This window comes from Candidatus Electronema sp. PJ, assembly GCF_048287395.1.
Classification (GTDB): domain Bacteria; phylum Desulfobacterota; class Desulfobulbia; order Desulfobulbales; family Desulfobulbaceae; genus Electronema.
In genome coordinates, this window is record NZ_JBLWEO010000024.1 from 55326 (window position 1) to 111846 (window position 56521).

General features: G+C 53.9%; 59 protein-coding genes (2 of these 59 only partly in view). 41 read left to right on the forward strand and 18 right to left on the reverse strand.

Annotated features, from left to right (window positions below):
• Both ACNKIB_RS03280 and ACNKIB_RS03285 read right to left on the reverse strand, forming a co-directional pair.
• Window positions 1-171, reverse strand: partial view of a hypothetical protein gene (locus ACNKIB_RS03280; protein WP_417909117.1) — the 5' portion only. Its footprint begins 48 nt before the window's first position; 171 of the gene's 219 nt are visible here — the first part of the coding sequence; the start codon lies at window positions 169-171; the stop codon falls past the left edge of the window.
• Between the two features lie 255 nt (window positions 172-426).
• Window positions 427-984 (reverse strand): DUF882 domain-containing protein, encoded by a 558-nt coding sequence (locus ACNKIB_RS03285; RefSeq protein WP_417909118.1) that lies wholly within the window; start codon window positions 982-984, stop codon window positions 427-429.
• A 238-nt stretch (window positions 985-1222) separates the two neighbouring features.
• Here ACNKIB_RS03285 and ACNKIB_RS03290 point away from each other — a divergent pair, with 238 nt between their 5' ends.
• The 6 genes from ACNKIB_RS03290 to ACNKIB_RS03315 all read left to right on the forward strand — a co-directional run bounded on the left by ACNKIB_RS03290 (window position 1223) and on the right by ACNKIB_RS03315 (window position 10931).
• Entirely contained in the window at window positions 1223-1378 is a 156-nt protein-coding gene (locus ACNKIB_RS03290; protein ID WP_417909119.1) for a hypothetical protein, read from the forward strand.
• A gap of 140 nt (window positions 1379-1518) precedes the next feature.
• Complete coding sequence (locus ACNKIB_RS03295) at window positions 1519-1902, forward strand: response regulator (RefSeq protein WP_417909120.1); 384 nt, start codon at window positions 1519-1521, stop codon at window positions 1900-1902.
• 18 nt (window positions 1903-1920) lie between these two features.
• Entirely contained in the window at window positions 1921-3567 is a 1647-nt protein-coding gene (locus tag ACNKIB_RS03300) for a sensor histidine kinase (RefSeq protein ID WP_417909121.1), read from the forward strand.
• The gene (locus ACNKIB_RS03305; RefSeq protein ID WP_417909122.1) at window positions 3564-5807 is read left to right on the forward strand and encodes a response regulator; all 2244 of its coding nucleotides are present in this window, start codon (window positions 3564-3566) and stop codon (window positions 5805-5807) included. Before ACNKIB_RS03300 ends, ACNKIB_RS03305 begins: the two co-directional genes overlap by 4 nt.
• 9 nt (window positions 5808-5816) lie before the next feature.
• The gene (locus ACNKIB_RS03310; protein ID WP_417909123.1) at window positions 5817-8738 is read left to right on the forward strand and encodes a chemotaxis protein CheB; all 2922 of its coding nucleotides are present in this window, start codon (window positions 5817-5819) and stop codon (window positions 8736-8738) included.
• A 15-nt stretch (window positions 8739-8753) separates the two neighbouring features.
• Window positions 8754-10931 carry a sensor histidine kinase gene (locus ACNKIB_RS03315; RefSeq protein WP_417909124.1) on the forward strand — a complete coding sequence of 726 codons (2178 nt, stop codon included), beginning with the start codon at window positions 8754-8756 and terminating at the stop codon, window positions 10929-10931.
• 6 nt (window positions 10932-10937) lie between these two features.
• On the opposite strand, the gene ACNKIB_RS03320 is transcribed toward ACNKIB_RS03315, so the two are convergent.
• Window positions 10938-11300 (reverse strand): hypothetical protein, encoded by a 363-nt coding sequence (locus tag ACNKIB_RS03320; protein ID WP_417909125.1) that lies wholly within the window; start codon window positions 11298-11300, stop codon window positions 10938-10940.
• A 54-nt stretch (window positions 11301-11354) separates the two neighbouring features.
• Between ACNKIB_RS03320 and ACNKIB_RS03325 the strand changes: the two genes are divergently transcribed.
• Together ACNKIB_RS03325 and tilS are read left to right on the forward strand one after the other, a co-directional pair.
• Window positions 11355-11819, forward strand: coding sequence for a response regulator (locus ACNKIB_RS03325; protein WP_417909126.1), 465 nt, complete (start codon window positions 11355-11357; stop codon window positions 11817-11819).
• On the forward strand, window positions 11816-12868 hold the full coding sequence (tilS, locus tag ACNKIB_RS03330) for a tRNA lysidine(34) synthetase TilS (protein WP_417909127.1): 1053 nt from the start codon (window positions 11816-11818) through the stop codon (window positions 12866-12868). The genes ACNKIB_RS03325 and tilS overlap by 4 nt, the downstream gene beginning before the upstream one ends.
• On the opposite strand, the gene ACNKIB_RS03335 is transcribed toward tilS, so the two are convergent.
• Together ACNKIB_RS03335 and ACNKIB_RS03340 are read right to left on the reverse strand one after the other, a co-directional pair.
• Entirely contained in the window at window positions 12848-15097 is a 2250-nt protein-coding gene (locus tag ACNKIB_RS03335) for a cyclic nucleotide-binding domain-containing protein (RefSeq protein ID WP_417909128.1), read from the reverse strand. The genes tilS and ACNKIB_RS03335 overlap by 21 nt on opposite strands.
• A gap of 63 nt (window positions 15098-15160) precedes the next feature.
• Window positions 15161-15907, reverse strand: coding sequence for a Maf family protein (locus ACNKIB_RS03340; protein ID WP_417909129.1), 747 nt, complete (start codon window positions 15905-15907; stop codon window positions 15161-15163).
• Between the two features lie 75 nt (window positions 15908-15982).
• Here ACNKIB_RS03340 and ACNKIB_RS03345 point away from each other — a divergent pair, with 75 nt between their 5' ends.
• The 4 genes from ACNKIB_RS03345 (at window position 15983) to ACNKIB_RS03360 (ending at window position 18524) form a co-directional block, all read left to right on the forward strand.
• Window positions 15983-16561, forward strand: coding sequence for a hypothetical protein (locus ACNKIB_RS03345; RefSeq protein ID WP_417909130.1), 579 nt, complete (start codon window positions 15983-15985; stop codon window positions 16559-16561).
• 39 nt (window positions 16562-16600) lie between these two features.
• Window positions 16601-17287, forward strand: coding sequence for an HAD-IA family hydrolase (locus tag ACNKIB_RS03350; protein ID WP_417909131.1), 687 nt, complete (start codon window positions 16601-16603; stop codon window positions 17285-17287).
• A gap of 40 nt (window positions 17288-17327) precedes the next feature.
• Window positions 17328-17978: a hypothetical protein gene (locus tag ACNKIB_RS03355; protein WP_417909132.1), complete on the forward strand. Its 651-nt coding sequence runs from the start codon at window positions 17328-17330 to the stop codon at window positions 17976-17978.
• A 147-nt stretch (window positions 17979-18125) separates the two neighbouring features.
• Window positions 18126-18524, forward strand: a complete 399-nt coding sequence (locus tag ACNKIB_RS03360; protein WP_417909133.1) for a PilZ domain-containing protein — start codon at window positions 18126-18128, stop codon at window positions 18522-18524.
• Between the two features lie 75 nt (window positions 18525-18599).
• Here ACNKIB_RS03360 and ACNKIB_RS03365 read toward each other — a convergent pair whose 3' ends face one another.
• The 4 genes from ACNKIB_RS03365 to ACNKIB_RS03380 all read right to left on the reverse strand — a co-directional run bounded on the left by ACNKIB_RS03365 (window position 18600) and on the right by ACNKIB_RS03380 (window position 22353).
• Window positions 18600-19064 (reverse strand): hypothetical protein, encoded by a 465-nt coding sequence (locus ACNKIB_RS03365; protein WP_417909134.1) that lies wholly within the window; start codon window positions 19062-19064, stop codon window positions 18600-18602.
• Entirely contained in the window at window positions 19054-19416 is a 363-nt protein-coding gene (locus ACNKIB_RS03370) for a hypothetical protein (protein ID WP_417909135.1), read from the reverse strand. The genes ACNKIB_RS03365 and ACNKIB_RS03370 overlap by 11 nt, the downstream gene beginning before the upstream one ends.
• A 78-nt stretch (window positions 19417-19494) precedes the next feature.
• Complete coding sequence (locus tag ACNKIB_RS03375) at window positions 19495-20394, reverse strand: dihydropteroate synthase (RefSeq protein WP_417909136.1); 900 nt, start codon at window positions 20392-20394, stop codon at window positions 19495-19497.
• 135 nt (window positions 20395-20529) lie between these two features.
• Entirely contained in the window at window positions 20530-22353 is a 1824-nt protein-coding gene (locus tag ACNKIB_RS03380; RefSeq protein WP_417909137.1) for a hypothetical protein, read from the reverse strand.
• Between the two features lie 213 nt (window positions 22354-22566).
• Between ACNKIB_RS03380 and ACNKIB_RS03385 the strand changes: the two genes are divergently transcribed.
• Window positions 22567-22995: a hypothetical protein gene (locus ACNKIB_RS03385; protein ID WP_417909138.1), complete on the forward strand. Its 429-nt coding sequence runs from the start codon at window positions 22567-22569 to the stop codon at window positions 22993-22995.
• On the opposite strand, the gene ACNKIB_RS03390 is transcribed toward ACNKIB_RS03385, so the two are convergent.
• The 4 genes from ACNKIB_RS03390 to ACNKIB_RS03405 form a co-directional block, all read right to left on the reverse strand.
• Entirely contained in the window at window positions 22912-23328 is a 417-nt protein-coding gene (locus tag ACNKIB_RS03390; RefSeq protein WP_417909139.1) for a desulfoferrodoxin family protein, read from the reverse strand. The genes ACNKIB_RS03385 and ACNKIB_RS03390 overlap by 84 nt on opposite strands.
• Window positions 23329-23430: 102 nt before the next feature.
• Entirely contained in the window at window positions 23431-23829 is a 399-nt protein-coding gene (locus ACNKIB_RS03395; protein ID WP_417909140.1) for a DUF2304 family protein, read from the reverse strand.
• Window positions 23830-23847: 18 nt separating this feature from the next.
• Window positions 23848-24525, reverse strand: a complete 678-nt coding sequence (locus ACNKIB_RS03400; RefSeq protein WP_417909141.1) for a glycosyltransferase family 2 protein — start codon at window positions 24523-24525, stop codon at window positions 23848-23850.
• Window positions 24526-25953 (reverse strand): DUF4139 domain-containing protein, encoded by a 1428-nt coding sequence (locus ACNKIB_RS03405; protein WP_417909142.1) that lies wholly within the window; start codon window positions 25951-25953, stop codon window positions 24526-24528.
• Between the two features lie 268 nt (window positions 25954-26221).
• Between ACNKIB_RS03405 and ACNKIB_RS03410 the strand changes: the two genes are divergently transcribed.
• From ACNKIB_RS03410 to ACNKIB_RS03465, 12 genes are all read left to right on the forward strand, one after another.
• On the forward strand, window positions 26222-28015 hold the full coding sequence (locus tag ACNKIB_RS03410) for an AAA family ATPase (protein ID WP_417909143.1): 1794 nt from the start codon (window positions 26222-26224) through the stop codon (window positions 28013-28015).
• 6 nt (window positions 28016-28021) lie between these two features.
• On the forward strand, window positions 28022-28729 hold the full coding sequence (locus tag ACNKIB_RS03415; protein WP_417909144.1) for an ABC transporter ATP-binding protein: 708 nt from the start codon (window positions 28022-28024) through the stop codon (window positions 28727-28729).
• An 18-nt stretch (window positions 28730-28747) separates the two neighbouring features.
• A complete protein-coding gene (locus tag ACNKIB_RS03420; RefSeq protein WP_417909145.1) occupies window positions 28748-29761 on the forward strand; it encodes a Gfo/Idh/MocA family oxidoreductase in 1014 nt (337 codons plus the stop codon).
• A gap of 396 nt (window positions 29762-30157) precedes the next feature.
• Window positions 30158-30685, forward strand: a complete 528-nt coding sequence (locus tag ACNKIB_RS03425) for a DUF29 domain-containing protein (RefSeq protein WP_417909146.1) — start codon at window positions 30158-30160, stop codon at window positions 30683-30685.
• Complete coding sequence (lpxB, locus tag ACNKIB_RS03430; RefSeq protein WP_417909147.1) at window positions 30686-31879, forward strand: lipid-A-disaccharide synthase; 1194 nt, start codon at window positions 30686-30688, stop codon at window positions 31877-31879.
• A gap of 176 nt (window positions 31880-32055) precedes the next feature.
• Window positions 32056-32253: a hypothetical protein gene (locus ACNKIB_RS03435; protein WP_417909148.1), complete on the forward strand. Its 198-nt coding sequence runs from the start codon at window positions 32056-32058 to the stop codon at window positions 32251-32253.
• A 9-nt stretch (window positions 32254-32262) separates the two neighbouring features.
• Window positions 32263-33024, forward strand: coding sequence for an AAA family ATPase (locus tag ACNKIB_RS03440; RefSeq protein ID WP_417909149.1), 762 nt, complete (start codon window positions 32263-32265; stop codon window positions 33022-33024).
• A gap of 6 nt (window positions 33025-33030) precedes the next feature.
• Window positions 33031-34458 (forward strand): tetratricopeptide repeat protein, encoded by a 1428-nt coding sequence (locus ACNKIB_RS03445; RefSeq protein ID WP_417909150.1) that lies wholly within the window; start codon window positions 33031-33033, stop codon window positions 34456-34458.
• 120 nt (window positions 34459-34578) lie between these two features.
• A complete protein-coding gene (kdsA, locus tag ACNKIB_RS03450) occupies window positions 34579-35427 on the forward strand; it encodes a 3-deoxy-8-phosphooctulonate synthase (RefSeq protein WP_417909151.1) in 849 nt (282 codons plus the stop codon).
• Window positions 35420-36037, forward strand: coding sequence for a KdsC family phosphatase (locus tag ACNKIB_RS03455; RefSeq protein WP_417909152.1), 618 nt, complete (start codon window positions 35420-35422; stop codon window positions 36035-36037). Before kdsA ends, ACNKIB_RS03455 begins: the two co-directional genes overlap by 8 nt.
• Window positions 36038-36049: 12 nt before the next feature.
• Window positions 36050-36616, forward strand: a complete 567-nt coding sequence (lptC, locus tag ACNKIB_RS03460; RefSeq protein WP_417909153.1) for an LPS export ABC transporter periplasmic protein LptC — start codon at window positions 36050-36052, stop codon at window positions 36614-36616.
• A 75-nt stretch (window positions 36617-36691) separates the two neighbouring features.
• Window positions 36692-36817: a hypothetical protein gene (locus tag ACNKIB_RS03465; RefSeq protein WP_417909154.1), complete on the forward strand. Its 126-nt coding sequence runs from the start codon at window positions 36692-36694 to the stop codon at window positions 36815-36817.
• Here the strand turns inward: ACNKIB_RS03465 and ACNKIB_RS03470 are convergent.
• On the reverse strand, window positions 36779-36937 hold the full coding sequence (locus ACNKIB_RS03470) for a hypothetical protein (RefSeq protein WP_417909155.1): 159 nt from the start codon (window positions 36935-36937) through the stop codon (window positions 36779-36781). The two genes, ACNKIB_RS03465 and ACNKIB_RS03470, sit on opposite strands and share 39 nt — an antisense overlap.
• 102 nt (window positions 36938-37039) lie before the next feature.
• Here ACNKIB_RS03470 and ACNKIB_RS03475 point away from each other — a divergent pair, with 102 nt between their 5' ends.
• The 10 genes from ACNKIB_RS03475 (at window position 37040) to ACNKIB_RS03520 (ending at window position 46636) form a co-directional block, all read left to right on the forward strand.
• On the forward strand, window positions 37040-38221 hold the full coding sequence (locus tag ACNKIB_RS03475; protein ID WP_417909156.1) for an ABC transporter permease subunit: 1182 nt from the start codon (window positions 37040-37042) through the stop codon (window positions 38219-38221).
• A 63-nt stretch (window positions 38222-38284) separates the two neighbouring features.
• Entirely contained in the window at window positions 38285-38602 is a 318-nt protein-coding gene (locus ACNKIB_RS03480) for a CU044_2847 family protein (RefSeq protein ID WP_417909157.1), read from the forward strand.
• Between the two features lie 27 nt (window positions 38603-38629).
• Entirely contained in the window at window positions 38630-38827 is a 198-nt protein-coding gene (locus ACNKIB_RS03485; protein WP_417909158.1) for a type II toxin-antitoxin system VapB family antitoxin, read from the forward strand.
• A 19-nt stretch (window positions 38828-38846) separates the two neighbouring features.
• A complete protein-coding gene (locus ACNKIB_RS03490; protein ID WP_417909159.1) occupies window positions 38847-40571 on the forward strand; it encodes an SIR2 family protein in 1725 nt (574 codons plus the stop codon).
• Window positions 40556-40714 (forward strand): hypothetical protein, encoded by a 159-nt coding sequence (locus ACNKIB_RS03495; protein WP_417909160.1) that lies wholly within the window; start codon window positions 40556-40558, stop codon window positions 40712-40714. The genes ACNKIB_RS03490 and ACNKIB_RS03495 overlap by 16 nt, the downstream gene beginning before the upstream one ends.
• A gap of 143 nt (window positions 40715-40857) precedes the next feature.
• Window positions 40858-44574, forward strand: a complete 3717-nt coding sequence (locus ACNKIB_RS03500; protein WP_417909161.1) for a HEAT repeat domain-containing protein — start codon at window positions 40858-40860, stop codon at window positions 44572-44574.
• Window positions 44575-44651: 77 nt separating this feature from the next.
• Complete coding sequence (locus ACNKIB_RS03505; RefSeq protein WP_417909162.1) at window positions 44652-44888, forward strand: type II toxin-antitoxin system HicB family antitoxin; 237 nt, start codon at window positions 44652-44654, stop codon at window positions 44886-44888.
• Window positions 44885-45118 carry a type II toxin-antitoxin system HicA family toxin gene (locus tag ACNKIB_RS03510; RefSeq protein WP_417909163.1) on the forward strand — a complete coding sequence of 78 codons (234 nt, stop codon included), beginning with the start codon at window positions 44885-44887 and terminating at the stop codon, window positions 45116-45118. The genes ACNKIB_RS03505 and ACNKIB_RS03510 overlap by 4 nt, the downstream gene beginning before the upstream one ends.
• Window positions 45119-45176: 58 nt before the next feature.
• Window positions 45177-45926, forward strand: coding sequence for an ABC transporter ATP-binding protein (locus tag ACNKIB_RS03515; protein ID WP_417909199.1), 750 nt, complete (start codon window positions 45177-45179; stop codon window positions 45924-45926).
• A 131-nt stretch (window positions 45927-46057) separates the two neighbouring features.
• Window positions 46058-46636 (forward strand): DUF4360 domain-containing protein, encoded by a 579-nt coding sequence (locus tag ACNKIB_RS03520; protein ID WP_417909164.1) that lies wholly within the window; start codon window positions 46058-46060, stop codon window positions 46634-46636.
• 121 nt (window positions 46637-46757) lie between these two features.
• Here the strand turns inward: ACNKIB_RS03520 and ACNKIB_RS03525 are convergent, their stop codons facing one another.
• From ACNKIB_RS03525 to ACNKIB_RS03540, 4 genes are all read right to left on the reverse strand, one after another.
• Complete coding sequence (locus ACNKIB_RS03525; RefSeq protein ID WP_417909165.1) at window positions 46758-47663, reverse strand: c-type heme family protein; 906 nt, start codon at window positions 47661-47663, stop codon at window positions 46758-46760.
• Window positions 47664-47874: 211 nt separating this feature from the next.
• Window positions 47875-48369, reverse strand: coding sequence for an NUDIX hydrolase YfcD (gene yfcD, locus ACNKIB_RS03530; RefSeq protein WP_417909166.1), 495 nt, complete (start codon window positions 48367-48369; stop codon window positions 47875-47877).
• Complete coding sequence (gene rlmKL / locus ACNKIB_RS03535; protein WP_417909167.1) at window positions 48356-50560, reverse strand: bifunctional 23S rRNA (guanine(2069)-N(7))-methyltransferase RlmK/23S rRNA (guanine(2445)-N(2))-methyltransferase RlmL; 2205 nt, start codon at window positions 50558-50560, stop codon at window positions 48356-48358. Before rlmKL ends, yfcD begins: the two co-directional genes overlap by 14 nt.
• Before the next feature lie 125 nt (window positions 50561-50685).
• Window positions 50686-52749 carry a response regulator gene (locus ACNKIB_RS03540; RefSeq protein WP_417909168.1) on the reverse strand — a complete coding sequence of 688 codons (2064 nt, stop codon included), beginning with the start codon at window positions 52747-52749 and terminating at the stop codon, window positions 50686-50688.
• Window positions 52750-52893: 144 nt separating this feature from the next.
• Here ACNKIB_RS03540 and ACNKIB_RS03545 point away from each other — a divergent pair, with 144 nt between their 5' ends.
• The 6 genes from ACNKIB_RS03545 to ACNKIB_RS03570 all read left to right on the forward strand — a co-directional run.
• Window positions 52894-53721, forward strand: a complete 828-nt coding sequence (locus tag ACNKIB_RS03545) for a response regulator (RefSeq protein ID WP_417909169.1) — start codon at window positions 52894-52896, stop codon at window positions 53719-53721.
• Window positions 53718-54881, forward strand: a complete 1164-nt coding sequence (locus ACNKIB_RS03550) for a response regulator (RefSeq protein ID WP_417909170.1) — start codon at window positions 53718-53720, stop codon at window positions 54879-54881. Before ACNKIB_RS03545 ends, ACNKIB_RS03550 begins: the two co-directional genes overlap by 4 nt.
• 72 nt (window positions 54882-54953) lie before the next feature.
• Entirely contained in the window at window positions 54954-55397 is a 444-nt protein-coding gene (locus ACNKIB_RS03555; protein ID WP_417909171.1) for a hypothetical protein, read from the forward strand.
• A 134-nt stretch (window positions 55398-55531) separates the two neighbouring features.
• Window positions 55532-56107: a roadblock/LC7 domain-containing protein gene (locus ACNKIB_RS03560; protein WP_417909172.1), complete on the forward strand. Its 576-nt coding sequence runs from the start codon at window positions 55532-55534 to the stop codon at window positions 56105-56107.
• 17 nt (window positions 56108-56124) lie between these two features.
• Window positions 56125-56517, forward strand: coding sequence for a two-CW domain-containing protein (locus ACNKIB_RS03565; RefSeq protein ID WP_417909173.1), 393 nt, complete (start codon window positions 56125-56127; stop codon window positions 56515-56517).
• Window positions 56504-56521: the 5' end (the start) of a response regulator gene (locus tag ACNKIB_RS03570; RefSeq protein WP_417909174.1), read on the forward strand. It continues 342 nt past the right edge of the window; 18 of the gene's 360 nt are visible here — the first part of the coding sequence; its start codon is at window positions 56504-56506; its stop codon lies beyond the right edge, outside the window. The genes ACNKIB_RS03565 and ACNKIB_RS03570 overlap by 14 nt, the downstream gene beginning before the upstream one ends.

Here is a 56521-nt window from a genome sequence, read left to right on the forward strand (position 1 = left end):
TCGCTTGCCCTGCTTTCTGGCTGAACAAAACTCCTTGGCAACCTGGCCGCAAAGGAGTTTTGCCAAGCCGCACTCCTTTGTTACTCGGCAAGACTCCTCTGCAAGTCGGCCAAACTTCTTTCTGGCCAAGCCAAACTCCTTTGTTGCCAACTTGGAAAGGAGTTCGACCAAACAAAACTCCTTTCCGGCTCGGTAGAACTCCTCTTTGGCCGAGCCAAACTCCTTTGTTAGTCAGCAGAACTCCTTTCTGGCCGACTAGAACTTCTTGAGAATCGAGTTGCTCTCGTTGCGTATTGCTTGCTTTTTCTATAGCAATTCGCTACGCTTCCACAACAGATAGATAGAGCGCGACCAAAGCCGGTAGCCCTGATCGCGCTCGCTCTGGCGATGCTGGCGCAGCAGTTTGAGGCGTTTTTTTACTGAAATCTACCAGACACGGACCTTGCCGGTATCCAGATGCACGAAATTTGACTGCGCATAATAGCCCACGCCACCGGCTTCAAGGGCGACGGCACAGTCACGCACGATGCGGGAAGGCTTACCAGTCAAGCGGATATCCACAGCTTGTCCCTGCATGTGCAAACTGCGCTTGGCTACTCCGTTACTTTTGCCCCGCAAGGTTTGATTCGTCTGCGGGGAACGGTAAGCAGAGATGATTTCATAGGTACTTTGACAGCCGATTTCCTGCTGAATCTGCCAGAGGATGTCCAAGATCTCTGGGTCAATGGGATAGACTTCACTGGTGCGAAAATCACGCAGATAGCGGTTAATCTGCCGCAAGGCCTTGGGGTCATAAAGCCCTTTGCGGGCATAGGTGATGTCAAGGCATTCCTTGGTGTGCGTGTGGTAAAAGGCCAGATTCCTGGTGCCTTTGACCACACGGCCAGGGGAAGGAACTGCGGCTAGAGTAGGAACAGCTTGAAGGGCAAATATCCCGGCTGCGGCCTTGGCACCGAGGGTTAGAAAAGCACGTCGATCCAACATGGCAGTCTCTCGTTCAATTCAGGGCGCAGGCAACAGTAATCCAGCAGGATAAGCTGTCCTTGCTGCTGCCTGAAAAAGTTTTTAAACCGGATAAAAAGCAAAACATGAGCTAATAATGTTTATTAAACCGAATATTCTCCCGCCTGTCAACCTTCCTGCGTCAGAGTAAAGAGCCTCCCACAGCGAAGGAGTCAGCTCTTTATTCGTCCCGCTCTTCTTTGCCCCGATTAAACCTTCGATGAACACCAGCAGAGGCAGTACAGAAGCCCAGCAGCCTGCATCATACGGAATGCACAGCCACATTTCGATCATCCTCTTCCTCTTAGCCATCTTTGGCTTGGCCGTGCTCTGCATTGGCCTTGGCTTGACGTGGTTTACCGTGCCATTGCGTTGATTGCTCGATAAACCGGGCCTTGTCGGTTGCCATTCCCTTTTGCCTGCCGTATGATAGAAGGAGGGCAAGGCCGTGTCACAGGCTCCGCCCGGACAATGCCTCTGCCTTAGAACTGAAACCGCTAACAAGGACGGTGCAGCATGACTGAGGCAGGAGGAATGCCGCAGAAAATCTTAGTGATTGATGATGATTTTGCCAATCGTCAGGTGCTTCAGCTGGTACTGAAACGTAATGGCTATTTGGGAGTATTCGCTGAGGATGGTTGCGAAGGGCTACAGTTGGCCAAAGAGACAAAGCCAGACCTGGTCTTGCTTGATTTTTTCATGCCCGGCGAAGATGGCTTTGAGATTTTGGCGCAGTTCAAGGCCGACCCAGCACTGCGGGATATCCCCGTGATCATTTTTACAGTGCTGGTGCGGGAGGAATCTGAACGTAAGGCCTTGGAGATGGGCGCAGTGGCGTATGTCACCAAGCCCTTTGACATTGACCAGGTGATTACCTGCATTCGCCGTATTCTACCCTGACTTATGGATGTCCCAGAGATGAACAGACCGGTGGAAGCCGAGATGTTGGGGCTGCCAGAACAGGGTATGGCCTCGGGCAGTGGCCAGGAGAGGGTATGCGTTCTCCTGGCCCTGTTCACCTCGTTCATTGGCCTCTTCCTCATCAGCCGTTACAATTACCTGCTCTTTCATAGCCTGACGGAAATCTACAGTATCGTTGTGCTCTGGGGCATTTTCTTTGTCACCTGGAATGCGCGGCACTTATTCAGGAACAGTTACCTTTGCGTGCTCGGCGTGGCCTGCCTCTTCATAGGTTTTCTCACTCTCTTGCACATGCTGGCCTACAAAGGTATGGGTGTTTTCCCTGGTTATACCTCTAATCTCCCTACCCAGCTCTGGATATCTAGCCGCATCATCCAAGTGTTGGCCTTTCTCGCGGCTGCGCTTTGCCTGTTTCAGCCGCAGCTGGAGATCAGTGCCCTTTTGCCAGCGAGCATCTGGGGACTGTTGACCCTGCTCTGCACGGTCCTGATCTTTAGTGATCGCTTTCCTGACTGCTTTGTTGAAGGTCGCGGGCTGACCTTGTTCAAGAAGACCGTCGAAATCGCCACTGTCCTACTGCTCGTCTTAGCTGCCTTGCTCACGTGGAGCAAGCGAGAGCAGATGGACAGCGGGGTTCTGCGCCTGCTCTTCGCTGCCCTTGTGCTGACAATGATTTCCGGGCTGATGTTCATCTTTTACAAGCGAGTGGGCGGAATTGCCAACATGCTGGGTCATCTTTTCAATCTCGGTTCGACGTATTTCGTGTTTCGGGCTTTTATTCGCACGGGCATCACCGCTCCGCAGCGGCTACTCTTCTTTGAGCTAAACCGCAGGCAGCAGGAGCTGAAGCGGATCAAAAGAAACTTGGAGCAACAAGTGCGTGAGCGCACCAAAACCTTAGAGGAGAAAAACCAGGAGCTGGAGACAATCAACCAGCGGTTAAACGAGTTTGCCTACAGCATCTCACACGACCTGCGCGAGCCGCTGCGGGGAATGCACAACTTCGCCCATTTTCTTGCCGAAGATTACCGTGACAAGATCGATGCCGAAGGCCGCGAGATGCTTGATGGCATTATGCGCCTAGCCCGACGGCTAGATGCGCAGGTGCTGGGTGTGCTGAAATATTCGCGCATTGCCCGGCTTGATCTGGAGCTGCGACCAGTCAATCTGGATGCGCTGCTGGACGAGGTATTGGATGGTCTCCAGGATTTAATTGCCACGCATAAGGTGCATATCGAGCGGCCTTCGCCCCTGCCGCAGGTCTTCTGCCATGCCGAGTATCTTCGCGAGGTTTTTCACAATCTGATCAGTAACGGTATCCTCTACAACAATCAAACTGAGAAGATTATCACTGTGGGCTGGCATCTGCCCGGCACACTGCCGCCAAAGGCCCCACTCGCCGCCAGCATTGTGCCAGTTTTTTTTGTCCGTGATAATGGTATCGGCATTCCTGAGAAGCATTTCCAAAAAATCTTTGGTATATTCAGAAGACTGCACGGTCAAGACAAATACGGGGGCGGCACCGGGGTTGGCCTGACCATTGCCCGACAGGTGATCGAGCGGCACGGCGGGCAGATCGACCTGGAGTCGGAACTTGGCCAGGGTACCACCTTTTATTTCACCCTCTCCGCCGGAAAGAAATGATGCATTTTTCAGACAGAACCGGAACATCAAGAAGTGGCGAGCTGCGACAGCGGGCCGAGGAGGTTGTCGCCGGACTAGAGCGAAAGGCGTTTGACAGCGCACCGGATGTGAAAAGTCTGGTTGAGGAGCTGAATATCTTTCACATCGAGCTAGAGATGCAAAATGAGGAGCTGCGCCGCGCCCAGATAGAGCTGGAGAACTCTCGGCGGCACCTGGCTGACCTTTTCGCCTACGCTCCCATCGGCTTCCTGGTTCTCAGCTCTGAAGGGCAGATTCTCGAATTTAATAGTCTAGCCAAAGAATATTTTGGCCTGTCCGAGCAGATGCTTTCTAAGCGGACCTTGGATTCCTTCATCAGCCCGGAGACGTTCAATGAGTACATTGAGGCCCGGCAGTCGGTGATCAGCGGCAAGCAGAAGATTGTCCAAGTTGATGTGCGTCTCCGTATCACCTCATTCCAGCAGTTCTGGGCGCGGCTCCGCATGGACATGATTAATGACTATGATCAGGAAAAACTTCTTCTTCTCTGTTCAGTACGAAATATCGAATCGGAAAAGGCAGCAGAGCAAGTTCTACTCAACGCCCGGTCGGAGTTGATCAAGCAGGTCGAGTTTCGCACCGAGGAACTCGAGGTTTCGGAGCGCAAATACCGCCTTCTGCTTAACCATGCCTGCGATGCCATCATTGTCAGTCAAGTCAGCGGAGGTCTGATTGTCGAGGCCAACGAACAGGCCGCCCGCCTTTTGGAGATGCCGGTGGGCAAGCTGGTGGGAGCACGCTTAGACAGCCTGTTTTCGGTGGAGCGGGTGCGACAGTTTTGCACCCAATCCGGGGAAGAGGGCGGCGGGATGGTAGAGACTGTGGTTTTCAGTCAGCAGGGGCAATCTGCCATCCCGGTGGAAGTCAGCACAGCCCTCATTGAGTTTGAGGAGCAGCAGCTTCTTCTGCAAATTCTCCGCGACATCCGCGAGCGCAAGCGGGCCGAAGAGGCATTGCGTCAGGCCAAGAGGCGTACTGAACATGCCAACATGGCCTTGATGACCGCTGCCAATAAGGCCAAACGGCTGGCGCAGGAGGCGAGGGAGGCCAACCAGGCTAAGAGCCGCTTCCTTGCTGCTATGAGCCACGAGATCAGAACGCCAATGAATGCCATCATCGGCATGACTGACATTGTCCTTCAGGCCGGCCTCAATGAGGAGCAGAAGCGTTTCCTCGGCATAGTTCGCAACTCAGCTGGACGGCTCCTCGACCTGATCAACGACATCCTTGATCTGTCCAAAATCGAGGCAGGTAAGCTCACTCTCTCGCCCTCGCCCTTCTGCCTTGAGGAGAGCATGAGAGCTATCTGCGACGAGATGCAGGTGCTGGCCGAGCAAAAGGGCCTCTACCTGCATTTCAACATCAAGGGCCATCTGGAGCATGATTTAGTCGGTGATTTTGGTCATCTTCGCCAAGTGCTGGTCAATCTACTCGGCAATGCGGTCAAATTCACCGACGAAGGCTGTGTGGTCTTCACGGTCGAGGTGCTGGCTCCGCTGCCGGTCAAAGTACCTGATCTGGTGCGGGTGCGCTTTGTGGTCAGTGACTCCGGTCCCGGTATCCCCGAGGATAAACAAGTGGCGATTTTTGAAGCCTTCGAGCAGTCGCGCAAAGATAAAGGCGGCACCGGTCTGGGATTGTCCATTTCCATGCAGTTAGTCAATCTGATGGGCGGAGTTATTGAGGTGGATAGCAAGCCCGGCAAGGGGAGCTGCTTTTTTTTCACCCTGACCCTGCCTATAGCGGATCGTCAGTGCTGTGCTGTTGCCCCCCCGCCATGCCGCTGCGGTGGCGGCGGGACAAGGCGAATTGCCGCTGGGCAGAGGCTCTCGGTACTGCTGGTTGATGATGTCGAGGCCAATCGGATGCTGGCGAAATACCTGATGGAGCAACGTGGCTGGCGGGTGGAGGAGGCAGCCAACGGCCAAGAGGCACTGAATCTGCTGGAGCGTGGCGGCTATGATGTCGTGCTGATGGATGTGGAGATGCCAGTGATGGATGGTCTTGAAGCCACAAGGATCATCCGGGAAAAGGAGATAGTCAGCGGCGGACACCTGCCGGTGATCGCCATGACTGCCCATGCCCTGCGCGGCGACCGCGAGCGGATGCTGGCTTCTGGCATGGACGACTATGTGAGCAAACCGCTGGTGCTGGAGGACTTCTTCACCGCCATTGAGCGGCAGATTCAGGTTGAGGGCTGAAGTGGCGTGATGGAAAGCTTTCCCTTCCAGCACAGCGGTCTTTCAGCGGATATGTATGTAGTTGGCATCGGTGCGTCTGCTGGCGGCCTAGAGGCCCTGATCAGCTTGTTCAGCAACATGCCTGCGAACAGCGGCATAGTCTTCATCGTTGTTCAGCACCTCTCGCCTAACTGTCGGAGCATGATGGGCGAACTGCTGGCTAGCCACACGTCTATGCGGATATTCACAGCAGAAAACGGCATGATGACTGAGCCGGACTGCATTTATCTCCAGCCACCGCAGACTCATCTCAATCTGTTCAATGGCAAGCTGCTCTTGGACGAATTCTCCGGCCAACGCGGCCTCCATCTGCCCATAGACTATTTTTTCCGCAGTCTAGCCGAGGACCGGAAAGAAAAGGCGGTCGGCATCGTTCTGTCCGGTACTGGCAGCGACGGCAGCCGGGGCCTGCATTCAATCCGGGAAGCGGGTGGCCTGATCTTTGTGCAGGATCCGGCAGATGCAGGTTTTGACGGGATGCCGAGCAGTGCTGCGGCCACCGGCCTGGCTGATTATGTCTGCCCGGCAGCAGAAATGCCTGCCAAGATCGCCGAGTACATCCGCCACCCCTTCATCCGGCGGCGAACGGATATCGTCTCCTCGGATGAAGAAGCAGCCCTGACTCGGATTATTGCCCTGCTGCGCAGCCAGGCCAGCATCGACTTCACGCAATACAAGCCCTTCACGGTCATCCGCCGGATTACCCGCCGGATGGCCATCGCCCGTTGCGCCTCCCTGCACGATTATGCCGAATTTCTCATTCCCCGGCCCACTGAGGTTAGCCTGCTTTGCCGTGACCTCCTCATCGGGGTGACGAAATTTTTCCGCGACCGCAAGGAGTTTGAATATTTCCGCGAAAAAATCATCCCCTTGATTTTTGAAAACGCGGACGGGCAGGAGGAAATCCGGGTCTGGGACGCAGGCTGTTCCACTGGCGAAGAGGCCTACACCATTGCCATGCTTCTTCACGATTTCCAGACGCGCCGCCCTGGAGAAAAAAAATGCAAGATCAAAGTATTTGCCACGGATCTCGATCAACACGCTGTGGAAAAGGCAGCCAGAGGCTTCTACCCTGATGGCATCGCCGCTGACCTGCCGCAGGAGCTGCTAGAACGCTACTTCAGCCGGGTTGAAAACGGCTTTGTCGTCCGGCGGCACATTCGCGAGCTGGTGATCTTTGCCCGGCAGAATCTTTTAAGTGACGCACCCTTTACCCGCCTTGATCTGGCGGTCTGCCGGAACCTGCTCATCTACCTGCTCCCGCCGCAGCAGAAGGAGGTGTTGAGCATTTTTCACTTTGCGATTAAAGAAGGGGGCTTCCTCTTCCTCGGCAGCAACGAGACGGTGATGGATGCGGCAGAGAGCTTCGTGACCTTGGACCGACAGATTAAAATTTACCGGCATACCGGCAGAGGCAATCTGCCGATGATGAGCAGAATTCGGACAATACGCCGCATCGCGCCTGCCGGTAAACTCCAGTCACAGCCAGATAACGATTCCGCACGACGGCATATAGATTTGGCCCGCAGGTTGGAAATGCGTGAAGCCTACTACCAGCGTCTCGTCAGCAGGCTATCCTCTGCCTGTCTTGTCGTCAGCAGTAGCGGGGAGATCATTGAGACTTTTGGCCATACAGACCTGCTTCTCCAGCCGCAGCCTGGGCGAATGAGCCTCACCCTCAGCAAGATGCTGGCTCCAGAACTGATCCTACCTGTCACCAGCGCGATCAGGGCCTGCCGCCAAGAAGAAGGCGGCGAGGTGGTTTATGACGGCATCCGGGCGGGCAGCAAAAGCGGCTGCCGCTGCTTGCTTCGGGCGATTTATCTGCCAGAAGACGAGCGCATTTTGATCGTGTTAGAGCGACTGCAAAACAGCAGCGTCTCGGATGAAGGAGGAGGCAAAGCGGCGGACGAAGAAATCAGGCGGCATGTGATGGATTTGGAGCGAGAAATTCAATTCACTCGCGAGAGCCTTCAGGCTGCCAACGAGCAGCTGCAAACCTCAAACGAAGAGCTGCTTGCTTCCAACGAAGAACTTTTAGCCTCAAACGAGGAGCTGCAAAGCACTAATGAGGAGCTGAACTCGGTCAATGAGGAACTCAGCACGGTCAATACTGAGTACCAAAGCAAAATTCTGGAACTAACCGAACTGTACAACGACATTGACAACCTCTTTTGCAGCACAGACATCGGTTTCATTTTTGTTGACCGGCAGCTCCGCATCCGCAAATACACCCCGCCGATCTGCCGAGTGATCAATCTGATGGAACAGGATGTGGGCCGAAAGATCAGCGACATGTCCGCCCCCTTGCTCGGCGATGTGGAAACAGAATTCGGCCATCTGCTGCATTCCCGGAAAAAACGGGAAAAGGTGATGCAGCACGCTGCGGACTCCTGGTATCTTGTCCAGTTCATTCCCTACATCGACGAGACCAACGAAGTGAGCGGCATGGTGATCTCCATTGTTGATGTTAGCGAGCAGAAACGAGCTGAAGAGGGCTTGCGCCAGTCGAGCGAGATTTTGGAACAGATCCTGTCAGCCAGCCCTGCACCGACCATGATGGTGACGAAAGAAGGCCGCATCTGCTTTGTCAACGAAGTCGCTTCAGTCCTCTTTGGTGCGCCTGCCAACGACCTCCTTGGCCTGCCACTCTGCTCAAGGCAGTTCTGCTTCACTGATCTTGATGGGGCGATCTTTGCTAATGCCGAGGACTTTGTGCGCTCAGTGGAAGAGCAGGCCGAAAAGGGCGAGGCATTGGTGATCCGCCTGAAAGGCAAGTCCGGCAAGCAGGAATATTTTCTCACGGTCAACGCCAGAACCTTAGCTGCCAAGAACAGCAGGATGAATGGCGTAGTGCTGACCTTCACCGAAGTAGCCCGACACCAGGGCTAAACAAGGAGATCAGGATTGACAGACAAACAGAAGTCCTTAGCGTTATCAGCATTAGTTTTGAGCACGGCCCTCTGCGGATTGGCCTTGCTCACTGTCTGTCTGCTCTACCGTACTACCCTGCGACTGGAGACCAGACGGCTACAGGAGATCGTCCACAGCCATGCCGTGCTGATTGAAGAGTTTTTTCATGCTGCCGAACAGTTTAGGCCGGTTAGTCAGAACGATACCCTGGAGACTGTGCTGACCAGCGTGTTCAACGCGCATCTCCACAAGCAGTGTTTCGGGCGGACTGGCGAGTTTCTCATTGCCCGGCAACAGGAGAAGCAGATTGTCTTCTGGCCAGGCCAGGAGCATCTGAGCAAAGCCATGCCGCATACAGTACCTATGCAGTCACCGCTGGCCGAGCCAATGCGCCGTGCCCTCTCTGGCCAGACCGGCACCCTGACTGGGCTTGACTACCGAGGCCAAACCGTCCTGGCTGCCTATCAATGGGTGCCAGAGATGAACATTGGTTTGGTAGCCAAACTTGATCTGGACGAAGTGCGCCGACCTTTTCTCTGGGCTGCTGCGGTTGCAGCTGGTTCTGCGCTGCTGATTGTGCTGGCGGGCTTGCTTGTCCTCGTGCGTTTCAACCCTTTCTTGCGGAGGTTGGAGGATGAGAGAAGCCGGGCGCAGAATTATCTCGACATTGCCGGGACAATGATCGCTGTTTTGGACGCAAGCGGCAGAATCCGGTTGATCAACCGCAAGGGCTCCGAAATCCTCGGCGGTGAACCGGAAGGACTGGCCGGGCTGTTCTTGGTAGGGCACTGCGTCCAGTCAGGAGATCAGCAGGCAGCAGAGCAGGCACTCAAGCGGCTTCTCTCTGGCGAACAGGAGCACATTGACGGCAAAGAACTCCGTTTGCGCCGGGTTGATGGCAGCGAGCGCGTGGTTGAATGGTCAGGTCGGGCCTTGAAGGACAAATACGGCAAGATCACTGGCGTACTCGCGGCAGCCGCAGACATCACCGAACGCAAGCAGATTGAGCGCACTTTGGAGGAAGCCAAGCAGGATTTTCAGGCTACCTTTGAGCAAGCAGCGGTGGGCATCGGCCATGTTGCGCCTGCGCCTTCAGGCCGCTGGCTGCGGGTCAACCGCAAACTGTGTAGCATCCTCGGTTACACCGCTGAAGAGCTGCTGTGCATGAACATCCGGGAGGTCACGCATCCAGACCACTTAAAGCAAAGTCTTGCCAAGGCGATGGAGCTGGTCGCCAACCCTGCCCTGTCCACGTATTCGATGGAGAAACAGTATGTCCGCAAGGATGGCTCGGTGATTTGGGTCAATCACACTGTTTCGTTGGTGCGGGATGAACAGGGCAAGCCCAAATACTATATTTCCGTGCTTGAGGACATCCAGGTGCGCAAGGAAATGGAAGAGGCCCTGCGCGAGCGCACCGAACTGCTGGTCCACTCAAACAAAGAGCTAGACGATTTCGTTTATATTGCCTCGCATGATCTCAAGGAACCGCTGCGCGGCATCATGAGCTACAGCACTTTCCTGCTTGAGGATTACGGGGCGCAGTTTGGCGGCGAAGTTCGAGATAAATTGAAAACCATTGGCGATCTGGCCGAGCGGCTTTCCTCCCTCACTGATGACTTGCTCACCTTTTCGCGGGTGGGCCGACTCGAATTAGCCCGCCGCCCAGTTAATCTCAACGAGTTGGTTGAAGATGTACTGGCAACCCTCATGGTGAGCCTGGAGCGTGAACAGGTTAAAGTGCTGATCCCCAAGCCGCTGCCGACCGTAGTCTGCGATGCCGTGCGGATGCGCGAGGTTTATTACAACCTGATCAGCAACGCGCTCAAGTATAACGACAAGGAAGACAAGTGGATTGAGATAGGAATGCTGCATCGCTGGAATGATCCGGCCCAAGCAGTGTTCTATGTCTGCGATAACGGCATTGGCATCCGCGACAAACACCTCGAGAAAGTCTTCATTATGTTCAAGCGGCTGCATGGCAGCGGCAAATACGGCGATGGCACCGGCGCAGGTCTGGCTATCGTCAAAAAAATCATCGAACGACACGGCGGCCACATCTGGTTGGAAAGCGCGGAAGGGGAAGGAACGGTGTTCTTTTTCACTCTCACCGAGCAGGAGGAGCATTTTCTCTGGCAGGACGGCACAAACTGGGGAAAGGCAGAGGAATAGCTCTTTTTATACTCGGTAGGAAAGGAGTTTGGCTTGGTTGGAGAGGAGTTCTGCCGAGCAAGAAAGGAGTTGTACTCGGCAGCAAAGGAGTCTGGCCGACTTGCAAAGGAGTTTTGCCAAGCCGCAGAGGAGTTCTGCCGACTTGGAGAGGAGTTTGGCCGAGCAAGAAAGGAGTTCGGCTTGGCAGAAAAGGAGTTTGGCCGAGTACGAAAGGAGTTTTGGTAAGCCGGAAAGGAGTTCTGCCGACTTACAAAGGAGTTTGGCCGACTCCAACTCCTTGCCAAACGAGTAAAAATGGTGCGTTGGGTGCCATAGCAGGAGTTGAGCAAACCTCTTCTCGTGCAGAATCCTGGCGAAATTGCGCCGCATCGTGTTACACACGACTCCCTGGTTTATCCAGACCAACATGGCTGAGAAAATCTCATGAGCACGCAGATTGAGGACGGGCAGGACATCCTGCTGGTTGAGGACAGCGATATAGATTACGAGACCGTGCTCCGGGCCTTTAAAAAGGGCGGGCTGCACAACCGGGTCTTCCGCTGTGAAGACGGTGATGACGCGCTCGATTTTTTGTACCGCCGCAATCGGTTCGCTGAACCCGGAGCTGCGCCGCGACCAGCTCTCGTGTTGCTGGATCTGAACCTACCTGGCACGGATGGCCGCGAAGTGCTGGAGGAGATGAAAAGCGATCAAAATTTGAAGGACATCCCCGTGATCGTGATGACCACCTCTTCAGATCCTCGTGACGTAGAACGATGCTATAAGTTCGGAGCCAACAGCTATGTGGCCAAACCAGTCAGCTTTGAGGGCTACATGGAAGCGGTGCGGCGGCTCCATTCCTACTGGTTCGAGACGGTCATGCTGCCTCCACCGCCGAGTGGCAAGTGAAGCTGGAGCAGCATATTCTTCGGATGCTGACTGGCCCTTGTCGAGTCAGCGAGGGGGCTGGAATTGTCGTAGCGGTTTCTGGAGGGCCAGACTCTATGGCTCTTCTTCATCTCCTGGCCACTGTAAGCAAGCCGCTTCAGCTTCAGTTAACGGTAGTTTGGCTTGATCACAAGCTACGTCCTTTGGAAACCCCGCAGGAAAAAGAAACTGTAGCCCTAGCCGCAGAGAAGTTAAACATCCCTTTTCTGCCCAGGCAGGCAGATGTTGCCGCCTTTGCCCAAGCGCAACATTTCTCCATTGAACATGCAGCCCGTGAATTGCGCTATGCTCTTCTGCGAGAGGTAGCCCGCGACTGTGGCGCAGAGCTAATTGCGGTTGGCCATACCGCTGATGACCAGGCTGAGGAGGTGCTGCTGCGCCTACTACGAGGTAGCGGGCGTAAGGGGTTGGCTGGAATGAACATGAGAAGCGGTGGCGATCTTATCCGGCCACTGCTCAGGACAGGCAAGCACGAGTTGCTCGACTGGTTGGCGCGGCACGACATTGCTTATTGCTTTGACTCCTCCAACAATGACCGAAAATTTCTCCGCAACCGGGTCCGGCATGAGCTGCTGCCTTTTCTGCGCGAGCATTTCGAGCCAGGCATCAGGAATTCCCTGCTGAAAACCGCTGACAGTCTGGCAGCAGATGAGGAGCTGCTGGAGGAATTAACCGCCAAGGCAGCGCAGCAGGTACTTGAAGAGGAGGGAAACGGAGAAGCAGACGCATTTCCCAAGCTGCGCCTGCTCCGGGAACCATTTCGCACGCTGCCTCTGGCCTTGCAGCGGCGGGTAATTGAGCTGCTACTCTGGCGGATAGGCAGCAAGGCCAACTATGAGCAGATTCTTCTGGTCATGGAAGCTGCCCTTAGCGGCAGAAACCAGAGTGAGTTGCACTTAAGCCAAGGGCTGCGCGTGGGCGTATTTGCCAAGTGGCTGGAATTTTCCTATCCAGCAGGCCGAAAGGCCTGGCGGGGCCGTCTGCTGGCTTTAACCCAACACGGTCTGTAATTCCTCCTGCTCTAGTGGGTCGTCAAAGAGGAAGCTGATTTTGTATTCGCCTGCCTCTTCGTCCGCAGGTTGGATAGATTGCACTTGCCCTTGCACGTTCAGCTCTGAGAGGCTGCCAACTACCGGAATGGTGATCTGCATATTCCGGCCCAGCAGGACGCGAATGTGTTTTTGTTGGGCCATACGGAAAATCATCGACAAGCCACCGCGCGACACGTCTGCCAACTTGCCTTTAAACTTCTGGCCAATGGGCTTACCCGGCGTGTCGATAACTTGAAAGTCCACCTTACGGGATAAACTGTAGCGATCATAGTTACGGCGGTTGAGGCCTTTGCGTTGGAGTAGGTCGCGGATGTTGTTTGTGCGGTTGTAGAATTGATGCAGCTTCTCCTCTAGGCCGGGAAAGGCTTCCTTCCAGCGTTCAAAGCAGGCCCGTTTGAGGATAGATATCCGGCTCTCGGTGACTGCGCTCATGCTCACCGTCCAGACCGAGGTGCTGAAGAAGTTCTCGCCTGCCAAATCGCCGTCGCTGAGGCTTTTGATGTAGATTTTGCGGTCGTTCTTCTTGTAAAAGACCCGCAGCGTGCCGTGGTTGATGAAGAACAGCTCGTCGTTCCGCTCGCCCTGCCTGATCAGGATTTCCTCTGGCTCTAAGGTCCGGTTCTCAAGCTCGTGATAGATGGCACTGAACTCTTCAGAGGTCAACTCATGCAGCAGATTGGACCAGATATCCAAATAACCGCGCACCTGCACCCCGCTTTTTGCCTCCTGAATCAGCTCGGCAGACTGTACGATCTCGGCAATGGCATTGGGATTGATTTCGCTGAAGCGCTCGCGCAACCGCTCGGCATTCATCAGGTCGCCTTCCTGGACGCATTCGGTAATCAGCTCAAAGAGCTGGCGAGCGGCGTTTGCTCGGTCGCCAGACATCGCAGTGCGAATGATGCCTGCCTCCCGCCCAGCAAAGGGATTATTCTGGGTGGGGACATCTGGCGACAACGTACCAGGTCGCTTGTGCTTGCCACCGTGGCTAATGAACTGGATAGCCTGTTCTGCGGCCCGCAGAAGCTGTTGCTCTGCCGGGCCACCCGCTGCACCTGCGTTCGCAGCGATGACTTTCTTCAGCGTTGGAATGGCTTTGACCGAGCCGATCTTGCCTAAGCTCTGGCAGATGACGGCCTGTAAGTTCAACCCGACTTTGTTCTTGATTAGAGCGGCTTCGTCGAGCAAATCAGCCAATGGTACTACCAAGCTACTATCTGGGATATCGCCCAGCAAGGCGACGACCAGCTCAGTCAGTTGCCGGGGTACGGATTTAAGGGCCTTAAGGAAAAAGTCCTTCTTGCCAGGTGCTTCAATCCGGCTGGCTGCCCGCAGTACCTCGCCCTTGACGCGGATGTCCTCATGCTCAAGAAAGGAAGTCACTTCTGTAAAGCAGGCAGGACTGCCCTTTTCGCCCAGCAGACGGATGATATTGCGGATCAGATACCAGTCAGCCGTCTGCCGGAGGAGCTGGCAGAGACTTTTTTCCGCTGGCTGGCCGATCTCACCAAAGAGCCTGAGCAGCGCGTCGGCCTTATCCTGGCACTGCTTGAGGTTTTGCGGCTCCAGGAGAAACTCTGCTGCTGCTCTGCCGAAGACAGCAAAGAGCCGTCCAGCATCATTGCCTTTTTCCTTGTCAAACAGGTATTCAACCAGCAGTAATTCGAGCAAAGGCCGGGTGGCAAGATCACTGATCAGCTGTTCAACTCGCTCGCGGGTTTTTTCGGCTGAGGCAGGCAGGGAATCTGGGGCGGCAAAGGTGAGCAGAGCGCGGCGGGCAGAGGCGTATTTGCCCATTTCAATCTGATAAGCGGCAAAAGCAGACAGTGCGGTGATCAACTGCCAGGCTCCAACCTCATTCTCCACTGCTGCTGTGAGGGCGGTTTCCGCCGCAGGCAGCAGTTTATCCATCCGCTGCCACTCCTGATGGGCAATGAGCAGCTCCAGGGTGTCGGTCAGATAGCAGGCTGCCTTGAGCCGCATCCGAGGATTGCCGACCTGTACCCCGGCACTAAGCTGCTCTAGCATCGCATCAACTTGGCGGCTGTTTTTCTCAGACAGCAGGGCGCAGATAATTTCTGGCAGGGTCTTGCCGCCTTTCTCCTCCTGACTGGCCTGCTGCTCAGGATAAACCTTCTTGGCTTCGGCATCCAGCGCAGAGTCCGCTTGTTTCCGGGTGGCGTTCATAGGGCTGTGTCGGTTGATGAGGATTCGCCGCTCTTGTTTTATTTATAGGGTAACATGATTTTTTTAAAAGACCAACCCCGTTTTTACAGCGGCGGCAATGATACCATGCCGCAAGAGCAGATTAAGACAGATATCCACGGGGAGGCCTATCACATTGGAACAGGATCCTTGCACGTTTCTGACCAAAAATGCGCCGCCTGCCTGGATACCATAGGCCCCGGCCTTGTCGAGTGGCTCACCCGTATTGACGTAGGCTGCCAGCACCTCATCAGGAAAGTCGGCAAAGGTGACTTCTGTGGTCTCAGTCAGGGATTCCACGCAGTTTGCCTGGCGGCAGATCAAGGCCAGCCCGGTGATGACCTGATGCGTTTGCCCGCGCAGGGTGCGCAAGATAGCCAAGGCCTGGTTGGCATCAATGGGCTTGCCAATGATCTGGTTGTCCAGCGTCACCACGGTGTCTGCGCCTAACACCCAACTCTCTGGGTGTTGCTGGGCAATCAGAGCAACCTTTTCCTCAGCCATGCGCAGGGCAAAAGCAGCGGGCATTTCCTCAGGCAAGGGGATTTCCGCCAGTGCCGCCGGGAGGCAGAGGCAGTGCAGGCCCAGGTCGCTGAGGAACTGCTTGCGCCGGGGTGAGGCTGAGGCGAGGATAAGGGGTTTGCAGAGAGTAAACATGCGCTGAGACAGGGTAAGGCGGACGTTTTTTAGCAGAAAAAGGAGCCGACTGTCGTTTATCAGCACGGCACCGGGGAGTAAAAGCAGCTCTGCCGCGCCAAGCAAATCGACCTGATCTTCTCTTATGTATTTCAATTGGTTGACTTGTCTATCGTAGAATATGTTCCCCGGCCTGTCAAGCAGTTTTCTGCCGATGCAGAAGGAATATCCATGAAACCACTTGTAGCAGTCGTCTTCTGCAACGTTGGGAATTCGCCAAGGAAGCAATTGTACTCGGTAGGCAAGAAGTTCTGCTTGGCCGCAAAGGAGTTCTGCCGACTTGCAGAGGAGTTTGGCCGAGTAAGAAAGGAGTTTTGCTCGGCAGAAAAGGAGTCTGGCCGACTACCAAAGGAGTTTGGCCAAGCCGCAAAGGAGTTCTGCCGACTTGGAGAGAAGTTTGGCCGAGTAGGAAAGGAGTGTTGCTCGGCAAGAAAGGAGTCTGGCCGACTCACAAAGGAGTTTGGCCGAGTACAACTCCTTGGCAACCGATTAGAAATTGTGGCCGCGCTGCTTGATTATCTGTCCTATTCAGGCGGCAATGCGCAGAAAGCAGGAACACTGCCCGTCCTGGTAGTCCTCCTGCAAATAAGGCCTTCGACGCTGCTCTCCTCCTTTGCGGCACATCGCGCTCAAGGGGGAAAAATGCAGCCTCTTTTCCCTCAATTGCGCAGAGGAGCTGTTTGCTACCAGAGGAGAGAAAAGCGACTATGGCAGCAGGCTGTTCCAGTCTTGATAAAACCCTTGGAATAAGCCCTGTACAAAGCCGCAATAGGTGGGTATAATCCCTACATGCAGAACTTTAGCAAGATACTCCCACAAATTGCCTGGGATGCCATTGACACGGTCATGCTCGACATGGACGGCACCTTGCTTGACAAGCATTTTGATGATTACTTTTGGGAAGTTTACCTGCCAGAGCATTATAGCTTGCTGCATAATATTTCTATCCAAGAGGCAGCTAAGGAGCTGCGGGAACGGTACCGTAAGCTGGAAAATTCTCTTCAGTGGTCTGATATTGCCCACTGGTCGCACGAGCTGAAGTTGGATATCTCGGAACTGAAACTGCGCATTGATCATCTGATAGCTGTCCATCCCTATGTGCAAGAGTTCCTCGAATTCTGCCAAAGGCTGGGGAAAAGGCTTTATCTCGTTACCAACGCCCATCCACGCACCTTAGCCATCAAGTTAGACAAAGCTGACATCGGCACCTGGTTTGATCGCCTGATCTGTGCCGAGGAAGTTGGCTTTGCCAAGGAGCAGCCGCAGTTTTGGATCAGACTCCAGTCAATGCTCGGCTTTGATCCTGCTCGTTCGCTCTTGGCCGACGACACAGAAAAGGTTTTGCAAACGGCAGCACGGCACGGCATCGGAGTTCTCATTCATATCGCCAAGCCCAGCAGCCGTAGGCCGACTGTTTATTCAGAAGAATATGTATCTATAGACTCGTTTAAGGAGCTGATTGGTCCTGTAAAGTAGCTCACATAAATTCCTTATCGCAAGACAGGAGGCAAAAAACATGGAACGACCGTCTCATGCTAGGTATTCTGGTACGGTTAAGGATATGTCGGTGACTGGGCTGGGGCTTACTAGCCTGCCAACTGACCTTGCACAGGGAAAACAATACACCGTGATGGTTATTGACAAGACGAAATCAATCTGTTGCGAGGTGAAGGTTTCCCCATGTTGGACAGCAGGGAGCAGCAGTAAAGATGCGGGTTTCCTTGTTGAGCGTTCGGCAAGATGGGTAGATTTTGTCACGAAAGTCAATGCGCATAATCAAAGAACAAAAGAAAGGAAAAGACTGCGCGGATATATTGTTGATATTAAAGATGCCTATTCAGTCTATGGTGGTATTTATGGTGGCATCATTACCAATGTTTCGTTGAATGGCCTCCAGATCGATGACTTGCCTAGTGGTTTTCTTGCGAAAGAAAGGGTGTATAGCATCAGGATATCTGACGAAAATGACTCTACTTGCTTTATGTTAAAGGCTTCTCCCTGCTGGCAGAAGGATAAAGATTTCTTCGCAGACGCTGGCTTTAAACTTGTTGAGGCAGATGCCGGATGGGAAGAGTTTGTCCAGAAGATCAACAATGTTGAGTACGAGAAAAGGCAGATTGAAAGGAAGAGGCCTGATGAATGTTTATATGTTCTTTATGGTAGCTGATTGAAAATGTGCCGTAACGAGCCACTCCAGTGGAGACTTTTCCACCCTGGCGGCGAAAGAACGGCATTTTGGTAGAATGTGGGCTATGTTGCCGAAGTTCTCTTGTGGGATGGAGGAGGTAGCAGCTGAAGGAGATAATGGAAGAAGATGGATTTGACAGTTGAAAAACGTCGGCAGACCAGAACGAAATTAAAGGGATACATTGCTGATATTGCAGATGGCCATTTTATCTACGGCGGCATGGTGGAAGATGTATCGCTGGAGGGTCTGCGTCTCAATGATCTGCCTGACAAGTTTTCTGTAGAAGGTAAAAGATACAGTATCGTGATTTCCGGCGGGCCAGATTCACCTTGCTACAAGCTGAAAGTCGCCCCGCGCTGGCGGCGAAAAAATGGCATTTTAGTAGATGTGGGCTTCAATATTGCGGAAGCTCCTGTGGGCTGGAAAACTTTTGTGCAGAACATCATGCCCAAGCTGAAGACCGTCAGCGTGGAGGAGGATGATCATTGTCACTGGGAGCGGCATACAGGTTCCAGCCGTGACTAACGAGGCGGAAGAATGTGGATGAGATATCCCCTCTTCCGCTGGTCGTGTCCAGTCGTTTTAGCGGCAGCTTTTGATCTACTTATCAGCGTGAAGAACCGTCTCTGTAGAGGCAGCCAGCAATGCCCGGTCAGCTTTTTCCCGCACCAAAACCAGTTCCTGCTGCATTAGGGCGATGTCCTTTTCCAGCGGGGCGATGTCAATCACCTCAGGCTGCTGTGTCTCTACTAGCAGCTCTGAGATGTCGCGAATAACTTTCTCTGGCGACATCTCTAGAATCTGCCGAGCGGTTTGCTCGACGCACGCTTTCATGCTACCAACCGCACCCTCAATTCCGGCCAGCGAAGCAACCGCGCCCTTAACCTCACAACTCAGTGCCTCGACCTGGCCGCTGTCGGCCATCTGAGCGGTTAATTCATCAAGGAGATTAATTCGGGCTGAAAGCTTTTCGATTTTGCCCGCCAGCAGCTTCCTGGTGATATGAAGTTGGCCTTGAATCGCCTCGATGTCCGCATGAAGCTCTTTTTGTAGTTCAGCGTTCACAGACAGCTCCGTTTTTTTTACAGGAGCCAAATTCAAGTAAACTTTCTTTGACCTCCTCAAGCCAAGCGGTCAGTGTCTGGCGAAAACCGGCGTACATGCGTACAGATGCAGCTGGGCTGGCCAAGGCTACTGCACCGAAAAAAACGGCTATGAGGAAGGCCAAACAGAAAATTACGGCCAATAACATGCCGAGCAGCCATTGCAAGGTTCTCAGGAAGGTCAGAATGATCAGCCAGAGCGAACCCAAGACCGTTGCCTCTGGATTGGCCATGCTGATAGAAAGCATTACCAGAAAAAAGACCAGCACCGCAGCGGTGTTCAGTAACGGCCCCCGCAGGACGTGTTGTTTCATGAAGCAGTCTCCCTGTTGAAATTCCGCTAACCGGAAGGCAGGCGACAACAGGCCCGCCTTCCCCTTGTCCAACCTGTTTTACAGATTCAGCCAGGATTCAGAGAACACAGCTTGGCCAGACAACACCTTGTAGGTTTTGTAATGCTCTAAGGCTGCTCCGGTCAATTGAGAAGAATCAGGCTCGTTGCCATCCATCATGCCATGCACCAGATCGACAAAATCCTGCCGCTCACCCTTGCAAATAGCCATCAGCTCTTTGTCATAGGCATTGACAATGGCGGTTTTGATGCCATACTTCATCAGCATGATTAAGTAGGTGCGGTCAAGGTACTTGCGCAGATGCTCGGCCACACCGTTGGAGACATTGGACAGCCCAACAGTGGAGCCTGCACCAGGCGCGATATCCTGAAGCATCATCAAAAATTCTAAACCAGAAGCGATCTGATCTGCACCCAGGGTAATCGGGGTGGCAATGGGATCAAAGAGCATTTTCTCGTTGGGAATTCCAGCCTCGCTCAAGGCCATCATCAAATCAACCGCCATTGAAGCCCGCTCATTAGAGTCGCGGGGCATTCCGTCCGGCCCCCAGAGCAGAGCAATGACATTGCAACCCGCCTCAGCCGCCACTGGAATCAGTTTTTCCATCCGCTCAGGCTGGGCAGAGATGGAATTCATGATTGCGCCGGTCTTGTTTTTCACTACCTTGAAGCCAGCGGCCATTGCATCGGTGTTGGTGGTGTCCAGACAGAGCGGGGTGTCAACGCAGCTCTGCACGGTCTCCACCACCCAGGGCAGCAGCTCCACGCCATCCTTACGGGCTGGGCCGATATTCAGATCCAGATAGGTGGCTCCTGCCGCAGTTTCCTCCTGCGCCATCTCCTGAATAGGTCCTGGAATGCGCTCCTTCATGGCTCCGCCGCTGCGCTTCCCCATGATATTGATGCTCTCGGCGATTGCCTGCACTGTGATGATAGCCATCTGTGTTGCTCCTTGGTGTATGTAAAAAGTAAAGGGATGGTGTTTTTGCAAAATGAGTCGCTGCTTCAGGCCCAGCTGAATTGTTACTGTTACAAAAAAAGACGGATTCCTTCAAGATATTTCAGGCTGGATAAATTAATTTTCCACCTCCACGGCTTGGGCGACCTCTTCTTCGGCATGAAGAGCAGCAGCTTCGATCACCAGTTCACCAGGCCGCACCACGCTGCGCAGGCTGACTGCACCGCAGGCAGAGAGGCTGTCCAGCAGAGGGGTGATGATCTGATCGATCAGCACCTTGCTTTTTGCTCCAGCCTGCTCGTCGCTAATCGCGGTCATCGTGCCAGCCCAGGCTGCCAGCTCCTTGAGACCGTCAACAAGCTGGGCCGCCCGGACAAAAAGCATCAGGTTCGAGGGTTGTTCCATGCCAGCGGCAGCTGCTTGAAAGGCCTTACTCTTGGCCATCCGCTCGGTCTTGCCTTCCAGGATATCCACAAGCTGTTCTCGGCTGTCTGCCAGCAAAAGGAAGCCGTCGGCAAAGGCGTAAGAGGGCTGGAGCATCCCTTGGGCCACCTGGAGCGAGACCACTGCCGTGCCATCAGCCACTTTATCCCGTTTGACAGGCAGATCAGAGATGAGCCGGGCCAGTAGGCGTTCCGTTTTTTCCTGGTCTCGCACCTCTAAGATAAAGCAGAGGCGGGGCACTGGGAAAAAACCGCCCGTGCTAATCTCAGCAAGATTAACGCTGAATTCTTGCCCGAACAACGCAAGAATTTCACTCAAACTCAGGTCGGTCTGGGCCTTGAACCACGCTTCCATGCGCTCGGTTGAATCCTGTTTGCTCGTGGCGGACAAGGCTTGTTGCCAGAAATTCGGGTCTAGCCAGCTGCTCCAGAAATACAGCGGCAGGCTCGCAGGCATTTTACCGAGAGTGCGATTCAGGGTTGGCCCGACTGTAAAAAACTCTTTCTGTAAAGGCGGCAGCTGGTCTGGGGTAAAGCGGACTGCGACCTTAAACTGCACGGCTTCGCCGTCGCGCTGATGAAAAAGGCTCAGGCTGCGAAAGGCAGCAGCGGCAGTCTCCTTGTTGAGGAGGAGATGCAAGCGGGCAAGATCAGCATAGAAAAAAAGATCCTCCTTGCCTTGGGCCTCTGCCTTTAGCTCTGCATAGTCGCGACTGCGCAGCAAGCCGTTGCGCCGGAAGAAAAAATGCCGGGCAAACACCTCAATACTCTGTTGTACTGGCTGCAGGCCAAGCGAAAAGGCCAAGCTATCGCCAAGAACGGCCACGTGCAGCTTTCTCCCTTGGTTTAGATCGAAGACAAGGATGCTCATTCCTTGATGATAGAGAAGCGCAGGCTGTTGCGCCGCTGCCTTAACCAGGGCAAGCAAGGCAGCAGCAGTGTTTTCCTTGGGCGCAGCGAGCAGCAGGGTTTGTTCAAGCAAAGTACGCAGCGGGTCATCGCGGAGTTGCTGCGGATTTTCTGGCGGCAGGAAGGCAGCTACGGTTCTGCGGCTGAAGATATCCTGAAGCAGGGGATTGGCGAGCTGTGCTGCCACATTGGCAACCTGCTGTTCCAGGACAAGCCGAAACAAAGGCGGCACCCCAAGCTGTTCTAGGACTGTTGGCCAGTTGATGGCCGCCACGGTTTGCCCAAAACGCGAGTTGAGCAAGGCTTGGCCTGCGGCAACCGCGTTTTCTGTATCGAGCATGAGCAGGGCATTCTCTGGCACCAGCTCTATCGGGTCAATGGGCTGTGGTTTGAGCCAGTCGCCAGAGACCAGATGCCGGACAAAAGGCGATGCGAGCAGCGACTGCCCAGTGGCAACCAGATCTTGGCGGCTTGGTAGCCGCGTTGCCAGAAAAGTCATCACTTCTTGCTGCCTGGGCCGGAGAACGATGCAGTATATTGCATCTGCGGTAACAAGACAGATCAGCAGGAACAGAAAGATGCGCTTCATTTTGCCGAGGCTCCGCTGCTGTGATTCAGGAAAAAGTTTCTTTCATTGTTTCACAATGCGGTGGAAAAGTCAGCACAAAGCGAAAGAAAAAGCCGCGCGAGGCCGCACGGCGAAGCAAGGGCAGAAAGGAAATACGCCATAAGCCTCTTGCATAATTCAAGAAGAGTTGCGTTGCAGGCAGCAGCAAGCAGGTTGGAGTGGAGAACGAATTTTTTGCCTAACTCCGAGAAACTCTTCCTTTCTTGCTCGTTGGCAAAGGAGTTTGGCGTGGCCAAAGAGGAGTTCTGCCGACTTGCAAAGGAGTTGTACTTGGCAGAAAAGAAGTCTGGCCGAGTACCAAAGGAGTTTGGCCAAGCCGGAAAGGAGTCTTGCCGACTAGCAAAGGAGTTGGAGTCGGCAAAACTCCTTGGTGGCCGACTAAGAAAGGAGTTTGGCCAAGCTGAACTCCTTTTCTACCGACTCCAACTCCTTTCTTATCGAGCCAAACTCCTTGGCAACCAAGCAGGACTCGTCCCGTACCGAGTTGCCCAGGTCTGTTGCGTTATCCCAAAGAAGGCATCAGACTTCTGCTTCGGTCAGCCAGAAGTCATGCAGGTTACAGAAGCTGGTGGCACAGATTTTGCCTTTGTAGTCCTTGGGTAAATCAAAGGAGGATTCCGGTTTGTCTGTCGCGGCAAAGGTTTTGCCGCCGACAACTACGCCGTCAGCCAGAACCAAAGTGTGACGAACGATAAAATGCTCGGCACTCATGGGGTGCGAAGTGATGATCGAGACCTTACCGCCTTCTACCTTTACCTGCGGGGCATGGGTGCCTTCCTTGCCCTTCCACTGGCCTGGCTGCTCTTTGGTGTAAACAACTCCAGCCAAGGATGGTGCGGCATCAGCAGCAAAGGCTGATGCTGTGGAACCGACAGCAGCCACCGAAGCAACGGCAGCAGCTGTCTTGAGAAAATCTCTTCTGGCAATGCCCTTCATGGTTTTTCCTCCATAGACGAAAAAGAGTTAGGAAAAAAGCTGTGCTGCTTTGAAGCAGTTCATCATACCGTTGTTTGCAGCGTAATGCAAGCAGGGCACAAATTAGCCTGCTGCCTCGCGCTGTTTCTTTTCCTTGATCTCCTGGCGCAGCAGCTCAATCCGCTCATGGGCCTCGTTCAGGGCCTCTTTGCGGGTTAATTCAGAAACATTTTGCTCAATCTTCTCGATGGCAGAAAGCAGCTTGAAAAGCATTAAAAAGACCAACAAGAACCCCATCAGTACCACCGCATTGAAGTTATCAACCACGCCCATGACGCGAGCGATGATCAAGGTGAAGTTTGGGTAGATGGCAATCAGGGCCATGCCGCCCCAAACGAGCAGCCGCACCATTAGTTTCAGGATAGTCTGCCCGGTCTCCCGGTTGATGAACTCTTTAAGGCCGAGATACAGCATTACTGAGGAAATTGCCACGATCACCACTTGATAAAGATGCACCTTCATTCTGCTCCTGCGGTTTATTTACGCGATCAGCTTCCAAATCATGCGGTAAAGCGTGATCACGCCGTTGATCAGCCCCTGCTTATTCTTTTTTGTGCTGGCATATTCGGTGTAACGGGTATGCACAGGCACTTCGGCAAAGCGGAGCCGGTTGTTTTTGATCTCTCGGATGACTTTGCTGTCGTATTCATACTTGTCGGCCTTGGTGTCAATGATTAAGGCGGCATAGCGGGAGTAGGCGCGAAAGCCTGACTGGCTGTCTGAGACCAGCAGGCCGTAGAAAAGCCAGGTGAAAAAATTGCCCACGCTGTTGGCAACGACCTTAAGGAAAGGCATTTCCTCTCGATTGAGGAGGCGGGAGCCGAGCACCACATCGCTTTTGTCAGCAAGGATCGGCGCAATGAGTGCCTGGATATCTGCTGGATCGTGCTGGCCGTCGCCATCCATTGTGACCACCACGTCTGCGTCAAGAAGATTGGCAGCCATGATGCCAGTCTTGACCGCTGCGCCTTTGCCCCGGTTGATCTTCAGGCGCAGAGCCAACACATCGTGGGCAGTGGCAATCAGATAGCTGTCATCGGCACTGCCGTCGTCAACCACCACGATATGCTCGAAGCCATGCGCCCGGACATCTTCAATAACTCCGCCAATGACCTTGGCTTCGTTATAAACCGGGATGACAATCGCAACGGTCTTCACTCAGTTCTTGACCCGCACCCGCCAAGTCAGGGTGCTGCTGTTTTTTGGCTCGATTTGCACTTCCCAAACCGCAGTGCCAGAGCTTTCTTTTTTGTGCGGCAGGGATTCTTCGACCATTTCCCAGTCGCCAGGCACTGGCTCAACCACTTTGACGCTGACCGCTTCTTCTTTGGCGTTCTTCAGCTCGATTTGATAGGCACTTTCATAGGCTGTACCGCTAGTCCAAGGGGCTTTTTTGAAATCGGTCTGCTTTTTGTTCGCGGTTACGTCAAAGGCATCGCCCAATTTAAGGCGGATAGTCTCGTTCTCAGGGGTGTGATCAATGCGATCTTCGCCGACAAACTGGAGACTACCAGAGCTATCCTTCTTATACACCCGCATAATGCCCGCAGGCAGGGGTTGGCCTGCGCCTGCTTCCTTGGCATTCTTCAACTCAAGAAACACCCCGACCTTGAGCTTCTGGCCCAAGTTGCCTGCGGCGTTGCCATAGTAATAATTCTCGCCTTGCAGGACAAATTCCTTTTTCACCTTTACCCCGTCTGCCTGCAAAAGCGAGACCTGCTTGCTCTGCTTCTCCTTGATCGTGGTTGGTCGGCCCAAGGTATAAAGGTGATACTCAAACATGGACTCTTCAGCCATGTCGCTGGCTAGTGCTGCTTCCGCAGGCGCGGCAGCCATCCGCATCATCCGCATTGCTGGCATAGGCTCCTTCGCGCGATTCACCTCGCCTGCGACCAGCTGGAGCTTGGCATTCTGATAGGTTGCGCCGCTCTCGTTTTTCAGCGTCACCCAGCCGCTCAGGTTGATGCTGGCATTGTCGCTGCCCAATTCAGCCACATAATCTGCCTTCCAGGATAGCCCGCCAGTCAGGTAGCTGAGAACAGCATCCTGCTTGCCGCCGTCTTTACTGTTCACCAGCATGGTGAGGGTCGGACGGTCGCGGAGATTTTCCGGCACATCAGGAAAAATCAGGCGGCCAGGTACGCCAGATTCAATATGCTCACCGACCTTAAGGACAGTGCCATTGCCTGCACTGAGGACAGTGGCCTCTGCTGTCGTCTCCTCGCCGGTGGTCGGATGGGTTTTAACCAAGTTAACTGTCCGGCCCACGTATTTGTTTAAGAGGGACTCTGGTGTAAGGAGGTCATATTCAAAATTTTGCTCCAAGACTTGCAAACCAGGCGAGGCCAACAGGGCTGTTTCTGGCCGGATCATCGCGCTCACCTCGCGGAAAGCCAAAGTCTGCTCGCCAGAAGCCACGGCAATGCTCCGACTATCCCTTACCAAGGCCAAATCCTGGTTGTAGATCGTCACTGCTACCGAGGTTTGATCCTCTAAAGAGGAAACCGTTTCAGTAGCTTTGTTCGCCGCCGCCGCAACAGAGGCCGGGAGAATCAGAAACGGCAATAAGGAAGCAATTCGCAACATGGCAACACCTCTCAGAAAGGTTGAGAATGGACTACAGCGGCTTTCCGCCGAGCCGCAGCGGCATAATACAAAATTCTCACGCAAAGCAACAGAAAAAACCAGCCAGCCCGGAGAAAGATGTTTACAGAAGAGCCTGCCTGTCTGATAATAGGAATAATGTCCACAGCAGCAGAGCTGCGGCAGCAAGATCGCGCAGAAAATCCGCAGGTTCAATCAGACTGCGCCGCCCGGCAGCGGCCTCTCTTCTCTCAAAATAGATTAAGCAAACATGCACCTTGAATATTTTGGCCTTGCCAAACCGCCCTTTGCCGCCGAGCCGGACACAGATATTTTTTTTCAAGAAGCAGATCGGACGAGTTTGCTCCGGCGAATTTACGCTGAACTGAAGAGTGGCAGCCCTGTTATCCGCCTGATCGGAGAAGAAGGGACAGGTAAAACCCTACTCTGCCTGCTGCTTTCCCGTCTCTTGCCTGCTGAATTTCAAGTAGCCTGTCTGCCTAACCCTGCTGGTTCCTTTGATGAGCTGCTCCGGGTTGCTTGCGAGCAGTTTGGTCTCCAACCCGAGGCTGATATGCCGGGTTGGCTGCATGGTCAGCTTGAACAATGCCAAGCCCAGGGGAAAAAATTCCTGTTGATCATTGATCAGGCCGAAAAAATGTTTCCGGCTGCTTTGGAGCGGCTGCTGCGCGCTGTGTTTGCCGTCGCAGAAAAGAAAACGCTGCACGTTATCTTGGCAGGCCGCCCAGCTCTGAACAACCGGATCGAGCAGCTCCAGGTGTATTGCCCAGACATGGACATTCAGCCGGGCCATGTATTGGAGCCGCTGACCGAAACCGAGCTGGCTGCCTACCTGAGTTACCGGCTCAAGGCCGCTGGCTTGTCCGCAGAGGACAGCCGCAAAGCCTTGAGCGACGAGGCAGTGCAGAGGATCTTTGCTCATGCCCAGGGCAGCCTGCGAACAGTGCATTTGCTCGCTGATCAAGCCCTCCAGAATGTCTGCGCCGCTGATCGCTATTTCCCCATCCAGGCCGCAGATGTCCCGCCACCCGATGGTGAGTTCCCCAAAAAACGCCGCCAGGCCGCTGCACTTTCTGGGCGAACCTTAAAACTGCTGGCTGCGGTGGTGCTGCTGCTTTTGGCCGGCCTGCTCTTCCAATACCGCGACCTGCTCCTGCGCAGCGGGCAGAAAACAGCCCATGAAATCGTGGCCCCAGTGCCAGTCAAGCCAGAGGCCCTCCTGCCCTTGCCAGATAAGGTCAAACTGAACTCTGAGCCAGAGCTGCCACCTGAGCCAGAAATCGTTGAGGAAGAACCTGCGCCTGTTTCAGAGGTAACAGCGACGGTTGCGCCCACCGGCTCCGAGCCTGATTCTCCAACAGAACAGGAAACGCCACCTGCGGCAGAGCTTCCTGCGGTCTCGTCAGTGGAGCAACCAGTCGCGCCACCTCTTGCCGAAGTAGGGGCTGATCTGCCGGAAGAGTCTCTGGACACACCGCCGCCCGCCACGCCGATTAAGGAGGAACCCATAGTGCCCAAGCCGGTTCCAGTTGTGCAAGCAACTCCGCCGCCCGTCGTTGCGCCGCAGAAAAAAATTGTTGAGCTACTGCCAGGCATGAGAAAAACTAAGCCCAAGCCGAAAGCAACGCCTGCGCCAATACCAGAGTCAGTGCCGCAACTCCAGTTTACCGCGCCTGGGCCTGAGCAGCAGCGAGAACGGGCTGTTGTTCCGGCTGCTGATCAGCTCTATCAGGAGCTACTCACGGCTGGCAGCTTATTAAAAGGCAGTCGCAACGCAGGCCGCTACACCATCCAGCTCCTCAATCTGGCTGCACCAGAAGGAGCGGCGAAGATCAAGGAGCTGCTTGTCCGGGATGAATATCTGGAACTGCGCAGTCAGCTCAAAATACTGCGCTCGCCTTCAGGCCTCTTTGTTTTCCACGGCAACTACAACAGCGTGGACGAGGCCAAAGCCGCCTTGGACAACATGCCCCTCTTCTTGCGCAAGCAATATCATCCCTCTGCCCTGCCTGTGGCTGATGCCTTGCGCAAAACAGGCAACTGAACGCTCATGCTCGAACTGCGCAACGTCAATGCCTTTTATGGCAAGATCCACATTCTCCATGATCTCAACCTGCGCGTCGAATCAGGCGAGATTATCACTCTGATTGGGGCAAATGGCGCAGGGAAATCCACGACTCTGATGTCTATCTGCGGCATAGTGCCGCCTCGCACAGGGCAAATTCTTTTTCAAGGGCAAGCTATAGAGCAGTTGGCCCCGAATAAAATCGTAGCCCTGGGCATGAGTCAGGTGCCAGAAGGCCGACACATCTTTCCTCGCCTGACTGTAGCGGAAAATCTGGAACTGGGAGCCTTTCTCCGCCAAGATAAAAAGAAAATTCGCCAGGATTTAGACCAGTGCTACGCCCTGTTCCCGATTCTCGCGGAACGTCGCCAGCAGCCTGGCGGCAATTTGTCAGGTGGCGAGCAGCAAATGCTGGCCATCTGCCGCGCCCTCATGGCTCGGCCCCAGCTTTTGCTCTTAGACGAGCCATCTATGGGCCTTGCGCCCTTGATCACCAAGCAGATTTTCGCAATCATCCGCAAAATTAATCAAGAAAACGGCACCACCATCCTCCTTGTAGAGCAGAATGCCAAGCTCGCCTTGCAAACCGCAGACCGAGGCTATGTCTTGGAGAACGGCAGAATCATTCTCCACGACCAAGCAGACAATTTGCTCAAGAACCAGGACATCCAAAAAGCCTATCTCGGCATTTGAAGCGCAGCAGGGCCGCATTTGCCCGCACAGAGCATGAATCAGGACAAGAAAATAAAGGTTGGGGTGATCGGAGTCGGCTATTTGGGCCGCTTTCACGCGCAAAAATACGCGGCAATGGCCGACGTTGACCTGGTTGGCGTGGTTGATGTTGACCCAACACGGGCAGAAGCCGTGGCCATAGAATGTGCTACCGTGCCATTCACCGAATATCAGCAGCTGCTTGAGCACGTTGAGGCGGTTTCCATCGTGGTGCCCACGGTTTATCACCATCAGGTCGCGCTTGCCTGCTTAGAGCGCGGTCTGGATATCCTCTTGGAAAAGCCCATGACCGTGACGTTAGAGGAAGCAGACGCGCTCAACCAGCTCGCTGAGGAAAAGCAGCTGATTCTCCAGGTTGGTCATCTTGAACGCTTTAATCCAGCAGTGCTGGCGGTGCAGCCGCTCTTAAAAAATCCCCTTTTCATCGAAGCCCACCGGCTTTCCATCTTTAAAAATCGCGGTACAGATGTCGATGTAGTGCTTGATTTGATGATTCACGACATTGACATCATCCTTTCAATGGTCAATTCGCCGATTCAGAGCATTCATACTGTGGGTGCGCCGGTTATTACCCAACTCACCGACATTGCCAATGCCCGGATTCTTTTTGCCAACGGCTGCACCGCTAATATCACGGTGAGCAGAATCTCTCTCGACACAGTGCGCAAGATGCGGATCTTCCAGCCAGGCCGTTATTTGGCGGTTGATTTCGGCAAAAAGGAGGTTATGGAGGTGCGGCTCAAGCAAGAGAGCGGCAGTTTTCCCCTGCCAGACATCTCGCGCCATGCTTTCCAGGAACAGGACGTGCTGGAGCTGGAATTGCGCGAGTTTATCGAAAATGTCCGCCTGCGGAGAAAGCCGACCGTCTCAGGCCGAGAAGGTCGCCGCGCCCTGGAAATCGCCTTGGATGTCATCCAACAGATCAAAGAGAACCAAAACAAGTTTGCCCATCTCCTCAGTGCCGAAGGCAATTTCGGTTTTGTCAATGCGTAGGAATGAGCCGACGTTTTCTGCTCGCTCACCAAGGAGTTTGGCTCGGCAGCAGAGGAGTTCTGCCGACTTGCCAAGGAGTTGTACTCGGCCAGAACCTTCTCTTGCCGAGCAACAAAAGGTTCTGGCTTGGCCACCAAGAGTTGTCAGTAGCTTTTGGACGTTGCAATGGAGCATTTACATATTTGAATGCAGTATTCATACGTGTGAATACTCCTAACAAACGTCTGTCAGGAGCTTTTGGATATTGCCAAGCTGCTTACGGATGTACGAAAGCAGCATTTACATGTCTGAAAGCCCCATTCAGACGAGTAAATGGAGTATTCAGACATATAAATGCTCCTGGCGAACGTACAAAAGCTGCATTCAAACGAGTGAACGGAGCATTTACACGTGTGAATGTTCCAAGAAAACGTTGCAAAGCTGTTTGGGGAGATATTTGCGAGTATCAGCAACGAGCTGAACCCAGAACACGAGGAGCGCATCATGGAAGCAGTGCTTGATTACAAGAAAGATTTCTATTCGTGGCTGCTGAAGAATGCTGGCTTGCTGCGAGAAGGGAAATTGTGCGAGATTGATGCGGAAAATATCGCGGAGGAATTGGAAGCAATGGGCAGAAAAGAGCAGCGGGAACTCGTGAGTCGCTTGAGTGTGCTGATTGCGCATCTGCTGAAATGGCAACATCAGGCTGCGAGAAGGTCACGCAGCTGGAAAAACACGATTGCCAGCCAGCGCATGGACATCAACGAGCTGTTTGCCGACAGTCCCAGCCTGCGTTACGACCTTGAAGAAAAAATAGACCGGGCTTACAGCAAAGCGGTGCTGCTGGCCGAAGAGGAAACAGGGATTGATAAAAAGTTCTTCCCGCCAAGTTGTCCTTTTTCCTTCGCAGAACTGCTGAAAGAGGAGTTTTTTCCTGAATTATGAGTGGTCAATTTCCTTAAAAACATGCCTGGTTCCTCTCCGCACCTGATGATCATCGCTGGCGAAGCCTCTGGCGACATGCACGGCGCACGTTTGGTCGAAGCAATGCAGCGGTTGCAGCCTGGCTTGCGCTTTTCTGGCATTGGCGGCCAAGAGCTGGCCGCTGCGGGCGTGGAATTGCTTTTTGATGCCTCCAAGCTGGCCGTAGTTGGCCTCACTGAAGTTATCAGCCATCTCGGTGATATTCTTGCGGCCCGCCGCGCTATCATTCAGCGGATGCGCACCGACAAACCCGCCCTGCTGATTCTCATTGATTACCCGGATTTCAACCTGTTGCTCGCAGCCAAAGCGAAGCGGTTCGGCATTCCCGTCTTTTATTACATCAGTCCACAGGTTTGGGCCTGGCGCAGCGGGCGAGTCAAGAAGATTGGCAAGCTGACTGACCGGGTGGCTGTCATTTTGCCCTTTGAAAAAGAGTTTTACGCCCAACGCGGCGTGGAAGTGGAGTTTGTTGGTCATCCGCTGGCCGACTCTGTGCGCCGGGAAAACCTGCGCAGCAAAGAGGCCTTCTTGCTGGCGCATCAGTTGCAGGTCTCAGCAGAGACTCGGATCGTTGGCCTGTTGCCTGGCAGCCGCGCCAAAGAGATTCGCACCCTGCTGCCAGATTTTCTCGCGGCAGCCTGCTTGCTCGTTGAGCAGGATCAACAAAAAGACTGGCTCTTTCTGCTGCCGCAGGCTTCCACTATTTCCCATGAGTTGCTGCTGGAAAACGGCTTGGCCGACTGTCAGGACAAGATCAACGTCCGCGTTTTCCGCGACAACCGCTACGAACTGATGGCGGCTTGCGATGCGGTGCTTGCGGCCTCTGGCACCGTCACTTTGGAGCTGGCTATTCTCGGTATTCCGGCGGTTGCGGCCTATCGACTCTCGCCGCGCACCTACTGGTTGGCCCGTTTGCTGGTTCGCCATCTCCGCCATTTCTCTTTGGTCAACCTGATTGCCGAGCGCGAGGTCATTCCAGAGCTGTTGCAGGAGGCAGTCACCCCAGCAGCTCTGGCCGAACAGCTGCGCTTCATGCTGGATAACGCTGACCACCGCCAGGAAATCCTGCGCGGCTTGGCTGAAGTCACGACAAAGCTCGGCCCGCCCGGTTGCGCAGTAAGAGCAGCGGAGCTGGCGTTGGGGTGTATGAAATGATAAGTAGTCGGTGGCGAGAAAAGATTTCTCTTGAAAGCAGTAGCAGAGCTGTTTAAGCTGGAGTCCCTTTTTCCTTTTCTTTTTTAGCAGGAGAGAAAGCCTATGAGCGAGAATGTGTGGATTGCCTTGATCATTGCCTTGGCCCTTGTCGTGGTTTTTGGCATTGCGATCTTTTTTTGAAGGATAAACTCCAGTCAGGCAGCTTCAAGGTCAACAAAGACGGAGTTCAGGGAGGCGTGGCAACCCACGAACCGTTAGTGACCAAGATTGTCGGAACCAAGATCAAGGGGAACAACAACGAGCTGACTGCCTCAAACGGCGGACAAATTGAACAGACGGACATAGAAGGGAACAAAAATCAGCTTAAGAGCTGATTCATAGATATGCTGGCGAATTATACAAGGGAGCGCGAGGCGTTTAACCAGCTCTGGAAGCCTAACTGCCAAGAGCCAATTCTCCTTTTGCGCGGCAAATCCGGCTGCGGCAAGACCAGTTTGCTGCGCAGCTGCCGCAAAGCCGCACCCAACAGCATTTTTCCTGTTTTTGTCAATTGCAAGCAGGACGACATCAATGCCGCTGTGGTCTTCAACCTTGCCGCTGATCATGCGGGCCGTGAGAATTTGCCTGACTTCAGCCAATGTCTGCGGCAGCACAACGTGGAAATCCGCGACAACCAGATTGAAGGCAACAACAATCAGATCAATGTCGTTTTGGGGAGCGGCAGTGAGCAGGAACGGAAAGAACGGCTGGTTTGGCTGACTGATGCTTGGTTGCGTGACCTTAATCGGCTGAATCAGCCTTTACTCTTATCCGTCGATACCTACGAGAAAGCCGGTGCCGACTTGAAAAGCTGGTTGCACAGCCTCCTTGTCCGCTTGCCTCGTGCCTGTTCTCAGCTGCGCATTGTGTTAGCCGGGCAAGAAGTTCCCTCAACCAAGACCTGCGAGGAATGGGTAGATTTCTGCGCCGAGTTTGAGCTGAAAGGTGTGCCGGAAGCGGAGCATTGGCTGCCAGTGGTCAAAGAGCGGGGTTTCCGGGTGCCGGTAGAACCACCGCTGACCTTCCTTTCTGGCATCTGCTGCGCTCATGCGGGCCATCCGGCCAAGATACTGGAAGTCATTGAAACCTTTCCCCGCCTGACCTGAATCCGCATGTCTGAATATCAAACCATTCTCGCCCAGCTGCAAGCCTGCGAAAACCAGGATGAGCGTGACCGGCTCTCACTGAATTTCAGTCTTTCCCAGCTGCCAGAGCAGATGCAGGCTGCTGTACAGGCTGCTGCCGTGCCGCGTTTCTTCGACCGAGCCTTTCTCAACGCTCTGCTTGAGCAGCCACTTGATGCAGAGCAGTTTGTCGAACTCACCGGCTTTTCGTATATCGAGCCGTATCCTGGCAAAGACCGCTTCAATGTCCACGAACGCACCCGCAAGCTGCTACAGGAAAAGCTCTGGCAGGAAGATGAGACGTTATACCGGGAAATCTCCCGCCGCGCCTTTGCGTATTGCGCAAAGCAAGATCAGGACGACACGACGTGGCGGATTGAGACGGTGTATCATCAGCTTGTGGCCGAGCCGGAAGAGGGAGCGATTGAGCTGAACGACACCTGTGCTGTCTGGATGAACCCGCCGTATTTTGCCAACAACAAGGCCGAAAGTCTGCTCTTAGCTGCGCGGGAACACATGGAGCTGAAGCGGCTCTTGGAGAAGGCGGCGCAGTTCTTTTGGCTCAATCAAGCAAATGTAGATATCCGTTATAGTCGCTATCACGAGGCAAAAGAGGCATTACGGCAGATGGATGTGGCTGTCAGCAAAGATGATAGACACCTGTTGGTCAACCGTCTTGAATGTTTGGGCGATGCGCATTACTTCTTGTCAGAAGTCATCGAAGCGCAGCAGTGTTTCGAGGAAGCCCTACAGCTACGCAAGGAAAATGGCAAATCCTTGCAAAAGGCCAACTGTCTTTCTTCTCTTGGAGATGTGCATAGAGTTCTTTTCAACTTCAAGCAAGCCCGCCGATATTACGACAAATCATTGCAGCTATCTCTGCATGATCAACTAACTACAGCAAACAATCTTTTTGGGATTGGAGAAGTTCTTCTGCGTCTGTCCAAATACAAGCAATCTCGCTCTTACTTCAGGCGTGCGCTGAAGTTGTACAAAAAAATAGGCGAACGAATTGGTGAGGCGAACTGTATTCGATCTCTTGGCGAGGCGCATCTTGCTTGCTCTGAATTCCCGGAAGCGCAACAGCTCGTTGAAGAAGCCTTGCAGCTCTACCGGAAGATAGATGATCAGATCGGCAAGGCCAATTGTTTTCAAGCATTCGGCGAGTTGTTCGTCAAGACCGGTGATTTCATTGCTGCCAAGCAGTATTATGAGCAGGCATTGGCTTTGGCTGAACATCTCCCTCTCCCGGACGACATTGCCGAATGCTGGGAAGGCTTTGCCAAACTGCATCAGGCGCAACAGCAGCTTCCTCAGGCAGAGGAATGCTGGCGCAAGGCAGCAGAGATATATCGCAACCTCGCTATGCCCCTGCGGGAAAAGCATTGCTTGGAGCAAATCAAGCCGCAGCCATAATTCAGGCTAATTTTTCCAGGCCGCTCCCACGCTTGCCTGCGCTGCACAAACGCTGTATAGTATTTTGTTGTTGCGTCCTAGATTGATAAGTCCTGTCCTTTCACACTCTCTCCGCATCTGATGAAAACCGTTGAAATAAGCACGCCCTCTGGCGGCAAGGCCATTCAAGTCGGCCCTGGCCAGCCGCTGGTGCTGTTGGCTGGCCCCTGTGCTTTGGAGTCTGGCGATCTCTGTTGGAAAATCGCTTGGGAGATGAAGGCCATTTGCGAACGCTTGGACATCTCTTACGTGTTCAAGACTTCCTTTGACAAGGCCAACCGCACGTCACTCAACGCCTTCCGTGGCCCTGGCTTGAAGAAAGGGATGCGCCAGCTCTGCCGGATCCGTCAGGAAATCGGTGTGCCCGTGGTTTCAGACGTGCATGAAACCAGTCAGATCGACATGGCCATGGAATGTTTGGACATCATCCAGATTCCTGCCTTCCTCTGCCGTCAAACTGACCTGCTCACTGCCGCAGCCAAGTCAGGCCGGGTGGTTAATCTGAAGAAAGGGCAGTTTCTCTCGCCTTGGGACATGAAACACGCCGTGGAAAAGGTGCGCGCCGCTGGCAGCGAGCGCATTCTCCTCACTGAGCGCGGGGCTTGCTTTGGCTATAACAACTTGGTGGTCGATATGCGCTCCTTGCCCGTGATGCGCTCCTTTGGTTGCCCGGTGATTTTCGACGCAACACATTCTGTCCAGCTACCTGGCGGCATGGGCGGCAGCTCTGGCGGCCAGCGCAAGTTCATCCCCACCTTAACCAGAGCGGCAATGGCAGTTGGTATCGACGGTCTCTTCATGGAAGTGCATCCTGAACCGGAAAAAGCCCTCTGTGACGGCCCCAACAGCATCCCTTTAGACAAAGTAGAGCCGCTGCTTCGGCAGCTCTTGGAAATCCGCAAGGCTGTGAGCAAGTTTACCAATGAGTAAAGAGACGCAGTATTCAGATTGCGGCTTAACGCAGGTGTTGCGCGAGCGGGCAGCAGAGCGTGAAAAGCTGGTTGAACGCAGCGCAGCCTGGAAAGCAGCCCTTATCAAGGCGAAAAAGGTCGAGTTGCTGCTGCTTGACGTGGATGGCGTGTTGACTGACGGCACCGTTTTCTACACGCCAGAGGCTGGTGAGATCAAAGGCTTCAATACCCAGGACGGTTTCGGCTTGCGTATCCTCCAAGAAGCTGGTGTCGCGGTAGGTCTCATCACCGCCCGCAACTCTGAAGCGGTGAGTAAGCGAGCCAGAGATTTGAAGATCAAACATATTTACGCAGGCAGCACCGATAAAGCCGCTGCGTATGCAGAGATTCTCGGCAAAACTGCACTCTGGCCGGAACAGACCGCCTATATGGGCGACGATTGGCTGGATCTGCCCGTGTTGATCAAGGTTGGCTGCGCTTTTGCTCCGGCTAACGCCGCGCCAGAGGTGCGGCAACGGGTAGATTACGTGACTGAACGCAGCGGCGGCCAAGGTGCAGTGCGGGAAGCCTGCGAATTGATCTTGGAAGCCAAAGGCCTACTGGCCGCCATCCTGAAAAAGCATCTTTAGCAACAGATTCCTATGCAGGGTAGCCTTCGTAACCTCCTCTGGATCATTCCCCTCGGCCTAATTGCCAGCAAACCACTCTGGCAGCAGCCAGTCGCAGACTTCCTCAAGCCGCGTGGCGGCTATGATGCCGCCGCAGCCAAGGCTTATACCCAGGAAGCGCAGGATTTCGTCATGGAGGATGTTGTCCTCACCTTCAACAACAAGGGCGAGTTGACCTGGACAGTCAAGGCCGAGCAAGCCCGAACCGGCAAAACAGACCGCGAGATCGAAATGACCGCAGTTCAGGCCGTGTACAGCAAAAAAGGCGACGATCCTATCACCGTAACCAGCCGTACTGGCAGATATCAGATGGATGAAAAGTATCTGACTCTGACCAAAGATGTGGTGTTGGTTAAACCTGTCCAGCAAGAGGAGCTGCATACCGAGCTGCTGCATTACGACGATCTGACCAAAAAGCTCGTCAGCCCAGAAAAGGTGCGGATCAAAGGGCCGAACTTCAAGCTCCAGGGCGGCAAAATGGATTATGACGTTTCCAGCAAGGCGTATGACTTTGGCGGACGGGTGCATGTGGTGATGTAGTTTCTTTTGTTGCGGTATTTTTTGCATTTCCCTGAATTAAGGCTCCTTTCTTGCTCGCTGAGAAAGCAGTTCGGCTTGGCCAAAGAGGAGTTTTGCCGACTAGGAAAGGAGTTGTACTCGGCAGCAAAGGAGTTTTGGTCGGCAGAAGAGGAGTCTGGCCGATTACCAAAGGAGTTTTGCTCGCTCAGAAAGGAGTTTTAGTCGGCCAAACTCCTTTCCTAGTCGGCAAGAAAGCAGTTTTGCCAAGCCAAACTCCTCTTCTGCCGAGTACAACTCCTTGGCAAACGAGTAGGACTCTTCTCTTGCGTATTTGATCGCCATCTCTCTCTGGGCAACAGCTTGACTTTTTACCTGTGTCAGGTAACATTCAGCATTGATATTCAAATGTTTCCCTGATGACAGCTTGTCTATGACCCTACTGCCATGCCCTTCCTCCCTCTGCTGAAAAAAGCCGCCTTTACTGCCCTCTGGTTTGCCTTTCTCACCTTGCCAATGGTAGTCATCAAGGTGAATCCCTCAGCCCAGAGCATCATCTGGCGTTGGCAGAATGTCTTGTACGCTGCCGCAGTTGGTTTTCTTGGCTCTTTGCTCAGAGATGCAGCAAGAGCGATCAAGAGAAAGAAGAGGCAAGCCGCTGTTCCCCAAGAACGGCAGCAGTTTTTTGCCCGACTGAATTTCCGGCTGCCTGTTTTTGCCATGTTCCTGCTGGTACTATGCCTCTTCCCTCGGTTTGTTTCCTCCTATCAGGTCAGTATCATGATTACGGCCCTGCTCTACGTAATGCTAGGCCTGGGCTTAAACATTGTGGTCGGCATGGCTGGGCTGCTTGACCTGGGTTATGTGGCTTTTTACGCGGTTGGGGCCTATTCCTACGCCCTGCTCAACCTCCATTACGGCATTGGCTTCTGGCTGGCCCTACCTATCGGCGGTTTGCTGGCCGCAGGATTCGGTATCCTCCTCGGTTTTCCCGTGTTGCGGCTGCGCGGTGACTATCTGGCCATCGTTACCCTTGGTTTTGGCGAAATCATCCGCCTTGTCCTGGAGAACTGGACAGAGTTTTCCCAAGGCCCCAGCGGTATTTCCGGCATTCCTAGGCCTGGTCTCTTCGGAATAAAGCTGTCGCTTGAGCAATCGGTCATCTATCTCTATTACGTAATGCTTGTGATGGTCGTTTTGACTGTTTTTGCCACCAGTCGCCTGCAACACTCCCGCATTGGCAGGGCTTGGGCCGCCTTACGCGAGGATGAAACTGCCTGCCGAGCCATGGGTATCGACAAAACAAAGATCAAGCTGGCGGCTTTTGCCTCTGGTGCCTTCTGGGCGGGCATGGCTGGGGTGCTTTTCGCGGCTAAGACCACCTTTGTCAACCCTGCCTCGTTCACCTTTATGGAATCAGCCATCATCCTTTGTATTGTGGTGCTGGGCGGCATGGGTTCAATCCCCGGCGTGATCATCGCTGCCCTGACCCTGATTCTCCTGCCCGAATACCTGCGCGCCTTGGCGGACTACCGGATGCTGGTCTTTGGCGCAGCTCTCGTGCTGATGATGGTCTTTCGGCCTGGCGGGCTGTTTCCCGCAGCAAGAATGCGCAGACAGAAGGGCTGATGATGGAGTCTGTTTGCTTTTCCGCAGCATAAATTTTTTCATTTTCAGAGAGGAGATTACGCCATGCCAAATCAGCTTATTAAACTCCAGGAGGGTCTGCTTGTCGAGGTGGAGGTACCGCCCGATCAAGTGCAGCGAATTGCCGGCGGGTTGCCAGAACAGGTGGACGAGTCGATCAATGCTGTCCACACCTTGCTGCTCAACGCCTGCCGTCCGATGGTTTCAGTCTGGAATGAGCTGAACAAAGAAATGTCAATCAGCAGTGCCGAGGTTGAGCTGCAGCTTGGCTTTTCCGCCCAAGGTTCGGTCTTTTTAGCCAAGGCGAGTGGCAGTGCCAATCTCAAGGTGAAGATCTCCATCTCGCCTAAGGCAGAAAGCTGAAGAACTCAGAAGTTAGGGAGGGTAAAAATGGCCTCAAATCTTGCGATAGATATGGAGCTGCTGGAAGAAGCACGTGAACTCAGCCAGCTTAAAACGAAAAAAGATACCGTCAATTTGGCGTTGAAAGAATTCGTAAACCGCCGCCGACAGCTCGAATTGACAAAACTCTTCGGGACAATGGATGCTGACCAAGGTTATGATTACAAGAAGGAAAAATTCCGCTGAAAACAGGAGATAATTTTTTATGGCCATCGAAAAGGATGCCGTTTTCCTCCTGACCAGCACCGACAGCGGCAAGAAAGCCTTCGGCACCGGTTTTGCTGTGGCCTGCAAGGAGGGCAAACTGTATCTGCTGACTTGCGCCCATGTGCTTGAGCAGCTTGGCGGCAGAGTTGTCGCCAGCGGAGCCGATGCCGTCCCGCATGAAGCGGCGATTGAGGCGGCTGGCTCATCCAACACGGTTGATCTTGCCTTGTTGAGCATCCGTCATGACGGCATCGCGCTGCCGCTGCTCAATCAGCTAGCAAAAGGAAAGCCGGACATGCCGTTTCAGATTCTCGGCTACGGCCCGCATCTCGGAGCCAGAGAAAATTATGTGCTCCGTGACATTCAAGGCCGGTTGGGCAAGCCGATTTCCTTTAAAGCTGTCGGCAGCAAAAGCATTGAGGCGTGGGACATTCATGTTGATGACGATGAGTTCTCCAAACTCCAAGGCGGCTACAGCGGCTCTCCGCTGTGCGATACCGCAGGAAGGCTGCTTGCTGTTGTCAGTCACAATGCTGATCCTGCTGCCGGGCAGCGCGGCCATGCGGTTGCCGTAGCCAATCTGCAAGTCATCTTCCCGGCAATCGAGGAGATCATGCCCTCTTTTGCCGGTCTATCTGAAGAACATCTTGATCCGGCGGCCCGCATCAATCAGGCGATGATGCAGCTTTCTGGCCGCGCCTTTGAAATTTGCTCTGTTTTTCCCGCCATTGGTTTGGAGCTGGAACGGATGCGGAAGGAGGGTATCAGCGAGGACGATGAGGAAATTTTTGCTGAGATCAACGGCTTTGCTGCACGGACGATTGCTGCCGAAGCCTTTATTTTCTTCTTCAGCAATCTGGACAACAGAAGGAAAGCCGCTGCAAGCCGTCCTGATTACACAAAGCTCGCCGGGCAGCTGCAAAATGGTCAGGTCATCCTCTGTCTTGGGCAGGAGCTGTCGCATCTGCTTGGCGCAGAGCTGCCGTCAACAGAGGCGATCAAGCAGCATCTCAGTCAAAACGGTTTTCATGGCCCTTTGTCAGAACTTTGCGAGCAGAAAGAGCTGGCCTTGAACAGCAGCCGCGCTGATCTGGTCAATGACATCCGCGCCCTGTTCAAAGCAGACCAAAAAAAATCTCCGGTCGCGCTGCACGAGCTGCTGGCCAATCTGAAGAATCCCTTTTTAGTCATCTCGACCGCCTATGATGACCTGCTGGAGCAGAGTCTGCGCGGCAGGCGGAAATTTGCCGTGATTCATCCGAACATGGAAGACAAACGATGCCTGCTGCGCTGTTCCGATCAAAAGGATGTCTTCTGCACCCCGGAAGAACTGTCCAGCTTCAGCCTAATGGAAAGCGGCTATGCGGTTATTTATCAACTCCGGGGCGGCATTTTCAATGACAAAGGCCATCTCCTCCTGTCGGAACGCGATTATTTCACCTTCACCCGCTTCATGCAGCAGCAGTTTCCTGACTATATCGGCAGCAAACTGAAAAATTCGCTCCATTCACTCTGGTTTCTTGGCCATCACCCGGAAAGCTGGGAAGAACGCCTGCTGATCAAGTCGCTTCAGGAGCTGCGGCACGACCGTGCGCCGTCGCTGGCGATTCAGGAGGGCGGCTCTTCGTTTGCGCAATCGTTCTGGCAGGATAGAAAAGTGAAGGTCTATGATTGCCCGCTCAAGGACTTCGTGCAGGAACTTGCTTTGTGCACAGCGGATTGAGCATTTTTGATGTTTCGGATGCCACAATCGCGCTGAAAAACGTCTTATTTGGAACAGAAAACGTGGCATTCGCGATTCAAAACGTCTCGTTTGACGCTGGCAACGACGTGTTTGCAGCAGCGAATGCCTCATTCGCAGCGTGAAACGTGGCATTCGCAACAGCGAATGCCTCGTTTGAAGCGTGAAACGTGGCGTTTGAAACAATGAATGAGGCATTTTAAACAGCGAATGCCTCGTTTGAAGCGTGAAACGCGGCATTCGCAGCATGAACTGAACAGGCGGAATCATGAACAATCTTTCGGCAGCTTGCTTGGAACCCTACATCGGCCTGAAACCGTTCACCGAGCAGGAGAAAGACCGCTTTTTTGGCCGCGACCGCGAGACAAGCATTCTGTTGGATAAAATCCGCGCCAACCGCTTGACTTTACTGCTGGCGGCCAGCGGCGTTGGCAAAAGCTCGCTGCTGCAAGCAGGCATAATGCCGACGTTTCGTGCGGACGGCCATGCGGAACTGATCTATCACAACAGCTGGGCTGCCGAGCCGGGCGCGGCACTCAGGCAGAGCATCCTGAATCATTACGCCAAACGGCCCGGCCTGAGCGGCTTTGGCGGCGATTTCACCCAGCTTTCCCTGAAAGACACCTTGCTGGCCTGCACCCTCTTCGGCAGCGGCCAGCAGATTCTGCTGCTTGATCAATTTGAAGAGTTTTTCAACTATCAGCGGTTCCAAAAGGGCTTCAAAACGTTTGTCGAAGAGCTGAGTGCGGCTGTTCTTGACCGCAGCCTTCCGGCCTGCTTTGTTTTTTCGATGCGGGAGGACTTCGCCCTTGAACTCAATGCCTTCAAGCCCTTTCTGCCCGGCGTGTTTGACAACTATTTCCGCTTGGAGAAGCTGACCCGCGACCAAGCGCGGCTGGCGATTGAGCAGCCGCTAAAGCAAATTGGCTGGAGCTTCGCGCCAAAGCAGGACAGCAACGAAGGATTGCTGGAGCAGGTGCTGGATGATCTTGCCAAGCGCGAGCAGGAGCGGCAGTTCGGCGTGCAGGAGCTGCTTGCGCTGCAAGAACTGCCGCTTTTGGTGGAGCCGCCGCATTTGCAGATTGTCTGTCAAGAATTGTGGCGGCATCACCGAGATGAGGCAGATAAGCTGTTGTGGCTGTATCACCGGGGTGAGGCGGAGGTGGTCAAGCAGATTACTCATGCGGCGTATCAAGAATCGGGGCGGGCTAAAGGTATTTTAGAAACCTACTTTCTCCGCAAGATTGGCCAATTCAATAAAAAGGAGCAGGTGCTTGCCTCAGCCGCTTTTGATCATCTCGTTGGGCAACGGGCCACCAAAGTGGCGCATCCGCTGGAGCGATTGGCTGAATTGACCCGCTCTGATGCCAATGCGCTGAAGCTGATGCTGGACAAACTCCAAGATTGCGCGGTGCTGCGCCGCCAAAAGCGCGGTGAAGAGTTCTGGTATGAGCTGTATCACGACATTTTTTCTGAATCCATTGACAAATGGAACCGGGAGTTCAAGCATCAGCAAAGGGTGAAGCGGCTGATCGTGGGAACGGCTGTGGTGCTGATTGCTGGCGGTGTTCTTTTTGCGGGTAACAACTGGCGGGCGAATTATTATGGCCGGTATTTGCAGCTCAGTCCAAAGGAAAGCATTTCTGATCGGATCGAAGTGTATAAAGGAGCGATGGCAGGCCGGGATATATTTCATCAGCGGCGGTTTATTCATGAAATGCCTTTTACCATCAAAGAACTTGAAGCAGGCAGAAAGTTTGACCTGATAATAATTGAGAGGAAAGGTGAAATTCAGTCCGATGTGATCGAAAGAATACCGATGGCAGAACGCATTCCCTTCTATATAGAGGCTGGACTGTATGAAAAATTGCATGAGTTGGCTAATAATGTTTTTGAAGAGAACAAGCTGGATTATGTCAAGGATTTCCCTGCGCAGCTTGCACGGTTGCGGACAAAGAAGAGTGTTGACCTTCTGCTACGGACAGCCGCGAATAAGAAGACGGGAGTCGTGGTTCCTCTTGCGCAGTTAGGCGAGAAATCCATCCTCATCGGATTCCTCTCGGATGCGGATGATTCCGTGCGGCAGGCTGCTGCTGAAGCACTCGGCAACTTAGGCGACCGCTCAGTTGTGCCTGAACTCGTCAAGTGCCTCACGGATGAGCATATGTTCGTCCGTGAGGCTGCTGTAGAAGCACTCAGCAACTTAGGCGACCGCTCCGTTGCGCCTGAATTTGTCAAGCTCCTCGCGGATGAGGACGAGAACGTACGGCAGAAGGCTGCTGAAGCACTCGTCCATATAAGCAACAGCTCAATTGCGCCTAAACTTATCGAGTTCCTCGCGAATGAGAACGAAAACGTGTGGCAGAAGGCGGCGGAAATACTCGGCCAGATAGGCGACAACTCAATCACGCCTGAACTCATCAAAATTCTTGCAGACAAGAATGAGAATGTGCGGGCGTTTGCTGCTAAAGCACTCGGCAAGCTAGGCGACCGCTCAATCACGCCTGAACTCGTTAAGCTTCTTACGGATAAGGATGGGGCCGTGCGGATAAGGGCTGCGGAAGCACTCGGCAATCTGGGCGACAGCTCTGTCGCACCTGATCTTGTCAAGCTCCTCGCGGATGAGAATGATAATGTACGGATGTTTGCTGCCGAAGCACTCGGTAAGCTTGGCAATAGCTCATTCACGCCTGAATTTATTAAAATCCTCGCGGATAACAATGCGAACGTGCGGTACTCTGCTGCATCTGCACTAGTCAAGTGGAACGGCAGTTCATTTGCATTGAAACTCCTCGCGGATAAGGATTCAGAAGTTCGGCGGTCTGCTGCTATAGCACTCGGCGACTTAGGTGACCGCTCCGTCGTCCCTGAGATCGTCAAGCTCCTCTCGGATCGGGATTCAGACGTGCGGCAGTCTGCTGCATACGCGCTCGGCAAGCTTGGTGACCGCTCCGTCGTCCCTGAGATCGTCAAGCTCTTCTCGGATGGGGATTCGGACGTGCGGCGGTCTGCTGCTATAGCACTCGGCGACTTAGGTGACCGCTCCGTCGCCCCTGAGATCGTCAAGCTCCTCTCGGATGGGGATGAGTTCGTGCGGATTTCTGCTGCGACAGTACTCAGCAGTATGGGTGACCCCTCCGTTGCTCCTGAACTTGTCAAACTCCTCGCAGATAAAAATGCGAACATGCGGCAGGTGGCTGTTGAAATATTCGGTAAACAGGGTGACCCCTCCGTCGTCCCTGAACTTGTCAAACTCCTCGCAGATAAAAATGCGAACATGCGGCGGGTGGCTGCTGAAATACTCGGTAAACTGGGTGACCCCTCCGTCGTCCCTGAACTTGTCAAACTCCTCGCAGATAAAAATGCGAACATGCGGCAGGTGGCTGCTGAAGCACTCGGCAAACTGAAGACGGCGGCACCGATTTCCAAGCCCGCTCTCGCTGATGTGGAAGAGAAGCTGCATCAACTCGAAAACGACAAAGCCACTTGGCGGGCGCAGCGCGACCAGCGGGACACCGCTAAACGCAGCGATGACAGCAGCAAGCTCGAAGATGATGTGCATTGGCAGCTTCGTGAATATCGGATCGGCAACACCCTAGCCAGCATCGACCCGGAAAAGCGCGGGATTGAAATGCTCAAACATCCGCTGCATCACGTCCGGCAAGGGGCTGTCCGCGCCTTGGCAGGCAAGGCCGACGCTGACCTGATCGACAAAATCATCCGAGCGCACCAAAAATTCGACCCGGAAGAGCTGCCTTCGCCTTTCCCCTACACCGCCTTCCAAGCCATTGACCTCGCCCTGTGGAATCTGGAATACACCGGCACAGCGACTGATCTGGCCAAGCTGAAAGATATCCTCAAAACCGTTCCAGAAAAAAGCAATATTCCCGGCCAAGACGGGGCAATTCAAGAACGGCTGGAGTGGACGATTGAGCGGCTAGAGGAAAAGGCTGCGAAGGACACTGGGACGGCGGCGGTTAAGTGACCGCTTGTTCTGGCTCCGGCAGCCTTTTCATGTTAGCATGTCGCTGTCCGAGCGAATTAGAAGAAAAGACAGCAGCGATGAAATCCATTCAACAGGAGAATAAAACAATGAAGCTCAAAGTCGTTCTGGAACAGGGGATGGACGGTTTTATAGTCGCCTTCTGCCCGGCATTGAAAGGATGCGTCACGCAAGGACGGACGGAGCAGGAAGCAATTGCAAATTTGAAGGAAGCGATAGAGCTGTATCTTGAAGCCGATCCGCATGATCTTATGTTGCCGCCAGATAAATACAAGATCTGCGAGGTGGCTGTATGAGTCCAAAGCCCCTGCTGGTATCCGGGCGCAGGCTGGTCAAGTTGTTTCAGCAGCTTGGTTACGAAGAAACATCTCAACGCGGAAGTCATATCAAAATGAAGCACCATCGGACCGGTAGTGTTGTTATTATCCCTGACCATAAGGAATTAGACCGATGGACGTTGAAAACTATTCTTAAACAAGCTGAAATCTCTGATGAACAGTACAACCAGCTGCTTAAGCAAGGCTAAGTTGTTATCAAATAACCTCTGTGTAGAACAGTTCATCCTCGAAGTCAGCGGCCTGACCATGCAATTCGGTGGCATCCGCGCCTTGGACGGCCTTGACCTCTGCATCCGACAAGGCGAGATCACCGCCTTAATCGGCCCCAATGGCGCAGGCAAGACCACCTTTTTCAACTGCGTCACCGGCATCTACAAGCCGACTTCCGGCCAGATTCAGCTTCATCTACCCAACGGCAACAAAGCAGTGCTGCTGAACGGCCTGGCTCCGCACAAAGTGACGCAGGCTGGGCTGGCCCGCACCTTCCAGAACATCCGCCTTTTCCCGGAAATGACCGTGCTGGAAAACGTGATGATCGGACGGCATTGCCGAACTAACGCCGGGCTGCTCGGTGCAATTTTCCGTGATAGAAAGACCATGCAGGAGGAGAGAGAGACGGTGGCCCGCGCCTTTGCCCTGTTGGAGAAGACCGGGCTGGCTACTTCTGCGGACGAGCTGGCCAAGAATCTGCCCTACGGGGCACAGCGGAAGCTGGAGATTGCCCGCGCCTTGGCCACAGAGCCGCTAGTTCTCTTGCTGGATGAACCCGCAGCAGGCATGAATCCACAGGAGACCGTCGAGCTTGACCGCCTGATCTGCGAGATCAGAAATGAGGGCATTGCCATCCTCCTGATCGAGCACGACATGAAGCTGGTGATGAGCCTGTCTGATCATATCTTTGTCATGGATTATGGCAAGAAGATCGCCGAAGGCAAGCCAGAGGAGGTGCGCCGCAACACAGCAGTGATCCGGGCATATCTAGGGGAGGAGGAGTGATTGTACTATTTAAGGGAAAGTTACGCTTTTAGTTGACAAAAACTCGCATCAGTATTTATATGACTGCTATTCAACATCCAGTTCTGTGCTGGATGGCTATGAAAATCTTTTCCAGTACAAGGAGTGAAATTATGAAGGCCCTGAAAATTACGCTTGCGTCGGCCCTACTGGCATTTGCTGCAACCCAAGCTGCTGCCCAGCAAACCCCATATTTTAAAGCCCCTATGGATTTTGCGGGCACAGGCTGTCCAGCAGGTTCAATGACTGTTACCGGTGAAAACAGCCCTACCTTGACTGTGATGTTTGACAAGTACGATGCGGCTAAACCGCTCAGTAAAGCTCGCAGCCAAATGGAACGTACTTCCTGCAACTTTGCCGTACCTGTCCATGTCCCAGCTGGTTTTCAGGTCTCTACCCTGACTGCGGATTGGATGGGCTATGCTGAAGGTTCAGTTGAGCTGTTCCGCCGATATTTCTTTGCTGGCACGCCTATGCCTGGCAAAACATCACGTCCCTCTGGTAACTTTGTTGAACGCGATGAGAAACTCTATGGTACAGTGACCAACAGTCCTTGTGGCCGCGACGTACAACTGCGTATCAATAGTTCTGTAACAGCCAAAAGCAATCCAAGTTATATCGCCCTGGATACGATTGACCTCCAGACTAAACCGATGGTAATCTTCAAGCTGAACTGGCAAGCATGTCGATGAGCTGGAGCAATCAAGCGTAAGCTGATTTTTCTCACCTCGCTTTACTCTTGATCCAGCAAGCCCTTGCCTGCATTGGCAAGGGCTTTTCTTCTATCGCTGGTCCAGACAGCAGCAGTTTGCCTCACTTCCCGCCGTGGTTGTTGATCCGCTTGAACAGAATCACTAAGCTGCGTTTCAGCAGATTGACCGCATGATAGAGATGATCCAGCTCGTCATTGGATTCCGAGGGATTGGTATAGAGCAGCACGGTTTCCAACTTGCCCGCAGCTATGGCTTCAGCGTTGCGAGTCAGCTCAACAAGGCGCATAACTACCGAGCGGATAAAGAGAATATTCAGGATCAACGAGATAACCAGCAAGGCGATAGAATAGGGGTTGGCCAATGACTTCAGGACATCCCTAAGACCAACCGCTGGCACCGTAACACTGATCACGCCGCGCACCTGGCCGATCTTATACCCGAAGGCCTTTTCTTTGCCGTATTTTGTAATCACTGTTTGGGGCGCATCCTTTGGATCGCCGTGGCATTGCAGGCAGTTCTGCTCAACGAACAAGGGCTGGGCATAGCGGTATTTTCCCTCTTCGTACTTTTCGACAAACTCAAGAGCCTTGTCTGTCTGAAAACGGGCGATAGCTGCTGATTCAAAGGCATCCGGTGCATTTTCCTCTTTGCGATACTTGTCACTGGTCACGCGAAAAGTCGAGCGGGCCGATTCCCGCGTCATGATGAACGACAGTTCTCTGGTCGCCATGGCTGGGTTTTTGCCGTAAAAGGTAGTACCAGAGGTACTGCTCTGCTCGTCGAGGAAATCGTGAAAGCCTGGAGCCATTTTTTGCACCCAAACCATGCCACTCTGGGCGATCCATGAGCGGAAGGCCAACACTTGATCCGCTATGGCGTGGGCTTCATTGCGGGAAACCTGCTTGCGCAGAGAATTCAGGGTGGCCATAAAAGAGCCAGCCACCAGCAGCATCGTCAGAATGAACACCCCGAAAAATTTCAGCGGAATACTGAATCGTCTTCCCATCGCAACCCCCTTTTTTTTGTTGCTAGGATTTTAATAGACCTGAGACCTCACAGTTTTTGGCTCCATAAGAGAAGAGTTCAACTCGTTTGCCAAGGAGTTTGGCTCGGTAAGAAAGGAGTTGAAGTCGGCAAAACTCCTCTGTGGCCAAGCCAAACTCCTTTGTAATCGAGCAAGAAAGGAATATTTTCTAGGGGTTAAGCAGAAAACACCGCTACAGGAGAATTTTCTGGAGCAACACAATCCCATCTGGCGTGAACGGTTCCTGCTGACTGAGTTGCAGAGCCGCTGCGGGCGACAGAAATAGCCCAGATTCCACCTCTTCCTTCTGAAGGACAAACGACCCTTCATGCACGCAGCGGAAAACCCGGCCCCAAACCCGGTTGTTTTCGTCCTCGTAATATTGGTCAAAGAGAAAAGCGAGCTGCCCGCCGCTTACGCCCAGTTCTTCGGCCAGCTCGCGTTCGGCGGACTCTTCGTAGCTTTCCCCAGCTAGAACCACTCCGCCTGCGGCCACGTCCCAATAGCCAGGGTAAATATCTTTGCTCTGGGTGCGCTTCTGAATGAACAGCTCACCAGCCGAGTTGAACACGAGAATATAGCAGGCCCGGTGGGTGAGTCTCTGCTCCCGCATCAATTGACGGCTGATCACCCCGATTTCCTGGTTGTCCTGATCAACAAGCTGGACAATCTCCTCACTTGGCTTCATCTGCCTGCTCCTCCTTTTCGACGCGATGGCGGAACTGCCAGCAGCGATGCGGCTTGCTCTCGATAAAATCACGCGGCACGGTCTTGGCCGTGAGTTCTTTGACCATAAACTCCTGCTCCAAGTTCTCGTCGAGTTTGAACTTACTGAAGTTGGTGGAGAAAATCAAGGTGCCGCCCGCAATCAGCCGCTGCATGGCTAAACGCAGCAGTTCAGGATGATCCTTCTGAATATCAAAAACCAAGTCTTTATGGCGGGAATTGGCAAAAGTAGGCGGGTCAACAAAGATCAGACCATAGTGTTCTCGGCAGGAATTTTTGAGCCAAGTGATACAGTCGTCCTCGACAAACTGATGCAGCCAGCCGCCATAGCCGTTAAGGGCGAGATTGGCTTGGGCACGGAGTAAATACTTCTCAGAGAGATCAACAGTCTTGGTCGAGGTCGCGCCGCCCATAGCCGCATAAACTGTGGCCGAGCCAGTGTAGGCAAAAAGGTTGAGGAAGGTCTTGCCTTGCGCCAGCGCGGCCAGCATGGCTCTGGTTTTGCGGTGATCAAGGAAGAGGCCGGTGTCCAGGTAATCGGTGAAATTGACGAGAAAACGGCCACCGCCCTCATGTACCTCGTACAACTTGCCGATTTCGCCCTCTTTCTGGTATTGCTCCTTGCCGCGCTGCCGTTCCCGGCTTTTGATGAAGATCTGCGAGTGCGGCACTTGCAGCAGGTGGCGGATTACTTGCAGAGCCTGGTTGAACCGCTCTTTGGCCTTTTCCGGCGCAACTGAGGCAGGTGCGGCATATTCCTGCACATGCACCCATTGCTCGTAGAGATCAACCGCGAGGTTGAATTCGGGGATATCAGCATCATACACCCGGAAGCAGGTAATGCCGTTTTCTTTTGCCCACGGGAAAAGAGCCTGACAATTTTTGCGCAAACGATTGTGGAAATCCTGGGCAGGCAGTTCTGGGTCGGTTTCAGCCAGCGGCCAAACCTGCGGCTCCTGCTCCGTGCCGCCGGGCGAGACCGCAGTCAAGAGGCGGCATTTGAGCGGGCCGTTGTACAGCCGGTGCCGCTCCTGCCAAGACAGACCGAGCATGTCGGTCATCTCTGGGTTGGCGGTGAAAAAGCCCATGCGCCAGCCAGGAAAGCTGATGCGGAAGATTCGCCCTAAGCAGCGGTAGAGATATTTGACCGCTTCCTTTTCTGAGAGCCGCTCGCCATAGGGCGGATTGGTGATCAACAGCCCTTGTTCGGTCGGCGGTTTGAGCTGGGCTATCTGCCGTTGCTTGACTGTGATCCGGTCAGCCAGCCCAGCCTTGGTAATGTTTTTGCGGGCCGAGGCCACAGCCTTGGGATCAGCATCATAGCCGATAATATGCGGCCACTCGCTGTCTGCTAGCTGGTCTTCTCGCTCCAAGGCTTCAGCAATGAGCTTTTCCCAGAGCTTGGGATTATGGCCAAGCCAAGCCATAAAGCCAAAATGCTCGCGGAGCAAGCCAGGGGCTGAATCGCCCAGCATCAGGGCTGCCTCAATCAGCAGCGTCCCTGAGCCGCACATCGGGTCAAGCAAACAGGAATCCGCATCCATGCCTGGCCGTACCCCTGCAAGTTGGCAGATAGCGGCTGCCAAGCTCTCCTTAAGCGGTGCTTCGCCGCCATCTTCCCGATAACCCCGTCGGTGCAGGCTTTCACCGGACAAATCTAAAGACAGCGAGGCCGCTGTTCCCTCTACATGCAAGTTGATGCGGATGTCAGGGCTGCGGGTATCCACATCAGGCCGCTTGCCGGTCTGGCGGCGGAACTGATCGGCAATCGCATCCTTGATCTTGAGGGCAGCATACTGGCTGTGGTTCAGCTTAGTATTGGCCAAAGTGCAGCTGACCGCAAAGGTCTTGTTGCCACTGAAATGCCTACCCCAGTCGATTTTCACGGCCTGCTCATACAGATCGTCTGGATTCTCAGCAACAAACTGGGCTAGTTGCAGGAGAATGCGGGAGGCAAAGCGAGACCAGAGACAAGCGCGATAGGCTGACTCTAAACCGGCGGATTGCCAATGCACGGCACCTGGTGAGGTCGTCACTTCCAGGCCGCCAAAGGAGATCATCTCCTCTTTGACCAAGTCCTCTAGTCCGGCTCCGCAAGTAGCGGCAAAATGAAAGGGTTCTGCTTTTTTGGGTCGAGAGCGGACTGCGGTCATGGCTAGCAAGGGTATGATGTATTAACGGGAGAGGAAGCCTACCCAGTTTCTTCTGAAAGCCGGGCGCAAAGGCTCAAAGGATATACGAAGCCGCTGCTTTTTCCAAACAAAAAAGCTGTCTCGGCCTATTTGCCAGGGAACTCAGCAGTCGTATCGGGCGGCGCAGCTTCCGGTAAGGTGATCTCAACCAAAGCCCCTTTCCCCTCTTGTCCATCCATCGTCACTGTGCAGTTCATGGCGGTGAGCATCTTCTTGACAATGGTCAGGCCTAAACCGGTGCCGTTGATTCGAGTGGTGAAAAAAGGCTTGAAAAGCTGCTTTCTGACATGGGGCGAGAAGCCGCAACCGTTGTCCTGAAAGCGGAGTTGGATGCACTGCGGCTTGCTCCGGGCCAGCGAGATGGAGATGACTGGGCTAGCCTGCTTTTTTAGGGCATTGACCGAGTTGGTCAGCAGATTGAGGAGCACTTGGTGCAGAGCGCGTTCGTCAGCTAAACAGAATAATACCCCCTCAGCAACCAGCTCTAAGCGGATACCTTTGTGCCGTAGATCTTGCTCATGCAGGCGTTTAAATTTCTGGACAAAGGCGGTGAGATCAAGGGGGGCGGGCTGCTGGTTCTCCAGGAGATTAAAATTTTTCAAGGCTGAAAGCAGGTACTCCATCCGGTTGATCTCGCCCATTGAGCGGTCAAGAAACTCCCTGATCTTTTCCCGGCCAAGGCTATCCATCTGCCGCCGGAGGACACTGAGAGCCATTTTGAGCGAGTTGAGCGGATTGGCCAGCTCGTGCCGAACTCCTGAGAAGACAAAGCCGACATTTTCCATCAAATTGGCAGCAGCAGCTATACACTCCAAGCGTTTTTTTTCGGTTTGATCGCGCCGGATAACGCAATAGCTGCTCATCTGGCCCTGGCCGTCCTTGACCGGTACTACTGCTGCCAACTCCTCGTAGAGGCTGCCATCCTTGTGGTAGCTGCTGAGTTCGCCGTGCCACTGTCCGTTTCGAGCCGCGCAGTTAAAAAGTTCCGGCCAGGTAGGCTGCTCTTCCCCACCGCCAGGCAGGTTGCTCAATTTACTCCCGACCAGTTCTTCCGGCGGCCAGCCAGTGACAGACTGGCTGGCTGGATTGGCATAGATGATCTGGCCCTCTGGGTCAGTGATCAGTACGCAATCAGCGAATTCCCGGATCGCTGCAGCTAGCCTACGCCGCTCCTCTGACTCTTGACTCCGCTGTAAAGCTGTGCCAATCACATCTGCAGAGATCATCATTGCCCGTACTAACGAGGATTCCCAGGAACGCTTGGCTAAACTACAATCAAAACCGAGGCAACCACGCACATTCTGGCCCACATAAACCGGCAGAATCAGGCAGGTACGGATATTATGCTTCTCCATTTCCTCTAGCACCGAGGCGGGCAAGGCACTGTCCACGCCGATCAACGGTCTGCCGGTTTTCAACGCGGCAGCAGGCGACCGCCAGCCAGCGAGCAGGTCAATGCTGGAACATTCGGGCGGGCAGTCTGGCCTTGCCCAAGAGTAATCTTGCTGTTCTGTCGTATCCTCGGCGAAAATACGGAGATAGACATGCTCGCAATTGACTGTGCCGCCTAAATAGCTCAGGATTTCGCTGATCACATCCTGCCAGCGCGGAGTTTGCAGAAAAGTTTTGGCCACGTAATTGACCGCACAGAGGATCTGATCTCTTTGCAGCAGGTTACGCCGCACCTGTTCCTGCATGATCAGCGATTCCTTAAGCCGCTCATTGGTCAAGGCCAGATCGCGGGCCTGCTGGGCCAGCTTCTCGGTGGCCATTTTGCTTTGGAGAACATTCCGCACCCGGACGCAAAGTCGATCCTTGCTAATTGGCTTACGGAGAAAATCCGCCGCGCCCGCGCCGAAACTGCGGAATTCGCTTTCATCTTGTTCTGCGCCAGTGAGAAAAATCACTGGTATGCCAAGAGTGTCGGCATCAGCCTTCAGCTTCCGGCAAACATCAAAGCCGGAAATGTCTGGTAGATTGATGTCAAGAAGGATTAAATCAGGATGCTCTGTTTTGGCCAGATTGAGGCCAGCCCTGCCATCAGCCGCCTTGAGCACCTGATATTTTTCCTGCTCCAGGACGTGATGGAGCAGCCCCAGAACCGCAGGCTCGTCGTCAACCGCAAGAATGCGGGCAGCTTCGGTGTTCATCGCGTTTTTCCGGTCAGAATTTGTTGCGGCTTCTGTCAGATTTCTGTTTATTTCAGCCGGAGTTGCTGCTAACATGAGAGCCGCAGGACCGCTCCCTGCCGCCTGCGGAGCAGTTCTTCCCCCAGCAGCAAGGAGGCGCAGACCATGCAAACCGCAGATCAGACTGATATCAGTATAACCCCCGCAACGGGTAAAGACAATCTTCCGCCCACATCCGCCTTGAAACAGGTGCTGATTGTGGACGACGACCCGGCTCTGCTCCTCAGCATTTGCGCCGGATTGGAGGGCAACCCTTGCTTCAGGGCAGTGACAGCGGCCAGCGGCAGAGAGGCCTTAGACATCATCGACAGCGGCGGCCTTGATCTGGCTGTGCTTGACATCAGTATGCCTGATATGGACGGCATCCAGCTGCTGCTGGCTTTAAGTGAATCTTTCCCTGAAATTCCCAGCATCGTCATGACTGGTTTCAGTTCGCCAGTTATGAAGCAGGAGCTGAAGCAGGCGGGCGCGCTGACCGTTTTAGAAAAACCACTGGACATCGATACGCTAGAGTACGAGATCACTAGGGCCTTGGATGGATGGAGCGGACGCAGCAGCTGCCTGCCGCTGGAAATCTTCCTCCAACTGGCGGCGATGGAGCATAGAACTATCCATCTTAAAGTCTTCCGCCCTGAGGACAGGGCCTGCGGCAGCTTCTTTTTCCGGGATGGTCTGCTGATTGATGCGGAGCAGGGCGAGCTGACTGGCGACAGCGCGGTCTTGGCCATGCTCGAATGGCAGGAATTCACCCTGGGACTGAAGGAATATAGGCCGCCCTTCCCTGAGCCGCGTGTCAATTCCGCTTTGGTCTATCTGCTCCTTAACACCTCCTGTCGCCTGGATCAGTACGGCAGCAGTGACTGCTTGGATAGAGTGCGGAAGGAGCTACTCCGCCTCCAGCGGCAGAACAAGTCCAAAATCGTCCGCCGATGAAGCAGGTTCTGATCGTTGATGACGAGCCGGAGCTGCTCCTGAGCATCAAGTCCGGCTTTGAGCATAACGGACACTTTCATGTGCTGACAGCGGAAAACGGAAGGGATGCCCTTGACCTCCTTGATCGGAACAGAATTGATCTGGTAGTCACAGATCTGCGGATGCCGGTGATGGACGGCATCGAGCTGCTCTCGGTGATGAGCGAATCCTTTCCTGAGGTGCCGCATATTGTCATGACCGCCTTCGGCACTCCGCTGATTGAAAAGCAGCTCAAAAAGGCTGGCGCGCTCAATGTGCTGGATAAGCCTTTAGACATCGAAGCGTTGGAAATGGCGATCAGTAAGGCCTTGGATGTCCATGAGGAGCAAAGCCGCAGTCTCTTCGGTCTCTCGTTGAGTAGTTTCCTCCAGATGGTGGCAATGGAGGAAAAAACCGTGCATATTAAGGTGTTTCATCCCTCCGGTAGGAATGGTAGCCTATTCTTTCGCGAGGGAGAGCTGATCGACGCAGAGGTTGATCATCTGACCGGTGACGCAGCGGCCTTAGAGATGCTGGCCTGGGAGGATACTAGGGTAAGCATGAAGGAGTTTCCCTCCCCTGCGCCTGGTACTCGGATGCAGTCTGAGCTACTGCCGCTTCTCTTCGCGGCAGCCAAGCATGAAGAAGCGTATGGCCATGATGAGGACTTCAGCAATCCTTTGGAGACAGCCAGACAGGAGCTGGCCCGACTTAAGGAAGAACAGTATCAACCAACTGCTCCTACAATCACTTTGACAGCAACAGGAGAAAACATGGGCATCAAAGACCTACTCAAGAAGATGGCGGATGAGATGGACGGCGTGCTGGCTATTCAGGTGACCGGGATGGACGGCATCACCTTGGCTCTGCACAACCCAACCGGCGCAGACGTGGAGGCATTTTCCGCGAAGTTTGCAATGGTGATGAAGCTGGTTGAGAAATCGGTGGATTCGCTCAAGGGGTTGGGCGAGCTGGAGGAAAATCTGGTACAGACCAAAAACGCCTGGATTCTCACCCGCTTCATCACCCCACAGCACTACGTTGGCATTGCAGTCAGCCGGGAAGGCACCCTCGGCAATATGCGTCTGGTTGCCCAGCGGTATATCGAGCATCTGCGCAAGCTGCTGGCCAAGCCGGAATAGGTAGTCCTGTTCATTATTTTTTTCAAGACAAAAGGGGAGCGCATGGCAGCGGAAGCGGAAAGCAAAAAACAGATGCGTTTGATGAGCCTCATGATCGCTGGTATGGCCAAGTCACTGCATGAGATGTTCGGTGAGGCGGCCTTAGCTGTGATGAGCGAAACCGGGAGAAGCATCCTTGAGATTTTAGAGCAGGAGATGGGGCTGAAGATCGAGGGCAAGGAGCCAGCCGCCGCCCTGGCCAGCATAGGCCGAACATTCACCGAAGAGCTGGGTTTTGTCGGTTCCTTCGCGGTTAAGCAGGACGGAAATCGGCTGATCGTGACTGTGCAGGGCTGCCAGGGTTGGGATATGACCCAGGCAGTCCTGAAGACCACAGGCATGGAGACTCCTTTCACCTGCCCGATCATGAATGTCTGTCAGGCCGCCCTGATCCGCATGGGCAGGCCAGCCCGGAAGTCGATTGTACCTATTCCGGCAGCACACGGCTCAACTATCACCTTCACCTTGGTGGAATAGCGGCAGGCGGAAAAAACAGGGATTTTTTCCTTACAATTCCGCACTGCCCTGCCTTTTCTGTTGATCGTCCTTCTCCGTCGCTGTTTTTTCTGTTAAAATAAAAAAATCCTGCTCCCCTCAACCAAGGATCAGCTATGGATGTGCAGAAAAAACTGTCCCGACTGGCAGCAATAGATGGCTTTCTCGGCACGGCTCTGTTTTCCGCCGAGGGTCGTCTGTTGGCCAAATGTGAACCCTTTGACCTTGATCTGAAGCTCGTCGCCTCCCTTGCCAACAGAGCACTGGTCAATGCCCAGAAGACCGCTATTGACATGGGCTTTGGCCGCTGCCAGTTCACCTACATCCATACGGAAAAAGCCTTAATCCTGCTTCGCTGCCTGAACGAGGGCAGGAACCCGCTGCGGGCTGAACCTGGTAAGTGCCACATTCATCTGGTACTGTTGGTTGACAACCCAGACAGCCTCGGTATCGCCAAGCTGGAAATCAACAAGGTGATTGAATCGTTAGCCGAGGATTTCCGAATGCCGGAAATCGTCCTGCCACCAAAGCGGAAGCCGCAGCCGCCCGCTCCCAAAAAAGAAGCGCAGAAGGCCAAGCCACCTGCCGCACCCCAGGAGCGGCACCTGCGCGACGTGGCAGAATCCTTGGACAACGAGAACATTGATGCGGTCTTTGACGGCCTGTTGATGCAGCCCGCAAATCCGCTCTAAACGGCATGGGGACAGGCATGGCGAAACGGAACTGCTGGGAGGTAAAGCAGTGCGGGCGGCAGCCGGGCGGGATCAATGCAAAGCGGGATGGCATCTGTCCTGCCGCCACCCTGACTGCAATCAACGGTACTAACGGCGGACTCAACGGCGGTCGGGCTTGCTGGGCGTTAACTGGCACTATGTCTGGGCCTGCCGACAAGGTTCAGGGTACCTTTGCCCGTGATCTCAGTAGTTGCTATGCTTGTAAATTTTATGAGCAGGTAATGTGCGAAGAGCTGGACAATTTTGAAGGCACGGTGCAGATTGTGCGCAAACTGCGTGATCGCATCGCGCAGGCCGCCAATTTTCCTTTTATCCAACCCGGATCAGGTCATGGAACCACCGAAGAAGAGATGCGTGCTGGCAGTTGACGAT

Coding starts and splice junctions, on each gene's coding strand:
- ACNKIB_RS03445 (WP_417909150.1), top strand. CDS start 33,031: ATGTCTGAATATCAAACCATTCTCGCCCAGCTGCAAGCCTGCGAAAAC.
- ACNKIB_RS03305 (WP_417909122.1), top strand. CDS start 3,564: ATGATGCATTTTTCAGACAGAACCGGAACATCAAGAAGTGGCGAGCTG.
- ACNKIB_RS03545 (WP_417909169.1), top strand. CDS start 52,894: ATGCAAACCGCAGATCAGACTGATATCAGTATAACCCCCGCAACGGGT.
- ACNKIB_RS03405 (WP_417909142.1), bottom strand. CDS start 25,953: ATGTTGCGAATTGCTTCCTTATTGCCGTTTCTGATTCTCCCGGCCTCT.
- rlmKL (WP_417909167.1), bottom strand. CDS start 50,560: ATGACCGCAGTCCGCTCTCGACCCAAAAAAGCAGAACCCTTTCATTTT.
- ACNKIB_RS03290 (WP_417909119.1), top strand. CDS start 1,223: ATGAACACCAGCAGAGGCAGTACAGAAGCCCAGCAGCCTGCATCATAC.
- ACNKIB_RS03555 (WP_417909171.1), top strand. CDS start 54,954: ATGCGTTTGATGAGCCTCATGATCGCTGGTATGGCCAAGTCACTGCAT.
- ACNKIB_RS03440 (WP_417909149.1), top strand. CDS start 32,263: ATGCTGGCGAATTATACAAGGGAGCGCGAGGCGTTTAACCAGCTCTGG.
- ACNKIB_RS03390 (WP_417909139.1), bottom strand. CDS start 23,328: ATGAAGGGCATTGCCAGAAGAGATTTTCTCAAGACAGCTGCTGCCGTT.
- ACNKIB_RS03345 (WP_417909130.1), top strand. CDS start 15,983: ATGAAACCACTTGTAGCAGTCGTCTTCTGCAACGTTGGGAATTCGCCA.
- ACNKIB_RS03415 (WP_417909144.1), top strand. CDS start 28,022: ATGCTCGAACTGCGCAACGTCAATGCCTTTTATGGCAAGATCCACATT.
- ACNKIB_RS03425 (WP_417909146.1), top strand. CDS start 30,158: ATGTTCCAAGAAAACGTTGCAAAGCTGTTTGGGGAGATATTTGCGAGT.
- ACNKIB_RS03320 (WP_417909125.1), bottom strand. CDS start 11,300: ATGCGGCGCAATTTCGCCAGGATTCTGCACGAGAAGAGGTTTGCTCAA.
- ACNKIB_RS03510 (WP_417909163.1), top strand. CDS start 44,885: ATGAGTCCAAAGCCCCTGCTGGTATCCGGGCGCAGGCTGGTCAAGTTG.
- ACNKIB_RS03335 (WP_417909128.1), bottom strand. CDS start 15,097: ATGAACGCCACCCGGAAACAAGCGGACTCTGCGCTGGATGCCGAAGCC.
- ACNKIB_RS03505 (WP_417909162.1), top strand. CDS start 44,652: ATGAAATCCATTCAACAGGAGAATAAAACAATGAAGCTCAAAGTCGTT.
- ACNKIB_RS03490 (WP_417909159.1), top strand. CDS start 38,847: ATGGCCATCGAAAAGGATGCCGTTTTCCTCCTGACCAGCACCGACAGC.
- ACNKIB_RS03355 (WP_417909132.1), top strand. CDS start 17,328: ATGGAACGACCGTCTCATGCTAGGTATTCTGGTACGGTTAAGGATATG.
- ACNKIB_RS03380 (WP_417909137.1), bottom strand. CDS start 22,353: ATGAAGCGCATCTTTCTGTTCCTGCTGATCTGTCTTGTTACCGCAGAT.
- ACNKIB_RS03285 (WP_417909118.1), bottom strand. CDS start 984: ATGTTGGATCGACGTGCTTTTCTAACCCTCGGTGCCAAGGCCGCAGCC.
- ACNKIB_RS03540 (WP_417909168.1), bottom strand. CDS start 52,749: ATGAACACCGAAGCTGCCCGCATTCTTGCGGTTGACGACGAGCCTGCG.
- yfcD (WP_417909166.1), bottom strand. CDS start 48,369: ATGAAGCCAAGTGAGGAGATTGTCCAGCTTGTTGATCAGGACAACCAG.
- ACNKIB_RS03325 (WP_417909126.1), top strand. CDS start 11,355: ATGAGCACGCAGATTGAGGACGGGCAGGACATCCTGCTGGTTGAGGAC.
- ACNKIB_RS03350 (WP_417909131.1), top strand. CDS start 16,601: ATGCAGAACTTTAGCAAGATACTCCCACAAATTGCCTGGGATGCCATT.
- ACNKIB_RS03565 (WP_417909173.1), top strand. CDS start 56,125: ATGGCGAAACGGAACTGCTGGGAGGTAAAGCAGTGCGGGCGGCAGCCG.
- ACNKIB_RS03500 (WP_417909161.1), top strand. CDS start 40,858: ATGAACAATCTTTCGGCAGCTTGCTTGGAACCCTACATCGGCCTGAAA.
- ACNKIB_RS03470 (WP_417909155.1), bottom strand. CDS start 36,937: ATGGCGATCAAATACGCAAGAGAAGAGTCCTACTCGTTTGCCAAGGAG.
- ACNKIB_RS03360 (WP_417909133.1), top strand. CDS start 18,126: ATGGATTTGACAGTTGAAAAACGTCGGCAGACCAGAACGAAATTAAAG.
- ACNKIB_RS03475 (WP_417909156.1), top strand. CDS start 37,040: ATGCCCTTCCTCCCTCTGCTGAAAAAAGCCGCCTTTACTGCCCTCTGG.
- ACNKIB_RS03485 (WP_417909158.1), top strand. CDS start 38,630: ATGGCCTCAAATCTTGCGATAGATATGGAGCTGCTGGAAGAAGCACGT.
- kdsA (WP_417909151.1), top strand. CDS start 34,579: ATGAAAACCGTTGAAATAAGCACGCCCTCTGGCGGCAAGGCCATTCAA.
- ACNKIB_RS03395 (WP_417909140.1), bottom strand. CDS start 23,829: ATGAAGGTGCATCTTTATCAAGTGGTGATCGTGGCAATTTCCTCAGTA.
- ACNKIB_RS03480 (WP_417909157.1), top strand. CDS start 38,285: ATGCCAAATCAGCTTATTAAACTCCAGGAGGGTCTGCTTGTCGAGGTG.
- ACNKIB_RS03310 (WP_417909123.1), top strand. CDS start 5,817: ATGGAAAGCTTTCCCTTCCAGCACAGCGGTCTTTCAGCGGATATGTAT.
- lptC (WP_417909153.1), top strand. CDS start 36,050: ATGCAGGGTAGCCTTCGTAACCTCCTCTGGATCATTCCCCTCGGCCTA.
- ACNKIB_RS03375 (WP_417909136.1), bottom strand. CDS start 20,394: ATGGCTATCATCACAGTGCAGGCAATCGCCGAGAGCATCAATATCATG.
- ACNKIB_RS03295 (WP_417909120.1), top strand. CDS start 1,519: ATGACTGAGGCAGGAGGAATGCCGCAGAAAATCTTAGTGATTGATGAT.
- ACNKIB_RS03370 (WP_417909135.1), bottom strand. CDS start 19,416: ATGAAACAACACGTCCTGCGGGGGCCGTTACTGAACACCGCTGCGGTG.
- ACNKIB_RS03560 (WP_417909172.1), top strand. CDS start 55,532: ATGGATGTGCAGAAAAAACTGTCCCGACTGGCAGCAATAGATGGCTTT.
- ACNKIB_RS03520 (WP_417909164.1), top strand. CDS start 46,058: ATGAAGGCCCTGAAAATTACGCTTGCGTCGGCCCTACTGGCATTTGCT.
- ACNKIB_RS03550 (WP_417909170.1), top strand. CDS start 53,718: ATGAAGCAGGTTCTGATCGTTGATGACGAGCCGGAGCTGCTCCTGAGC.
- ACNKIB_RS03455 (WP_417909152.1), top strand. CDS start 35,420: ATGAGTAAAGAGACGCAGTATTCAGATTGCGGCTTAACGCAGGTGTTG.
- ACNKIB_RS03525 (WP_417909165.1), bottom strand. CDS start 47,663: ATGGGAAGACGATTCAGTATTCCGCTGAAATTTTTCGGGGTGTTCATT.
- ACNKIB_RS03300 (WP_417909121.1), top strand. CDS start 1,921: ATGAACAGACCGGTGGAAGCCGAGATGTTGGGGCTGCCAGAACAGGGT.
- ACNKIB_RS03515 (WP_417909199.1), top strand. CDS start 45,177: ATGCAATTCGGTGGCATCCGCGCCTTGGACGGCCTTGACCTCTGCATC.
- ACNKIB_RS03410 (WP_417909143.1), top strand. CDS start 26,222: ATGCACCTTGAATATTTTGGCCTTGCCAAACCGCCCTTTGCCGCCGAG.